General features: G+C 35.4%; 56 protein-coding genes, 2 pseudogenes and 3 riboswitches (2 of these 61 cut by a window edge). Of the genes and pseudogenes, 24 read left to right on the top strand and 34 right to left on the bottom strand.

Features of this window, described 5'->3' with window-relative positions; genetic code table 11:
- Positions 1 to 947, bottom strand: the 5' portion of a protein-coding gene (locus PGC35_RS17230; protein WP_375220028.1) for a CapA family protein. 139 nt of this gene lie to the left of the window's left edge; only the first 947 of its 1,086 coding nucleotides appear in the window; the start codon lies at positions 945 to 947; the stop codon falls past the left edge of the window.
- Positions 948 to 1,105: 158 nt separating this feature from the next.
- On the opposite strand from PGC35_RS17230, the gene PGC35_RS17225 reads away from it, so the two are divergent.
- The 3 genes from PGC35_RS17225 to PGC35_RS17215 are packed head-to-tail and all read left to right on the top strand — an operon-like array spanning position 1,106 to position 3,590.
- The gene (locus tag PGC35_RS17225; RefSeq protein ID WP_056831322.1) at positions 1,106 to 1,846 is read left to right on the top strand and encodes an ABC transporter ATP-binding protein; all 741 of its coding nucleotides are present in this window, start codon (positions 1,106 to 1,108) and stop codon (positions 1,844 to 1,846) included.
- Entirely contained in the window at positions 1,824 to 2,924 is a 1,101-nt protein-coding gene (locus PGC35_RS17220) for an ABC transporter permease (protein WP_375220027.1), read from the top strand. Before PGC35_RS17225 ends, PGC35_RS17220 begins: the two co-directional genes overlap by 23 nt.
- 24 nt (positions 2,925 to 2,948) lie before the next feature.
- Positions 2,949 to 3,590 (top strand): TetR/AcrR family transcriptional regulator, encoded by a 642-nt coding sequence (locus PGC35_RS17215; protein WP_375220026.1) that lies wholly within the window; start codon positions 2,949 to 2,951, stop codon positions 3,588 to 3,590.
- Between the two features lie 427 nt (positions 3,591 to 4,017).
- Here PGC35_RS17215 and PGC35_RS17210 read toward each other — a convergent pair whose 3' ends face one another.
- From PGC35_RS17210 to mtnK, 6 genes are all read right to left on the bottom strand, one after another.
- A complete protein-coding gene (locus PGC35_RS17210; RefSeq protein ID WP_375220025.1) occupies positions 4,018 to 5,217 on the bottom strand; it encodes an MFS transporter in 1,200 nt (399 codons plus the stop codon).
- A 93-nt stretch (positions 5,218 to 5,310) separates the two neighbouring features.
- Positions 5,311 to 6,330 (bottom strand): ABC transporter permease, encoded by a 1,020-nt coding sequence (locus tag PGC35_RS17205; RefSeq protein WP_375220024.1) that lies wholly within the window; start codon positions 6,328 to 6,330, stop codon positions 5,311 to 5,313.
- On the bottom strand, positions 6,305 to 7,810 hold the full coding sequence (locus PGC35_RS17200; protein ID WP_375220023.1) for a sugar ABC transporter ATP-binding protein: 1,506 nt from the start codon (positions 7,808 to 7,810) through the stop codon (positions 6,305 to 6,307). Before PGC35_RS17200 ends, PGC35_RS17205 begins: the two co-directional genes overlap by 26 nt.
- Before the next feature lie 596 nt (positions 7,811 to 8,406).
- The gene (locus PGC35_RS17195) at positions 8,407 to 9,486 is read right to left on the bottom strand and encodes a sugar ABC transporter substrate-binding protein (protein WP_375220022.1); all 1,080 of its coding nucleotides are present in this window, start codon (positions 9,484 to 9,486) and stop codon (positions 8,407 to 8,409) included.
- On the bottom strand, positions 9,483 to 10,538 hold the full coding sequence (gene mtnA, locus PGC35_RS17190; RefSeq protein WP_375220021.1) for an S-methyl-5-thioribose-1-phosphate isomerase: 1,056 nt from the start codon (positions 10,536 to 10,538) through the stop codon (positions 9,483 to 9,485). The genes PGC35_RS17195 and mtnA overlap by 4 nt, the downstream gene beginning before the upstream one ends.
- The gene (gene mtnK / locus PGC35_RS17185) at positions 10,535 to 11,725 is read right to left on the bottom strand and encodes an S-methyl-5-thioribose kinase (RefSeq protein WP_053591213.1); all 1,191 of its coding nucleotides are present in this window, start codon (positions 11,723 to 11,725) and stop codon (positions 10,535 to 10,537) included. Before mtnK ends, mtnA begins: the two co-directional genes overlap by 4 nt.
- 74 nt (positions 11,726 to 11,799) lie before the next feature.
- Positions 11,800 to 11,954, bottom strand: a riboswitch (SAM riboswitch).
- A gap of 167 nt (positions 11,955 to 12,121) precedes the next feature.
- Positions 12,122 to 12,225, top strand: a riboswitch (SAM riboswitch).
- 116 nt (positions 12,226 to 12,341) lie between these two features.
- Between mtnK and mtnW the strand changes: the two genes are divergently transcribed.
- The 4 genes from mtnW to PGC35_RS17165 are packed head-to-tail and all read left to right on the top strand — an operon-like array spanning position 12,342 to position 15,393.
- Positions 12,342 to 13,556: a 2,3-diketo-5-methylthiopentyl-1-phosphate enolase gene (gene mtnW, locus PGC35_RS17180; RefSeq protein WP_375220020.1), complete on the top strand. Its 1,215-nt coding sequence runs from the start codon at positions 12,342 to 12,344 to the stop codon at positions 13,554 to 13,556.
- Between the two features lie 5 nt (positions 13,557 to 13,561).
- Entirely contained in the window at positions 13,562 to 14,227 is a 666-nt protein-coding gene (locus PGC35_RS17175) for a 2-hydroxy-3-keto-5-methylthiopentenyl-1-phosphate phosphatase (protein WP_375220019.1), read from the top strand.
- The gene (locus PGC35_RS17170) at positions 14,224 to 14,835 is read left to right on the top strand and encodes a methylthioribulose 1-phosphate dehydratase (RefSeq protein WP_053591210.1); all 612 of its coding nucleotides are present in this window, start codon (positions 14,224 to 14,226) and stop codon (positions 14,833 to 14,835) included. The genes PGC35_RS17175 and PGC35_RS17170 overlap by 4 nt, the downstream gene beginning before the upstream one ends.
- A 21-nt stretch (positions 14,836 to 14,856) precedes the next feature.
- A complete protein-coding gene (locus tag PGC35_RS17165) occupies positions 14,857 to 15,393 on the top strand; it encodes a 1,2-dihydroxy-3-keto-5-methylthiopentene dioxygenase (RefSeq protein ID WP_056831342.1) in 537 nt (178 codons plus the stop codon).
- Positions 15,394 to 15,606: 213 nt separating this feature from the next.
- Here the strand turns inward: PGC35_RS17165 and PGC35_RS17160 are convergent.
- A pseudogene (locus tag PGC35_RS17160) lies at positions 15,607 to 15,795 on the bottom strand (GMC oxidoreductase); the annotation flags it as partial.
- A gap of 691 nt (positions 15,796 to 16,486) precedes the next feature.
- Here PGC35_RS17160 and tatC point away from each other — a divergent pair.
- Positions 16,487 to 17,248, top strand: coding sequence for a twin-arginine translocase subunit TatC (tatC, locus tag PGC35_RS17155; RefSeq protein WP_053591207.1), 762 nt, complete (start codon positions 16,487 to 16,489; stop codon positions 17,246 to 17,248).
- A 100-nt stretch (positions 17,249 to 17,348) separates the two neighbouring features.
- Positions 17,349 to 17,549, top strand: a complete 201-nt coding sequence (tatA, locus tag PGC35_RS17150; protein ID WP_053591206.1) for a twin-arginine translocase TatA/TatE family subunit — start codon at positions 17,349 to 17,351, stop codon at positions 17,547 to 17,549.
- Positions 17,550 to 17,685: 136 nt separating this feature from the next.
- Here the strand turns inward: tatA and PGC35_RS17145 are convergent, their stop codons facing one another.
- Positions 17,686 to 18,852 (bottom strand): TraB/GumN family protein, encoded by a 1,167-nt coding sequence (locus tag PGC35_RS17145; protein ID WP_375220018.1) that lies wholly within the window; start codon positions 18,850 to 18,852, stop codon positions 17,686 to 17,688.
- Between the two features lie 219 nt (positions 18,853 to 19,071).
- Here PGC35_RS17145 and PGC35_RS17140 point away from each other — a divergent pair, with 219 nt between their 5' ends.
- The 3 genes from PGC35_RS17140 to PGC35_RS17130 all read left to right on the top strand — a co-directional run bounded on the left by PGC35_RS17140 (position 19,072) and on the right by PGC35_RS17130 (position 21,264).
- On the top strand, positions 19,072 to 19,410 hold the full coding sequence (locus tag PGC35_RS17140; protein WP_053591204.1) for a heme oxygenase: 339 nt from the start codon (positions 19,072 to 19,074) through the stop codon (positions 19,408 to 19,410).
- Between the two features lie 232 nt (positions 19,411 to 19,642).
- On the top strand, positions 19,643 to 20,077 hold the full coding sequence (locus PGC35_RS17135; protein ID WP_375220017.1) for a MarR family winged helix-turn-helix transcriptional regulator: 435 nt from the start codon (positions 19,643 to 19,645) through the stop codon (positions 20,075 to 20,077).
- Complete coding sequence (locus tag PGC35_RS17130) at positions 20,074 to 21,264, top strand: MFS transporter (protein ID WP_375220016.1); 1,191 nt, start codon at positions 20,074 to 20,076, stop codon at positions 21,262 to 21,264. The genes PGC35_RS17135 and PGC35_RS17130 overlap by 4 nt, the downstream gene beginning before the upstream one ends.
- Positions 21,265 to 21,313: 49 nt before the next feature.
- Here the strand turns inward: PGC35_RS17130 and PGC35_RS17125 are convergent, their stop codons facing one another.
- From PGC35_RS17125 to PGC35_RS17095, 7 genes are all read right to left on the bottom strand, one after another.
- A complete protein-coding gene (locus tag PGC35_RS17125) occupies positions 21,314 to 22,402 on the bottom strand; it encodes a copper resistance D family protein (RefSeq protein WP_375220015.1) in 1,089 nt (362 codons plus the stop codon).
- Positions 22,403 to 22,405: 3 nt separating this feature from the next.
- A complete protein-coding gene (locus tag PGC35_RS17120) occupies positions 22,406 to 22,936 on the bottom strand; it encodes a copper resistance CopC family protein (protein ID WP_375220014.1) in 531 nt (176 codons plus the stop codon).
- A 209-nt stretch (positions 22,937 to 23,145) separates the two neighbouring features.
- A complete protein-coding gene (locus PGC35_RS17115) occupies positions 23,146 to 24,138 on the bottom strand; it encodes a sensor domain-containing diguanylate cyclase (protein WP_375220013.1) in 993 nt (330 codons plus the stop codon).
- Positions 24,139 to 24,171: 33 nt separating this feature from the next.
- Positions 24,172 to 24,972: an alpha/beta fold hydrolase gene (locus tag PGC35_RS17110; RefSeq protein WP_375220012.1), complete on the bottom strand. Its 801-nt coding sequence runs from the start codon at positions 24,970 to 24,972 to the stop codon at positions 24,172 to 24,174.
- A gap of 212 nt (positions 24,973 to 25,184) precedes the next feature.
- A complete protein-coding gene (locus tag PGC35_RS17105; protein WP_053591197.1) occupies positions 25,185 to 25,919 on the bottom strand; it encodes an amino acid ABC transporter ATP-binding protein in 735 nt (244 codons plus the stop codon).
- Between the two features lie 19 nt (positions 25,920 to 25,938).
- Positions 25,939 to 26,694, bottom strand: a complete 756-nt coding sequence (locus PGC35_RS17100) for an amino acid ABC transporter permease (protein WP_375220011.1) — start codon at positions 26,692 to 26,694, stop codon at positions 25,939 to 25,941.
- A gap of 60 nt (positions 26,695 to 26,754) precedes the next feature.
- Positions 26,755 to 27,600, bottom strand: a complete 846-nt coding sequence (locus tag PGC35_RS17095; protein WP_056831356.1) for a transporter substrate-binding domain-containing protein — start codon at positions 27,598 to 27,600, stop codon at positions 26,755 to 26,757.
- 127 nt (positions 27,601 to 27,727) lie between these two features.
- A riboswitch (Lysine riboswitch) is annotated at positions 27,728 to 27,911 on the bottom strand.
- 293 nt (positions 27,912 to 28,204) lie between these two features.
- On the opposite strand from PGC35_RS17095, the gene PGC35_RS17090 reads away from it, so the two are divergent.
- From PGC35_RS17090 to PGC35_RS17080, 3 genes are all read left to right on the top strand, one after another.
- Entirely contained in the window at positions 28,205 to 29,605 is a 1,401-nt protein-coding gene (locus PGC35_RS17090; RefSeq protein WP_375220010.1) for a purine-cytosine permease family protein, read from the top strand.
- A gap of 375 nt (positions 29,606 to 29,980) precedes the next feature.
- Positions 29,981 to 31,156 carry an SLC45 family MFS transporter gene (locus PGC35_RS17085; RefSeq protein WP_375220009.1) on the top strand — a complete coding sequence of 392 codons (1,176 nt, stop codon included), beginning with the start codon at positions 29,981 to 29,983 and terminating at the stop codon, positions 31,154 to 31,156.
- A gap of 78 nt (positions 31,157 to 31,234) precedes the next feature.
- Entirely contained in the window at positions 31,235 to 32,788 is a 1,554-nt protein-coding gene (locus tag PGC35_RS17080; RefSeq protein WP_375220008.1) for a bifunctional metallophosphatase/5'-nucleotidase, read from the top strand.
- A gap of 649 nt (positions 32,789 to 33,437) precedes the next feature.
- On the opposite strand, the gene PGC35_RS17075 is transcribed toward PGC35_RS17080, so the two are convergent.
- From PGC35_RS17075 to PGC35_RS17065, 3 genes are all read right to left on the bottom strand, one after another.
- Complete coding sequence (locus tag PGC35_RS17075; RefSeq protein WP_056831363.1) at positions 33,438 to 34,712, bottom strand: cation:dicarboxylate symporter family transporter; 1,275 nt, start codon at positions 34,710 to 34,712, stop codon at positions 33,438 to 33,440.
- 114 nt (positions 34,713 to 34,826) lie between these two features.
- Positions 34,827 to 35,708, bottom strand: a complete 882-nt coding sequence (locus PGC35_RS17070) for a response regulator (RefSeq protein WP_275788185.1) — start codon at positions 35,706 to 35,708, stop codon at positions 34,827 to 34,829.
- Between the two features lie 2 nt (positions 35,709 to 35,710).
- Complete coding sequence (locus PGC35_RS17065; RefSeq protein ID WP_375220007.1) at positions 35,711 to 36,991, bottom strand: ATP-binding protein; 1,281 nt, start codon at positions 36,989 to 36,991, stop codon at positions 35,711 to 35,713.
- Between the two features lie 201 nt (positions 36,992 to 37,192).
- On the opposite strand from PGC35_RS17065, the gene pgeF reads away from it, so the two are divergent.
- The gene (gene pgeF / locus PGC35_RS17060) at positions 37,193 to 37,948 is read left to right on the top strand and encodes a peptidoglycan editing factor PgeF (protein ID WP_275788054.1); all 756 of its coding nucleotides are present in this window, start codon (positions 37,193 to 37,195) and stop codon (positions 37,946 to 37,948) included.
- A 37-nt stretch (positions 37,949 to 37,985) separates the two neighbouring features.
- On the opposite strand, the gene splB is transcribed toward pgeF, so the two are convergent.
- Positions 37,986 to 39,014, bottom strand: a complete 1,029-nt coding sequence (splB, locus tag PGC35_RS17055; protein WP_056831371.1) for a spore photoproduct lyase — start codon at positions 39,012 to 39,014, stop codon at positions 37,986 to 37,988.
- Between the two features lie 13 nt (positions 39,015 to 39,027).
- Complete coding sequence (locus PGC35_RS17050) at positions 39,028 to 39,252, bottom strand: transcriptional regulator SplA domain-containing protein (RefSeq protein ID WP_053591186.1); 225 nt, start codon at positions 39,250 to 39,252, stop codon at positions 39,028 to 39,030.
- A gap of 359 nt (positions 39,253 to 39,611) precedes the next feature.
- On the opposite strand from PGC35_RS17050, the gene PGC35_RS17045 reads away from it, so the two are divergent.
- Both PGC35_RS17045 and PGC35_RS17040 read left to right on the top strand, forming a co-directional pair.
- Positions 39,612 to 40,802 (top strand): M14 family metallopeptidase, encoded by a 1,191-nt coding sequence (locus PGC35_RS17045; RefSeq protein ID WP_375220006.1) that lies wholly within the window; start codon positions 39,612 to 39,614, stop codon positions 40,800 to 40,802.
- A gap of 97 nt (positions 40,803 to 40,899) precedes the next feature.
- Entirely contained in the window at positions 40,900 to 42,315 is a 1,416-nt protein-coding gene (locus tag PGC35_RS17040) for a glycoside hydrolase family 18 protein (RefSeq protein ID WP_375220095.1), read from the top strand.
- Between the two features lie 100 nt (positions 42,316 to 42,415).
- Here the strand turns inward: PGC35_RS17040 and PGC35_RS17035 are convergent, their stop codons facing one another.
- A complete protein-coding gene (locus PGC35_RS17035) occupies positions 42,416 to 43,000 on the bottom strand; it encodes an NAD(P)H-dependent oxidoreductase (RefSeq protein ID WP_275788063.1) in 585 nt (194 codons plus the stop codon).
- 119 nt (positions 43,001 to 43,119) lie between these two features.
- Here PGC35_RS17035 and PGC35_RS17030 point away from each other — a divergent pair, with 119 nt between their 5' ends.
- Entirely contained in the window at positions 43,120 to 43,548 is a 429-nt protein-coding gene (locus PGC35_RS17030; RefSeq protein ID WP_375220005.1) for a MarR family winged helix-turn-helix transcriptional regulator, read from the top strand.
- Positions 43,549 to 43,622: 74 nt separating this feature from the next.
- On the opposite strand, the gene PGC35_RS17025 is transcribed toward PGC35_RS17030, so the two are convergent.
- The 3 genes from PGC35_RS17025 to PGC35_RS17015 form a co-directional block, all read right to left on the bottom strand.
- On the bottom strand, positions 43,623 to 44,405 hold the full coding sequence (locus PGC35_RS17025) for a nucleotidyltransferase domain-containing protein (protein WP_056831379.1): 783 nt from the start codon (positions 44,403 to 44,405) through the stop codon (positions 43,623 to 43,625).
- Entirely contained in the window at positions 44,406 to 44,633 is a 228-nt protein-coding gene (locus PGC35_RS17020) for a hypothetical protein (RefSeq protein ID WP_375220004.1), read from the bottom strand.
- Between the two features lie 160 nt (positions 44,634 to 44,793).
- Entirely contained in the window at positions 44,794 to 45,786 is a 993-nt protein-coding gene (locus tag PGC35_RS17015; protein WP_375220003.1) for a VanW family protein, read from the bottom strand.
- A gap of 243 nt (positions 45,787 to 46,029) precedes the next feature.
- Here PGC35_RS17015 and PGC35_RS17010 point away from each other — a divergent pair, with 243 nt between their 5' ends.
- The gene (locus PGC35_RS17010; protein WP_056831383.1) at positions 46,030 to 46,563 is read left to right on the top strand and encodes an ECF transporter S component; all 534 of its coding nucleotides are present in this window, start codon (positions 46,030 to 46,032) and stop codon (positions 46,561 to 46,563) included.
- Between the two features lie 147 nt (positions 46,564 to 46,710).
- On the opposite strand, the gene PGC35_RS17005 is transcribed toward PGC35_RS17010, so the two are convergent.
- The 4 genes from PGC35_RS17005 to PGC35_RS16990 form a co-directional block, all read right to left on the bottom strand.
- On the bottom strand, positions 46,711 to 48,228 hold the full coding sequence (locus tag PGC35_RS17005; RefSeq protein WP_375220094.1) for a malate:quinone oxidoreductase: 1,518 nt from the start codon (positions 48,226 to 48,228) through the stop codon (positions 46,711 to 46,713).
- A 460-nt stretch (positions 48,229 to 48,688) separates the two neighbouring features.
- Positions 48,689 to 49,513, bottom strand: coding sequence for a MetQ/NlpA family ABC transporter substrate-binding protein (locus tag PGC35_RS17000; RefSeq protein ID WP_053591177.1), 825 nt, complete (start codon positions 49,511 to 49,513; stop codon positions 48,689 to 48,691).
- Between the two features lie 17 nt (positions 49,514 to 49,530).
- On the bottom strand, positions 49,531 to 50,193 hold the full coding sequence (locus tag PGC35_RS16995; protein ID WP_375220002.1) for a methionine ABC transporter permease: 663 nt from the start codon (positions 50,191 to 50,193) through the stop codon (positions 49,531 to 49,533).
- A complete protein-coding gene (locus PGC35_RS16990; protein ID WP_375220001.1) occupies positions 50,186 to 50,935 on the bottom strand; it encodes a methionine ABC transporter ATP-binding protein in 750 nt (249 codons plus the stop codon). The genes PGC35_RS16995 and PGC35_RS16990 overlap by 8 nt, the downstream gene beginning before the upstream one ends.
- Positions 50,936 to 51,214: 279 nt before the next feature.
- Here PGC35_RS16990 and PGC35_RS16985 point away from each other — a divergent pair, with 279 nt between their 5' ends.
- The 3 genes from PGC35_RS16985 (at position 51,215) to PGC35_RS16975 (ending at position 52,937) form a co-directional block, all read left to right on the top strand.
- On the top strand, positions 51,215 to 51,772 hold the full coding sequence (locus PGC35_RS16985) for a PadR family transcriptional regulator (protein ID WP_053591174.1): 558 nt from the start codon (positions 51,215 to 51,217) through the stop codon (positions 51,770 to 51,772).
- Positions 51,769 to 52,263 carry a DUF4188 domain-containing protein gene (locus PGC35_RS16980; protein ID WP_375220000.1) on the top strand — a complete coding sequence of 165 codons (495 nt, stop codon included), beginning with the start codon at positions 51,769 to 51,771 and terminating at the stop codon, positions 52,261 to 52,263. The genes PGC35_RS16985 and PGC35_RS16980 overlap by 4 nt, the downstream gene beginning before the upstream one ends.
- Positions 52,264 to 52,445: 182 nt before the next feature.
- The gene (locus PGC35_RS16975; RefSeq protein ID WP_375219999.1) at positions 52,446 to 52,937 is read left to right on the top strand and encodes a hypothetical protein; all 492 of its coding nucleotides are present in this window, start codon (positions 52,446 to 52,448) and stop codon (positions 52,935 to 52,937) included.
- A gap of 176 nt (positions 52,938 to 53,113) precedes the next feature.
- On the opposite strand, the gene PGC35_RS16970 is transcribed toward PGC35_RS16975, so the two are convergent.
- Complete coding sequence (locus tag PGC35_RS16970; protein WP_375219998.1) at positions 53,114 to 54,418, bottom strand: GHKL domain-containing protein; 1,305 nt, start codon at positions 54,416 to 54,418, stop codon at positions 53,114 to 53,116.
- A gap of 602 nt (positions 54,419 to 55,020) precedes the next feature.
- Here PGC35_RS16970 and PGC35_RS16965 point away from each other — a divergent pair.
- Complete coding sequence (locus PGC35_RS16965; protein WP_375219997.1) at positions 55,021 to 55,917, top strand: EamA family transporter; 897 nt, start codon at positions 55,021 to 55,023, stop codon at positions 55,915 to 55,917.
- 74 nt (positions 55,918 to 55,991) lie between these two features.
- Here PGC35_RS16965 and PGC35_RS16960 read toward each other — a convergent pair.
- From PGC35_RS16960 to PGC35_RS16945, 4 genes and pseudogenes are all read right to left on the bottom strand, one after another.
- Positions 55,992 to 56,484 (bottom strand): annotated as a pseudogene (locus PGC35_RS16960) (methylated-DNA--[protein]-cysteine S-methyltransferase).
- Between the two features lie 34 nt (positions 56,485 to 56,518).
- A complete protein-coding gene (locus PGC35_RS16955) occupies positions 56,519 to 56,689 on the bottom strand; it encodes a hypothetical protein (protein WP_375219996.1) in 171 nt (56 codons plus the stop codon).
- Positions 56,686 to 57,249: a bifunctional transcriptional activator/DNA repair enzyme AdaA gene (locus PGC35_RS16950; RefSeq protein ID WP_375219995.1), complete on the bottom strand. Its 564-nt coding sequence runs from the start codon at positions 57,247 to 57,249 to the stop codon at positions 56,686 to 56,688. Before PGC35_RS16950 ends, PGC35_RS16955 begins: the two co-directional genes overlap by 4 nt.
- A 28-nt stretch (positions 57,250 to 57,277) precedes the next feature.
- Positions 57,278 to 57,671 carry the 3' portion of an isocitrate lyase/PEP mutase family protein gene (locus PGC35_RS16945; RefSeq protein WP_375219994.1) on the bottom strand. It continues 377 nt past the right edge of the window, so 394 of the gene's 771 nt are visible here — the last part of the coding sequence; its start codon lies off the right edge, out of view — the gene reads right to left on this strand; the stop codon is at positions 57,278 to 57,280.

Here is a 57,671-nt window from a genome sequence, read left to right as displayed (position 1 = left end):
TTCAGCACTTCTTTTCCGTTGATGGTTTTCTTCAATACACTAACCTTTGCAATTCCCCCAATATTTGTAAAATCAAAACTTTGAGCAGAAAAGAAATTTCCTAAAGAATAAAAAACATGCGTAGTGTGACCGTCTTTCGTATCAATTTCTTCATATGGCTGAATAACATGAGGATGATGTCCGAAAATAATATCGGCTCCCGCTTCTGCCATGGCATGCGCAAGTTGCTTTTGCTGATCATTAGCTTCAAGTTCATACTCTGATCCCCAATGAATACTTACAATAACAAAGTCCACTTTATCTTTTAGAACTTGGATCTCTTTTATAATACGATCAGCATCTATTCTATTAACTAAATAATCTTTACCAGTTGGTGTATTGTAGCCATTCATACCATATGTATAATTGAGAAGACCAAAATGGATATTTTCTACTTCTAAAATACGGTCAGTCTGTGAATCCTCTATAGATTCATATGCACCCATATAGGGCATGCTGTATTTTTTCATATGACGTATAGCAGATAAAACACCTGCTTCCCCTTGATCTAGCGTATGATTATTGGCCATTGATATCATATCAACTCCCACCTCTTTCAAATCTCTAATAATATGTGTTGGACTTGAGAAATTAGGATAACCTGATAATCCAAACTCAGGACCTGCGGGAATTGATTCTTGATTAGCCAATAATAAATCTAGGGATTCCAATTCTTCTCTTACTGGCTCAAATGAAGGTAGAAAACTAGCGTAATTATATAAAGGAAGATGCAATAAAACATCTCCAATCATACCAATCTCCATTCTTTTTTCTTCATAATCCACGTAAAATGTCGAAAATTGTTTCCCGTGGAACTCTTCATCGAATGGTTCTGTAATTTGCATATTAAAATACGATAAGACCGAAACAAATAATAATAAAAATGAAACTAGAATTTTAATGTTCATCACCTCTCTTTCAATCATTTACTGTATTCATAATCGTTATACAAATCTTTTTATATATTTATTCGTGTAGTCGATACATATGCTATTGACGTTGAAATAGTTATGCCTATAATGAAAGTGAGTGATTACTCACTTTTAAATTTAAAGGGGGTTTATAAATGTCATCCACCATTCTTTTGAATCAAGTTAGTAAAAGTTTTGGAAAGAAAACAGTTTTAAATAAAGTAAGTATTTCCGTTCATTCTGGAGAAATATTTGGTTTAATCGGACCATCTGGTTCAGGAAAAACTACTTTAGTCAAAATGATTGTTGGTATGGACCAACCTACCAATGGGGAAATACATGTATTGGATACACCAGTTCCTCATTTATACCTATCCCAGAAAATTGGCTATATGGCTCAATCAGATGCTTTATACAATGACTTAACAGGTCGAGAAAACCTATCCTTTTTTGCATCTCTTTACAAATTGAACAAGAAAATTCAAAAGGAACGTATTGCTTATGCAGCCGATTTAGTTGGTCTTACTTCCCATTTATCTAAAAGAGTTCAGAATTATTCAGGTGGTATGAAGCGAAGATTATCTTTAGCCATTGCATTAATACACGATCCAGAACTATTAATATTAGATGAGCCGACCGTCGGAATCGATCCTAAGCTTAGAAAGTCCATTTGGGAGGAGATTAACCGTTTAAAAATGGAAGGTAAAACAATTTTAATAACTACACATGTGATGGATGAAGCAGAAAAATGCGACAAACTGGCCATGGTTAGAGATGGGGAAATAATTTCGAGTGGTTCTCCATTAGAACTTAAAAACCAATACCAAATTAGTAGTCTTGAAGAAGTATTTTTACTAGCTGGAGGTGAAAAAGATGAGAACAATCGCCTTAATTAAAAGAATTTGTATCCAAATGGTACGAGATAAACGAACACTCGCTTTGATGATGATTGCACCTCTAGTCATTTTAACTTTGCTTCATTATTTACTATCTGCTGATACAACAGTTCCTCGCCTAGGAGTACATGGTGCAGAAGAAGCTTTAATAGAACAATTAAAAGGCAAAGAAATTGTAGTTATACCATATGAAAATCTAAAAAATACGGAACAAGTTATAAAAAAAGATCAATTAGATGGAGTCCTTCAAATAGAAGAGGATAAACTGAGTTTAACACTTACTAACGATGAGCCTTCTACATCGAAGGTGTTACAATCAAAAGTCATGCAAGCCATCTCCAGTGAAAATGCAAAGAAGCAAGCAACTAATTTAACCAAAGTGTTTGCAGATATTCAAGATAAACTGCCGAATGTTCAAGTGAAACAACTAAGTACCCCAGAAATCAATACTTATTATATTTACGGAAATAGCGAAACAACCTTTTTTGATCAGTTAAGTCCTATTCTTGTTGGCTTCTTTGTATTCTTTTTCGTCTTTCTCATTTCAGGAATAGGATTATTGCGGGAACGAACAACAGGCACGTTGGAGCGTTTATTAGCGACTCCAATCCAAAGAAGGGATATCGTTTTTGGTTATTTAATTGGTTACGGACTCTTTGCCATCATTCAAACCCTTATCGTTGTTTTTTATGCAGTAAAGGTTTTAGATATTTTAATCGTTGGTTCTCTTTGGAATGTTGTTCTCATTAATCTATCTCTTGCACTAGTTGCATTGTTACTTGGAATTCTCTTATCGGCTTTTGCAAACTCTGAGTTTCAAATGATGCAATTTATACCAATTGCGATTGTTCCCCAAGTATTCTTCGCAGGCATTCTCCCTATAGAGGGAATGGTCGAATGGATGCAAATTATTGCGAAATTTATGCCGATGTACTATGGTGGAAATGCATTAGTAGACGTTATGTATAAGGGATTCGGAATAGATAGTATTAAAAATGAACTCTTTATTTTGTTAGGGTTTGCACTGATTTTTGTTATTTTAAATATATTAGCCTTAAAGAAATATCGAAAAATCTAGATTGTTACTGGAAAGGAGTAAGCAATGGAAGAAGAAATATTATTACAACAACTATTTGATGAAGAAAAATTAACAGATAAGCAAAAAAAAATACTCCTTGCAGCAATAGATACATTCTCAGAAAAAGGGTATGCTGCTACCTCTACAAGTGAGATTGCCAAAAAGGCTGGAGTAGCGGAAGGAACCATTTTCCGACACTATAAAACGAAAAAAGAGTTGCTAGTATCCATTGTTACTCCTCTCATTTCTAAGGTATTAGGTCCATTTATTGTAAGAGATTTTCACAAAGTACTAGACCAGCCTTATGAAAATGCCGAGGACTTTATAAGAGCCACAATCGAAAACAGAAGAGAAGTATTTAAGAAGCTTCTTCCTGTTATTAAAATTATTATGCAAGAAATACCTTTTCAACCCGAACTTAGGGAACAATTTGTTGAACAGGTAGCTAAAAAAACATACGAGCGGATTTTGGTTGTCATTCAAAATTATCAAGATAAGGGTCAAATAATCGATATACCACCATCAAGCGTGGCTAGATTAGCCGTTAGCAGTATATTTGGTTACTTGATTTCACGTTACATTCTTTTCCCAGAGAGTGAATGGGATGACGAACTTGAAACAGAACGCACTGTTCAGTTTATCTTACATGGAATAGGAAAAAAATAGACACAAAAAAAGAAAGCACGTTAATTGTGCTTTCAGACTTTTTGTCTGGGCCCCGTTGATTTCCGTTCGAGGCGGACGCGTTCCGCCGGCATGGCTTCAGATTAGTATTTATAGAAAAGAAAATCGTTGAAAAAGGCGACACTCCTGCGGGCATAGCGTTAGCCGAAGACCCCGCAGCGCAGCGAGGAGGCTAAGGCAACGCCCGCGGAAAGGGAGCCGTTTCAACGATTTTCTTATTTATCGGACGACATTAATTGTAAAGTCAAATTCTATAGACTTTTTCAGTGCCCCCAGCCTAACGACGAAGCGGCTCGCCCATGGAAAGAGAGCGGTAAGCTTCGGAAAACCTAGTCTTTCCTATATAAAAAATAAATTCGCGTTTGTCTACAGTCTGAAAGCACGTTAATTGTGCTTTTCTTTTTTGTTCTTATACTTTTCTATTTCGTAAAAATACATATAAAAATCCACCAGCACTTAAAAATCGTAAACTAGAACTAATGTACATAGCTACTTCCATGCCTAGTTCATTCAAAAGCCAAATACCTATTTGTGGTGCAATGAATGCGACGAAAGCAAGCAGTACATTGTAAGTTGTAATGCAATACGTACGATATTGTTCAGGTGATTGCTCCAACAATAAATTAAATAATATTAAAACAGTACCAGATAAGAAGAATCCGGATGTTGTTTGAATGAGCGTTAAATAATATAAGTTCGTAGATAGCATTGTTAAAAATGGTGTAGTGGACATTCCAATAGCTGCCCATATAAAAACTTGCATATTCGAATACTTATCTGCCCACTTCTTCCATAAAGGAAATGTTAAAAACTGCATGAGCATACTACCAACTGAAAACATACTAATCCAAAAGATTGTTGCTCCTGCTACTCGGACATTGTAAATGTTGAATAATCCCCATGCCATTTGCCAAGCAAAATTAAAAAAGAGAGCTGCAGCTAAAAACCAGACATAGTTCACATGTTTAAAAATGCTCCAGTCCATTGACTTCTTTTTCACTAGGTTCTCTGATGAAGGGACGATATCTTCTTCTTGTTTTAATAAGAAAAAAACCTCTAGCAAACCGAAACCAAAAGCTATCGCAAAAAGAATTTGATAGGCAGTAACGCTTTCGGAAGCATCCTTCATTAAAACACCAATAACTAAAGTTGATACAAGACCAACCATCGTTAACAAACGATTTCGATCACTAAAAAATTGTCCTCTTCTAGACTCATCAATCATTCCACTTATCAACGTTTGCCAACCTACGTTAGCTACAGTGTTCGGAACACTGATGAAAGCAATAATTCCTAAAAATGCCCATGCTTGTAACGAATCAGAAGGCAAATAAACTACTAGTACAATAAGCAAAAACATTAATCGTGCCAGTAAAACAGACATCGCCACGAGTTTCTTTTGAGCACTTGCACGATTTAGTAGAATAGCTGCTGGTATAGTCATTAATAACGCTATTAATGGCGGCAACGAACTTATTAATCCCACCTGATAATTGGTTGCCCCTAATATGGTAATTGCAAAGATTGGAAAAAAGTTATTGGAAAAATTTAATGCAATAGTAGATGCCATTCCATGGTAAATACTTATTTTTTCATTATACGGTCTCAAATTTTGTCAGCCCATTCGATAAATAATAAAGGATATGCTTGAATTATATACTTGCACGGGCAGAAAACAAGTACTTCGAGACACAAAATTTATTTAGATTTGGGTGAACCGTTTTTTAGCGTAAATATAAGTTACGGCAAGAGCTGAAACGAGCACTGCTCCTTTAATAATATCAAAGGCATAATACGGTAAGTTTTGTATCGTTAATCCATTCAAGAGAATCCCGATAACCGCTGCTCCAAAAAATGTTCCGATAGCATTTGGTTTTCCAGCACCAAGGACAGAATATCCAACAAAGACAGCTGCTACAGCTTCCATTAAAAGTGGTGCACCCGCATCAATTTGACCTGAACCAACACGTGCTGTAAACAATATACCTGCCATCGAAGCAAAAACACCAGAAATTACATATGCAGCACATTTTACTTTACGGGTATTCACTCCTGACAATGTTGCAGCCTCAGCATTTCCACCCGTCATATACAAAACACGTCCCCAACGAGTATGGTTAAGTACAACATAAGCGATAATTACTAGGACAAGCATTATCCAAACTGGAACTGGTAATCCGAGCATTCTCCCTTGGCCAATCCAAAGAAATGCTTCAGAGAATTGCCCCGGTGCCGTCCCTCCAGAAGTAAGCGGCATATTATTGTATATCGAGTATCCTTCTGTATATGTACGGTGAAAGCCTGCCACTATATACATCATACTTAACGTTGCAAGTAAATCTGGAATTCCTAAAACTACAATAAGAAAACTGTTCAATAATCCAACCAACACTCCTATTACAATAGGTAAGATTAGTACGAGCCAAAGCGGCATCTCATACCACACCATTAACGAAGCAGTAATGACAGTAGATAGAGACATCGTAGAACCTACTGATAAATCGAAACCTCCTACTACTAGCGTAAAGGTAACTCCTAATGCTAAGAGCGTTACAATGGAAATGGAACGTAATATATCTGTGAAGTTTCCATATGTAAAAAAGGCACCGCTTATAGTGCTAAAGTACAATATAATTATCAATAGCAAGGCAATTGCACCATATTTAAATAGAAATTGAATTCCTCTTTCTTTGACCTTACTCTTCTTTTCCACCGCTTGCATACAACAAAATCCTTTCTTGGGTCGCATCCTCACGTGAAAACTCCTTCACGATTTGACCGTTATACATAACTAGAAGTCGATCGGAAATACCAATTGCTTCTTGAATCTCACTCGAAAAATATAGACACCCTTTACCATTACTCGCCAACTCACGAATTAAATTAAAAATGTCCTTTTTCGCTCCAATATCAACACCTTTAGTCGGCTCATCAAATAAATATACTTTAGAGTTGCGCGACATCCATTTTCCGATTACTACTTTTTGCTGATTTCCTCCACTTAAATGCACAAGTGGTGTTTCCGTATGATCCGTTTTAATTTTTAAGCGATTGATGATGTCCTTTGCAAAGTTGCGTTCAGCAGCTTTATCCATAAACAGAAGCCGTGAAAATTTCTTTAAATTCGGAAAGGAAGAATTCGTTTGTAACGACTCATGTACAAATAAGCCTTCTTTTCTGCGTTCCTCTGGAATTAGTGCCATTCCTGCTCGAATGGCGTCTGCTGGATGTTTCGCTTTTAACTCTTTGCCTGAAAGGTTCACACTACCTTTTACTAATGATCCCAAGCCAAATAAGGCTTTAGCTAGCTCCGTTTTTCCTGCTCCTACAAGGCCCACAATACCAACAATCTCCCCTTCGGAAACAGTAAAGGAAAGCTCCTTTAATTTGTGTCCATCCGATAATTCTGTAACCTGTAGGATTTTTTCTCCTAAAGTATGATTTGTATCTGCCTGTTCTAAATTAAAAGATACACCTAGCATCGCTTCAATAATCTCATTCTGTTGAACAGTTTCTGTGTTAAAAACTTTTACAAGCTTTCCATCTCGCATTACAGTGATTCGATCACTGATTTCAAATACTTCTGGAAGACGGTGAGAGATAAATATACAGCCGACTCCTTGCGATTTCAGATGATGAATTACCGAAAAAAGCTTTTTGGATTCGTGGAGAGACAAAGGGGCAGTCGGTTCATCAAAAATAATAATCTTTGCCGAGCTTACAAGAGCTCGTGCAATTAATACTAATTGTTTTTCAGCTAATGTAAGTTTAAATGCCGGTTGATTGACAGCAATGTTTTCTACTTGCAAATGCTTCAGTGCTTTTTTAGCTTCCGTTTGTAGCTTGGATGTGGATAAAAACAAATTATTATTCGTAGCGATTTTATCTAGCATAATATTTTCTGCGACCGATAATTCCGAAACGATTGCTGTATCCACCTCTTGATAAACACAATAGATACCGTGTTCCTTTGCTGCTTTCGGGGAACGAAGCCGAACACTACTACCTTCTAAAACTATTTCACCTTCATCTTGCTCATATACGCCGGATAATATTTTAATAAGCGTGCTTTTACCTGCTCCATTAACACCTAGCAATGCATGTACTTCCCCTTTTTCAAGATGAAATTCGGCCTCTTCTAGTGCCTTCACATTTCCAAATGATTTACGTATGGAAGTCATAGAAAGAAAAGGATTAGCCATGATGATCTCCTTTCTTAAGGCAATATACCAGTTGAATTTTAACTAGTTGGCCTTGTTATTCCTAATGAATTGTATTTGAAGTGTTTTACGTTATAGAACAAGACACGGATGTGCGCTTGCCGCACGCTACGTATGAGCCTTCGCAGGATGAATCGCTCATACAGCTTGTAAGACGTACATCCTAGAGAATCACCGTTTCTATTGTTAATAAAATGATTGTAGGATTTGCATTTAATCTAATCATTTAACAATCAACTTTACTATCTATCAAAGAAGACTTTTGCATTCTCCCCATTTCAGTCGCATTGGTGTAGAAACACGGATGTGGCTTGCCGCTATCTGTATTAAGAACTATTTATTTTCAAACATTAATTGGATAATACTTTGACCTATCAAATAGAGTTCACTGGCATTCGCGCCTTGTCAGCCGCTTGGACGTTCTGTATGAGATGCAGGATGCGCTAGGCTCATGATGACGACCGGCCCGAATGCTTATAGAATAGCTATCTACCCTTTCATATCTTCCATACCAACAATTAGTTAAAGCTTTCTTAAAAAGAAGCTGCCCCCTTTTTAGGGCAGCTACATTTGTATCATTATTGTTTTTCTAACTCTTTCAAAGCTTCTGTGTAACCTTGTTCGCTTGCTCCCCAGCCTTCGATATATTCATGTAAGTCATTTGTCGTCACCGTTTCTTCCGGAAGCTTTTCAGCATCCACAAACACTGGTTCTAAAACAACTTTTTCTTCAGGAGTTTCACCATTTATTTTTTGATATAAATAGCGCACTTGAATACGTCCTATATCCATTGGATCCACTGCCGCTGAGGCAACCCATGGGCTACTTTCTTTTTGTATCATTTGTAAATCTTCATCACTCATATCAATGCTATAAACTTTAATATCTGTTCTTCCAGCTTGCTCAATAGCGCGTACTGCACCTTTTGCGAATTCATCCCAAGCTGCCCAAACTGCTGTGATTTCTCCTTCATTTGGGTATTGTTTTAGAATCGCTTCCATTTGCGATTGTGTGTCTAATGCTGTATTTTGTGTCGCTGCACCAAATGTTGCAATTTCTTTAATACCTGGATTTTCATTTAAGAATTGCTCGTAGGCAACTTGTCTTCTTTCCATAGGTGCAAAACCTGCTACCCAGATTTTCACTATATTTGCTTCACCATTAGCATCATTTTTTAATTTTTCTAATGTCATTTCAGCCATCTTTTGATCGCCTTGCTCTAAAACTGTGATTCCTTCTACTTCCACACCTGCATCAAAAGCGACGACTGGTATTCCTTTATCAACTGCATTTTGAACTCCTTGATTTAACGCTTCTTTTGTTCCATGATCAATCAGAATTCCATCTACACCTTGGTTTACAGCTGCATCTAGATTGGAAGCCATTTTTGCTAAATCGCCTTCCGACGTAAACACTGTTACAGTCCCACCAAATTTCTCTACTTGTTCTTTTACACCTTCAATGTATTGAGCAGAAAAAGTACCAAGATTTTGTTGCATAACCAATGCGATTTTCTTCCCTGATAGCGGATTATCGGATGCTTCTGAATCAGCAGGAGTAGTTGTTGCTTCATTTGCATCCCCTTTTGGTTGACACCCTGTTAAGATAATTCCAATTACTAATAATACGGATAAAAGCCATGCTGTTTTTGATTTCATGCGAGTTCTCCCTTTTCTATATTTATTAAACTTGGAATATTTTTTGTATATTCCGGATATATAATTCCTTTTTCAGTAATAATGGCTGTAATGTATTCACCCGGTGTAACATCGAATGCAGGATTAAATACTTTTGTATTTTTCGGAGCTACCTGTTTCCCTGCAATATGCGTTATTTCTTCCGCTGGACGTTCTTCAATCGGGATCTCTTTTCCATTCTTAATGGTCAAATCAAAAGTGGAAGAAGGAGCTGCCACATAAAAAGGGATGTCAAACACTTTTGCTAATAATGCTAAGTTAAGTGTTCCGATTTTATTTGCCGTGTCGCCGTTTTCTGCTATCCGGTCTGCCCCTACAATAATTGCTTCGATTCCTTTTGCTCCGATTGTATGTGCAGCCATGCTGTCTGTTATAAGTGTTACATCCACTCCAGATTGCTGAAGCTCCCACGCAGTTAGCCTTGATCCTTGAAATACAGGTCTAGTTTCACAAGCATAAACTTCAAACTGTTTTCCCCGCTCACTCCCAAGATGGAATGGTGCTAATGCAGTACCATATTTTGCGGTTGCAATTGAACCTGCATTACAAATGGTCATAACTTTTGTTTGACCTTCAAGCAAGGACAACGCATATTCGCCAATATTTCTACAGGATGCTTCGTCTTCTCTATGAATTTTTATAGCTTCCTCTATCAAAAGTTCCTTCGCCTCTTGTACACTTGCTACATTTTCAACAGCACTTCTTAAACGTTCTAGAGCCCAAACTAAATTTACAGCTGTTGGTCTAGATTTAGCTAAATACAAGAAATCCCTGTTGAGTTGCAGATGAAATTCCTCTAATGTATTTGCTTCATACTTTTCGGCCGCTTTAGCCAATCCATATGCAGCGGTAATACCAATTGCTGGTGCACCCCTCACCTTCAGAGTGATAATAGCATCATATACATCTTCTAAAGTATCTAGTGTTAAATACTCAACTACGTGAGGTAATTTTTGCTGATCCAAAATCCGAAATTCTTTGTCGTTCAACTCTATCGATAATGGAATACTCATTTGCGAAACCCCTCTAATAATTCAAATACTTCATCAATTGAATGGATATCTTTGCGTTTTAATATAAGTGCTTCCCCTGTTTGTAAGGTCTGCTTTTTGAATTTAATCCGTTGTTCGTCATCTTCGATACTGTCCAAATCCTTCACATGTGCTAGCCCGATTGTACGACGAATTAATTCACATCCAGCAAAGCCTAGTGTATCTCGGAAAATTTTATCCAAGACATATTCTTTATAGCCATCTGTGTCTTTATAGGAATCGACACTTTTTTTGTCCCATAATTCCGAAAATTTAGTCGAAAAGACATCCCAAGTTTGTTTGATATGGGTGACAATAACTCCCCGCTCATCCTCTTCTCTTGTAACATTTTGCACGATTAGATTTGCTAAAAACAATCCAATATCAAAGCCAATAGGTCCATAAAAAGCAAACTCTGGGTCTATTACTTTCGTTTCGGTTTCACTAGCAAAGATGCTCCCTGTATGCAAATCTCCATGTAATAATGCTTCCGCTTCTGTCATGAAGCTATTCTTTAATTTTGCAACCTCTAGCTTTAAGCGCCCGTTATTCCAAATAGTTTCTACGTCTTCTTGCAACAATGCTTCAAAGTCATTTGTTTCATAGTCAAAAAACGGATCTGTAAAAATAAGATCTTCTGTGATTTTACAAAGTTCTGGATTGGAAAACTCTGAAACTAGTTTCTTTTTTTCAAAAGGGTGTAATGCAAAATCAGATGTATGAAATAGTGTTTGAGCTAAATATTCTCCAATATCTTTTGAAAGGTTTGGATATGATTCAAGTTTAATCAACCCTTCACGTGCAATTTTTAAATGAGATAAATCCTCCATAACCGTAAGCGCAAGATCCTCATCAATTGCATATACGGTCGGAACAAGATTGGCTGCAAATTCAGCATGTTTTTTTAATGCATTTGCTTCAATCACTGCTCGTTTTAACGTTAGTGGCCAACTTTCTCCGACAACCTTTGCGTATGGTAAAGCCTGTTTAATAATAAGACTCTTATCACCGTTCAATTCCTTAATATGAAATACATAGTTAAGATTACCGTCACCTATCTCACGACACTCCAACTCTGTGTCTTGTGGGAAGAAGTTAAGTTCTTTTGCATATAAAATAGCACTTTCTTCTGTTAATGATTCATATTGTCTCTTTGTAGCTGTCGTCATTATTCTCTACCTTTCCGTTTCAAAATAAAAAGCCTCTTTCATAAGAAAGAGGCGTAGAATAAGAGATCTCTCGCCTCTTATCTTTCAGAAAGTTACCTTTCTGATGGAATTAGCACCGTGCCTTAGGAGATTTTCATCTCGGCGCAAAATGCGCCCCGTCTCACAACGGTATTACGGTCGGTTGCTGGGCTTCATCGGGCCATTACCCTCTGCCTGCTCTTGATAAGAGTGCTATTAATTAAAACGTTATACTATTTGAAAATCATCCTAGCATATTCAAAAAACACATGTCAATCATTTTTTTAAAAACAAAAAAAATTCTAATAACTATATTGACAATCTTTATATTGCATGAAATAATCATTATTAATTTGACTAACTCAATTGAATAACTTTTTCTTATTTAGAGCAGGTGGAGGGACGAGCCCTATGATACCCGGCAACCGATCCATTATGGACACGGTGCTAATTCTTGCAGTCAGTAGACTGAGAAATAAGAAGTCGTTAATTTTTTAACCTCTTCTTATTTGGAAGAGGTTTTTTTATATTTAGAAGGGGCAAAACACTGGGACATTGACTAAGTAGAAATTTGTTATATAAAGGATTGTGATAATAAATGAGTGGAATTACTACTCTCTATCAGGTTTACGGTAAACCTGGAACTTTTGAAAAAAAAGCTGAAGGAATTGCGCTCGGTTTAACAATAGGATCCTGGACTGATTTGCCGTTACTAGAGCAAGAGCAATTAAAAAAGCATAAAGGAAATGTTATATCGATAACTAAATTTGAAAATAGTCACCATCCGCTAAAACGAGATGAAATCAAAGCAGAAATTAAAATAAACTATCCTAGTGCTAATTTCTCTGCAGATTTACCTGCCATATTAACAACTGTTTTCGGCAAACTATCGCTAGACGGTGAAGTAAAGCTACTAGACTTGGAATTCTCATCAGACCTTTTAGATAATTTCCCAGGACCTAGATTCGGAATTGAAAGTATTCGTGAATTGCTAAGAGTGTATAATCGTCCACTTGTGATGAGTATTTTTAAAGGAGTAATTGGAAGAGATATCAATTACCTATCTGAACAGCTGCGTAACCAAGCTCTAGGTGGAGTAGATTTAGTAAAAGATGATGAAATTCTCTTTGAAAACCCCCTTACTCCTTTTGAAAAAAGAATTATTACAGCTAAAGAAGTACTACGTCAGGTGTATGAGGAAACTGGACATCGAACACTTTATGCAGTTAACCTCTCTGGGCGGACATCCAATTTAAAATCAAAAGCAAAAAAGGCAAAAGAACTTGGGGCTGACGCTCTATTATTTAATGTTCATGCATATGGTCTAGATGTACTTCAAGAACTTGTGGAAGATGAAGATATTCAGTTGCCATTCATGGCCCATCCAGCCTATAGTGGTGCTTTTACATCATCCTCATTTTATGGAGTTTCAACACCACTTTTACTTGGTAAATTGACTCGTTATGCAGGGGCAGATTTTTCATTATTCCCCTCACCATACGGAAGCGTCGCACTGGAGAAAACAGCTGCACTATCACTTGGGGAAGAATTGACGAAAGAAAGTGCAGTAAAACGAACTTTTCCAGTTCCTTCGGCTGGAATTCATCCTGGATTGGTTCCTTTGTTAATCGAAGACTATGGCATAGATAGCATTATAAATGCAGGTGGTGGAGTGCATGGTCATCCTACTGGCGCTACAGGAGGAGGGCTTGCCTTTAGGCAGGCCGTATCAGCAGTCCTTGATGGAATTCCGTTAGCTGAAGCAGCAAAACAGTTTCCAGAACTAAAAGCAGCATTGGAACTATGGGGGTAAGCATTATGAGTAAGCTAGTAATCTATTGTGATTTTGATGGGACCATTACAAACCAAGACAATATTATATCCATTATGAAAAAATTTGCTCCCCCAGCATACTTGCCGATCAAAGAGAATATTTTAGGGCAAAAGCAATCTATCCGAGAAGGTGTTGCTCAAATGTTCTCTCTGTTACCTGTATCTATAAAAGATCAAATTATAAGCTACTTGCTTGATCAAGCAGAGATTAGAGAAGGATTCGACGATTTTGTTTCTTATACAAGAAAGCACGATATCCCTCTCTATATTGTTAGTGGTGGAATAGATTTTTTCGTTCATCCAATGCTAGAAAAGTTTGGTCCTTTTTCAGGCGTTTATTGTAATGAATCGGACTTCTCGGGAGAAAGAATACAAATAAATTTCCCACATGTCTGCGATGATTTATGTACGAGCAAAGGTTGCGGATGCTGTAAGCCATCCATTATTCGAAAGCTCCAAGAAAAAGATTCTTTAAGTGTTGTAATTGGTGATTCTATTACTGACTTAGAAGCTGCAAAATTAGCAGATGTTGTCATAGCACGGGATTTTCTTATTGAAAAGTGCAAGGAATTGAATATTCCATATGAACCTTTCGAAAATTTTCGAGATGTCATGAATATTATTGAAACAAGGTTAGGTGTTCAAACATGATAACGCTCCGTGGTAGATGGGAAGAGTTAGCAGATATAAAAGACGAACTTGCTAAACGAGATTGGTTTATGGGAACTAGTGGAAATTTAGCAATTAAGGTGAATGATGAACCAGTAGAGTTTTTAGTTACAGCAAGCGGAAAAGATAAGAATAAGCGAACAAAAGAAGACTTTTTACATGTAAATATAAATGGAGAGCCGATAGAAGATACCATTTTAAAGCCGTCGGCAGAAACATTATTGCACTGTGCTATTTATTCTAAAACTTCTGCGGGCTGTAGTCTCCATGTTCACACGGTTGCTAATAACGTCATCTCCGAATTATACGGTGATCAGGGAAAAATAGATTTTCAAGGGCAAGAACTTATTAAAGCTTTCGATTTGTGGGAAGAAGATGCAATTCTTTCTATTCCTATCATTCCAAATCATGCCCATATTCCACTTCTCGCCGAAGAGTTTCAGACATATATAGATGGTGATAAAGGAGCTGTACTTATACGGAATCACGGTATTACTGTTTGGGGTAGGGATGGTTTCGAAGCAAAGAAGTTACTTGAAGCTTGTGAATTTTTATTTCAGTATCAGTTGACTTTACGTCAAATAAAATAAAAATAAGAGAGGAAGATTTAGATGGCTATCATTAAAATTCAAGGAACAAATGAAACAATTGAAGCACAAAATGAGGTTGCTGCATTTTTAGAGCAACAAGAAGTAATTTATGAGCATTGGGATATAGAAAAATTACCAGAGCAACTTCGTGAAAAGTATGATCTTAGCGATGCAGAAAAAGAAGAAATTTTAAATGCATTTAAAGCAGAAATAGATGATATATCAGAACGTCGTGGGTACAAAGCAGCTGATATCATTTCTTTATCTGACTCTAATCCAAACTTAGATGAACTATTAAAAAACTTTGAACGTAAACATCTTCATACAGATGATGAAGTTCGTTATATTGTTAGCGGTCACGGAGTATTTATTATTCAAGGAAAAGATGAAAATTTCTTTGAAGTCCATCTATCACCTGGAGATCTAATCTCAGTTCCGGAGAATATCACACATTACTTCACACTTGCTGAAGACCGTAAAGTAGTAGCAGCACGAATCTTTGTAACAACTGAAGGATGGGTACCAGTCTACCAAGACGAGGAAGTTGCACAAGGTTAATAAGAAGAACTGCATGCATGGGCATTCTAGATAGTTACTAAATAGAGATGTTTCATATTCAAAATTGCAAATTTAAAGTACATTCTATAAGAAGTTAAAAAAGCAAACACTGAATCCTGTATCGAATGCGTAGTGACCTTTTAAATAGCCTAGCGCAAATTAAATAAACTCCTAAATTGCTTGTAATAAGCTATTTAGGAGTTTTATTGATTATTATTTAACTAGAAGTCCACCTTGTTTTAAATAAGTTTGAATTCCTTCTGCAGCACGGTAAGAAAGTAGCTCCAATTGTTCCGGTAGGATTAAAGTTACTATTATGAGGAAATGTAGATGCTCCGACTACAAATACGTTTTCTGCTTCCCACATTGTAGATAAGAGTTAACTGCTGAAGTAGCTGGATCTTCTTTTGTTGTGCTTTCTCTTTGTATACAAGGAGAATACCAAGCGCTCCAACTAACACAATAAAACCTCCTAATTATCCTAAAACTGATTTATTTACTTAATTAAACATTAGTCAGATATATATTATTTTTACTTAATGGTAGAATGCAAATTATAAACTATTGAAAGTATTTCTGTACAAACTCACAATGGTGAAAGAAAATAAGTATATTTTTTTCCTGTCCAGCAAAGAACTATAATGGATAGACCAATACCAGATCCAAGTAAAACAAACCGTGGAAAAACGCTTAAAGTAAGAAACAATGCAAAATCTGCTACTAAAATAAAACCAAGAAGACTTAATTTAATATTTTCAATTCTTCCAAATGATACTGAGCCAATTTTATTCATCCTTAATAAGGATATATATTCAAACGAGCTTATCATTTACTACATTTTTTCTTAAACTGTACATAAATAGTTTCAAATTTATATTGGTTGTTTTAGAAAAAGTTTGTATATATAAAAACTTTTTTCCTATATTAATTGAAAAATAAAAGGTGCTTTTATTTACAAATTCGACTGTTGGAGTATAATGTGAGATGATACAAAACAACAGTTTCATGTAGTAACTATTATATTTTAGTAAACATGCTTTTCTAAGCATATAAATATCTCACTTTATTTGAGAAAATGGGGTGGTACACACTAATGACACACGAACCAGAATTGACGCTTGTTGAACATTTAACAGAATTACGAAAAAGGCTCATTATTGTAGCCGTCACATTTATTCTATCTCTAGCCTTAGGATTTTGGATGGCCCCAAGGACATTAACATTTCTTAAGTCACAACCTACAGCTGCTCACGTGGAATGGAATGTATTTGGATATACAGATGGTTTAATGATTTATGTCAAATGTGCTCTAATACTATCTATATTAATAACGTTGCCAATTGCGATGCACCAAATTTGGTTATTCGTTAAACCAGGACTATTAGAGAAAGAAGCAAAAGGAACCATTTACTTTATCCCTGTCTCTTTTTTACTGTTTTTAGCTGGGATTAGTTTTAGTTATTTTATTTTATTTCCTTTGATGTTGAACTTCATGTCTAATATTAATGATTCAATTGGAGCTCTAGAAACATACGGGATGCAACAATATTTTACCTTCATGTTTAATTTGATTATTCCAGTTGGAATTGTTTTCGAGCTACCTGTGATTATATTGTTTTTAACAAAGCTGGGAATCATCACACCTAATCGACTACGTAAGATGAGAAAAGTTTCTTACTTTATACTTGTAGTAGTTGGAGTTTCTATTACACCTCCGGACTTCATTTCAGACTTTATCATCGTTGTACCGTTATTATTGTTATTCGAAATCAGTATCCTTGTTTCGAGCTGGGCATATAAAAAACAGTTAGCAAAAAGAGCTTTGGAAGAAGAGGCATTAGAAAATGAAGTCTAGGGCTTAATTTCTCCTAAGCGTGTTATACTAAAGATAAGTTTACTACTGCATACACATCGCCATTGGAATAAATGTAACATACTATAAGGAGGAACAATCCATGCCAAACATCGGCGTACCAGGTTTAATAATCATTCTAATCATCGCATTAATCGTCTTTGGACCATCTAAACTTCCTCAGTTAGGAAGAGCAGTAGGTCAAACGTTAAAAGAATTTAAAAACTCCACTAAAGACATCGTTGACGATGTTACAGAAGAATTTAAATTAGAAGAAAATACAGACGCTAAAAAGAAAATATAATGTGGCAAACCAGCTATTCTATGAATAGTTGGTTTTTTATTTCCTTTATTTAAGATGAAATAATATCCACTCCTAACCCATTACAAAAAACTAAAACCTCCTTTCCTTGCCATTTAGCAAAAAAGGAGGTTTTACATTATAGATTATTAAAAAATACCCGAATAACATCTGCCCCACCAATAAAAGTTCCGATTGATCCTACTAAATTAGTTAAAACAACTACTAGTAAAATTCGTGTAACCTTATTGCGCCAAAACCCTTTTATCGTAAAAACATCTTCCGAAAGATTTTCAAAATCCCCTACATTTGGGCGTCGGAAATAAGCCTGAACTATTCCCGAAACCCATCCCGACGCTATTAAGGGATGTAATGTAGTTATTGGAGCTGCAATAAAGGCAGAGAGTATAGCAAGCGGATGTCCAAAAGCAATTGCAGCACCGATGGCAGCAAAGCTTCCTGTCCATATTACCCAGCTCAAAGCCTGATCCAAGCCCGCAGTTGGATTTGCAAAAAAGGTGTAAACAACTATGGCTATTAAAAGCACCGGTATTACCCACCCAAGGATTTTAGGTACAATCGATTTCGGTGGTACTTGATTGAGTTTTTCCAAATCATGTTCTTTATAAATTTCTTTCGAGATACCTGGAACGTGAGCCGCACCTAATACCGCAACTACTTTATCCCCAGGAGCTTCTTTAATTTTTTGTGCCAAGTACTGATCCCTTTCATCAATTAAAGGAGTCTTTAGTTTTGGAAATGATTCTGTAAACTCTGCAAGAACTGCATTGAGCGTATCCTGTGATTTCATCTTTTCTAATTCTTCTTCTGAAATCGAGTCTCTGCTAAAAATACTAAAAAAAACGGAGGAAAGCAGCTGTGCCTTACCAGACCATCCGAGATTATGCCAAATACGAGAAAACGTAGTTTGTATATTCCGATCTGCAAGCACAAGATTAGCACCGGTTTCTTTGGCAGACTGAATTCCTTGAATCATCTCTTGACCTGGTTTTATCTCAAATTGCTTTGCTAAACGGTTTTGAAAAGATGATATTGCTAGATTCATCAGAAGCAATGTCGCTTTCTTTTCTTTAATAACTTTAAAAATATCTGTTTCTTTCCATTTACTTCCGTCCATAACAGATTGATATCTTTGTTCATCTAACTCAATACAAACAGAATCTGGTCTCTCTGCTTCAATTACTTCTTTCACTTGCTCAGCACTTTGTCTGGAGACATGTGCTGTTCCGATCAAGATCAATTCTCTGCCATCTAAATTTATGCGAGTAATGTTTTCTTCTTTCACAAAATTCTTCCTTCATAGAATATATTTCTTCTACGTATCCTCTATTAACGGATTACGAAAAGACTGTCTATTATTAATAATGGATTAGATTAAGATAAATATCAATTAAGTTTTACTGTTTAGAGAGGAAAATTTTTGGGTTGCGCGTCCTACAAGGTAAAACACATAAAAGATGGTATACTGTTTTTATCAAATAACTCGAAAAGGAGTAATGGCTACATGTATATTGTCACAAACAAAATTAAAACAAAACCAGGCTTTGCTGAAAAAATGGCACCTAATTTCACTAAACCAGGTGCATTACAACAAATGGAGGGTTTTGTAAAAGTAGAAGTAACAATTACACAAAACCTTACAGAATATGATGAGTTAAATGTAAATATGTATTGGGAAAACCTTGAGAATTTCGAGGCTTGGAAAAACAGTGATGCCTTCAAAGAATCGCACAAACGACCAAATTCCGAATCAAAATCTACTTCTCAAGAATCACCACTTCTAGGAAGTGAACTAGTTATTACAAAAGTTGCCTCTACAATTGAAGCCATCCCATCTAAATAATGATAATTAGTTCCTACTTAACTGTTCTATTACGGTAAAGTAGGAGCTTTTTTGTTAATTTATTATAATAAACGGATATTTTAAAGATGCGGGAGCAACATAGAAATAAATTACATTTACATAGCTATTTTATAAAAGGTCTTTTCAACTCATTAATTCTCTGTTATATTAAATTAGTTACCTAAGATAACTATTATCATGGGTAACTAATTTATTTTAGGAGTGTTAGATTATGACTACGTATCGTGAATTTTTTCGTCAATTTTCACTTTTGTACCGTCCTTTTGAGCATCATTTAAATTTACAACTGGCTAAACACGGCTTGTATCGAGCACAGTGGACCATCATATATTACTTATCCGATCAGTCTTCCGCTACACTTGTCGAACTCTCTAATTACCAAAATGTTGAAAAACCCACCGTCACAAGAACAATTAACCGTTTAGAAGAACTAGGAATTGTAGAACAAATGCCCAGTAAAGATAAACGCGAAAAAAGAATACAGTTGACCTTACTGGGCAAACAGGTATATGAAGAGGTTCGACTAACAGTAGATAAATATGAACAGCATATTTTAAAAGGAATTTCTGAGTCGGATCAACTTAATTCAATTCGTTTGATGGAAGAAATACGAAAAAATATTCTAACGAAAGGTGAACACGAATGAATCAATCAAGAGCCAAACTATGGACGAAAGATTTTATTGTCGTATCGTCCATTAACTTTTTATTAATATTAATTTTTTATTTATTGATGGTCACAATAGCCGTTTATGCGGTAAGTGAATACGAGGCTTCTACTAGTGAAGCAGGTTTAATAACAGGAATTTTTATCATTGGAACTTTAATTGGTCGACTTTTCATTGGTCGTCCTATGGACGTGATTGGTCGGAAAAAAACATTATTTGTTGGTTTAGCTTTATTTACACTAACAACCTCTTTATATTATGTGAATTTCGGCTTGACTTTTTTACTAATCAATCGATTCCTTCATGGTTTAACTTTGGGAATAGCGAGTACGGCAGCTGGAACAATTGTTGCACAAATTATACCAATGTCTAGAAAAGGCGAAGGTATTGGTTATTTCAGTATGAGTTCTACGCTGGCAACTGCCATTGGACCTTTCATCGGAATTTATATGAGTCAACATACTAGTTTCCAAGTCATTTTCGGTTTCTGTCTAGCATTAGGAATCATAAGTCTCCTCACGACCTTCTTCCTATATGTACCTGCAACTGAAAAGGTTATCAAAAACGAAGAAACAAAAGGTTTTAAACTATCCAATTTTGTGGAACCAAAGGCTTTACCCATCGCGTTCATTATTCTAACCGTCGCATTTTGTTACTCCGGTGTTCTATCCTTTATTAATTTTTATGCGATAAAAATTGAATTAGTGGAAACAGCTAGTTTCTTCTTTATCGTTTATGCTGTAGCAATCCTTATATCTAGACCATTTACTGGCCGCCTACTAGATTTTAAAGGTGCAAACTACATTATGTATCCTGCTTTTATCATTTTTGGTGTTGGTATGCTTCTACTCAGTGTAGCAAACAATAGCTTCACTTTTTTATTAGCTGGTGTACTAATTGGACTTGGTTTTGGTAATATGCAGTCTACCACTCAAGCAGTGGCTGTAAAACTTACCCCACCCCACCGGATGGGGCTCGCAACATCTACATTTTTTATATTCTTGGATGCAGGTCTTGGTTTTGGACCATATCTTCTTGGTTTTATCATTCCTTTTACTGGATATAGCTTGCTATATGTTATTTTAGGAGCAGTCGTTCTCCTTACTATTGTTCCATATTTTCTCCTTCATGGACGAAAAGAAAAAGCTAATTTAGCTACAGAGTAACAAAAAGAATAGGCTACCCTCTAATAAAACTTAGAGGATAGCCTATTTCTTATGTAATACTCAAAATTAACGCTAAATAACTTGAAAAGACAAATAGTATGCTTAAAAAGAACGTTATCAAAGCTGGTGCTTTTTTAAGAAAAGCGTAAATAGTTAAGCCTATTAAAAGTATAGATAATACAAATAGAGAAAAACCTGTAGCATTAAATGCTAGTTCTACATGCATTACCTGAAGGTTTTGACCTTGATAAAAATAACTGAACAGTCTAGAAGGCCCCTCATTTTTAAACGTATTTTCACTAGGGGGTGATTGATTGCTAAGTGCTGCAGTGACAGAAAAAATGAGTAGAATAATTAGGCTCTCTATTTTTGACCAAGGTCTAGGGTTGAAGTTTGGATATTTTATTAATCTCTTTTTAACGAATAAGCTATTGATAGCTGCATATACAATCAATGGAATAATGAATAAATGTTTAATAAGCAGAAGTTGTCCATATGAGAGCATCCATGTATCTGTATACGTTTCAAAATCCATTACGAACGTCATTAACCCTATTCCCGAAGCGATCGTAATACTGAAGCATACGATTGCTACTGGTGAAAACCATTTTAAAAACTTCAACCAGTTTGAAAATCCTTTTGAAAACCAACTAACTACAAGTAGAATTCCCACCCAAACCGTTACCGCTGTAAAATGACTTGTATGAATGATAAACCCTTTTATGTATCCTACAGAGCTTGCATGACTTGCCCACCCAAACCCTAAAATTAAAAGGAAAGTGAAAGCAAGTCCTCCGTATGCATATAACTGATTCTTTTGATTATCAAACCAAAGAAGAAATATAAATAACATATTAGCTACGATGAATGTAAAAAACCAAGCTTTACCTATTTCAAATGTATTTAAGACCATTTGAAGTGTTCCTACAAAATTTTCTTCCTGATCTAATTGCAAGACAAGCAGCAAAATTGGAATAAACGAAAAAAGTGCAATTCCAACAGTAGCGATAATTTGAACCCTTCTTTGTACAAGAATCTCAGGTTTAAAAGAACTTGGTACAAGAGAAATAAGAAAACTACCTATCAAAATGGAGAAACAAAGGTATAATAGTACCTCACTAACAACAGTCATAAGCATCTATTATTTCTTTCTACGTAACCAGAAGAAGACCCCACCAATGATAACAATCAGTGCGACAACAATAATAGGAATTGTACTAGATGAAGATTGACTTTCTTCTGTTTGCTCAACTTGGTCTGTATTAGGTGCTGCTATAGTCTCTGCTTGTTCTACTTCCTCATCCTCTGTTGTTTCCGCTGCAGCAATTTCTACAGTGAAAGGAACAGTTCCTTCAATTGGATGCCCATCTGCTCCAACGATGTTCCAAGCGATTTCATAACTATCAGTCTCTAAAGGTATCGCTAAAGTTCCAATCATTTGATTTTCATTTACTGAGATATTTTCAACTGGAATTGACTCACCATTAGAATTCATTAATTCAAAGGTGCTACTTTGTTCTATTTTCCCTTCAAAAATGAGGGAAATCTCATTTAGTTCTTCTGTTACAACTTGCCCACTTTCAGGATTGGAACTCTCTAATCCTGTATGTGCCCAAGCTGAATTTGCAAAAGCAAACATGAAAATAAATGATACTAAAATTATTTTTTTCATGATAATCCTCCTTATTATATCTTTAACCTAGTATAGCTACTCTTTGTGAGGAAAGTATGAAATTACTTTCAACAAAAAAAGAGGTACATTAACAACCTCCTCATTTTTTAAAGGAACTATTCATTCTATTTTATTGACAATGATAATTATACATTTTCTTTACGTTAACTTGCAGCGAGCAGTCCTGTACCCTTTAACAACACTAAGTTTTAACTTAGTCTTTCTAATATATCCTTTATATGCGTCACTCGATTTCTTCCGTTCTCTTTAGATGTATAAAGTGCTTGGTCCGCATTGGACATAATCGACATATCGGAATCGCCGTTTTGGATTGTAGCCACTCCAATACTAACCGTTACTATTTGGTCGATTTTCCATTCAGCGGACTGTACAGCTCTTCTAAATTCTTCAGCTTTTTCTTTGGCTTTTTCTTTATTTGCGTCCGGCAAAAGGACTACAAATTCTTCCCCACCGTAACGAGCAACTATATCCTCTTCTTTAAAAGTACTATTCAAAATTTCAGCTAGTTTTATTAATACATGATCTCCTATTAGATGCCCCCAAGTATCATTCACCTTTTTAAAGAAATCTATATCTATAATGAGTAATGAGAAAGACAGGTTGTTTTTTTGGAATAAAACGATATGCTCTTCCAGTCTTTCCATGAAAAAGCGTCTATTTTTTAATCCCGTTAGTGAATCTGTCACGGATAGTTTCTCTAGCTTTGTATTTAACTCCATTAATAGACTTTGCTTTTTTTCTATTTCCTTGTGAAGCTGTTCAAGTTTATCTAGTGCTTGATTTTTTTCTCGTAATGCTTCTTCTGCCTGTTTTTTAGCTGAACGTATTTGCTGCTCGTAATCAATACGTTTTCCCATTTGCATGAATACACAGTCGACACCTTCAACATCATCTTGTTTAAAAGATTTTGCATTTAATAACAAGGGAACGTCTTTTCCCTCATGATCTTTTAAGCTTAAATACATTTCCTCCACATGCCCATTTAATTGGAGAAACGGATAAAAGTATGTATGAAAAAGTAACTTGTTGGCAATAGACATGATAGATTCTATATGAGTATCTAATAATTCTTCAAATGTATGACCGACCATATTACAAAACGTTTCATTTATTTCAGTGATCACGCCTTGATTTGTAATACAAAGATAGCCAAAAGGAGCCGTGTTTAGCCTCTCCTTCATTTTTTACACAACCTTTCGAAGAACAAATTACATTTAAGATAACAAAAGATATTCATTTATTAAACGAGCTGTTTCTTCAGAATGACTAAGATGAGGATAGTGACCCTTTGCTTTCATTAATCGAAACGTACTATTTTTCAGATGATGATGCAAAAATTCTCCAACCTCAATTGGAACGATACTATCATGTGAACATTGAATAATGAGCGTAGGAACAGTAGATTGTGCCAAATCCTCTCTATGGTCAGATAAGAAGGTCACTTTAGCGAATTGTCTAGTTATTTCTTCATCTACTGAAGTAAAGCTTTTCTCCAGCTCTTGCGCAAGCATTGGCTTTTCTGGATTTTGCATTGCAAGTAGTGACATAAAGCTTGCCCATCCTTCAAAATTCATTTCCATTAAATCTAGAAGTTCCGTTACATCACTACTTTCAAAGCCTCCAACATAGGCTCCGTCATTTAAATAGCGAGGAGATGGACCTATCATAATAATATTTTCAAAATAGTCTGGACGTTTTATAGAAGCTAGCATCCCTATCATCGAACTTACGGAATGACCTACAAAAATGACGTTATTAAGATCTAACTCTTCTATAATCTCTATTAAATCTTGAGCATAACCATTTAGCGTATTATATTTTTCTGGGTCATATGCTGTGAGATCTGACTTACCTGACCCAACATAATCGAATAAAACAATCCGATACTTCGATTCAAAAAAAGGTACCATCAATCGCCACATACTTTGACTGCAACCAAATCCATGCCCAAATAGTATCGTTTTCTCTCCATCTCCCAGTACTTTTACATTATTACGAGCGATAACATTAGCCATTAATATAACCCCTTTAGAATCTAATAATATTTATAGTACAGGCCCCGTTATTTATTCCACATGCATCTTAACATGCTCTATCCTTAAATATTTTTCTATCAACAATGAAGTTTAATAAAGGAAAATAAAAAAGGCTTCCCTTCTCATGTTGAAGGGAAACCAAATAATAATCAAGTATAATAATAAAATTGTCCTAAAAGGATATACAATTCTTATTTTAATGTACGCTTTAAAAACTCTCTCGTTCGTTCTTGTGTTGGATTATTAAAAATTTGTTCAGGGCTTCCTTCTTCTGCAATAACCCCTTTATCCATAAATACAACTCGATCGGAAACTTCTTTTGCAAATTCCATTTCATGCGTTACGATTAACATAGTAAGCCCTGTTTCGGCTAGTTCCTTCATTACTTTCAGAACTTCTCCCACCATCTCTGGATCCAGAGCGGAGGTTGGTTCATCAAACAGCATAACATCTGGTTCCATCGATAAAGCTCGAGCGATTGCAACACGTTGTTTTTGGCCACCTGATAATTGACTTGGTTTTGCATTTACATATTGGTCCATACCAACCACTTTCAAATATTTGAGTGCTTTTTTCTCTGCTTCTTCTTTAGACCGTTTTAACACTTTTACTTGCCCAACAACACAGTTACTTAACACATTATGATTATTAAATAAGTTAAATTGTTGGAAAACCATTCCTAGCTTTGTTCGGTAAGCATGGATATCATGTTTATCATCTAATATATTTTCACCATGATAAATAATCTGTCCACCGCTTGGTTTTTCTAATAGATTTACGCAACGGAGAAGTGTGGATTTACCAGATCCAGAAGAACCGATGATGCATACAACTTCTCCCTTGCTCACGGAAAAGTCTATATCTCTTAATACTTCATGGTTACCAAAGGATTTATTTAAATGTTGTATTTCAATTACTTTTTCCATATTATCCACTCCTTCCTTTTTATAATCCCGCATTGTTTTTTGGTAGTGTGACTTGTGTTGGTTGACCAATCATACTGTAATTTTCAGGACCATCTAATCTTCTTTCAACATAACGTAAAATGATTGTCACCGTAAACGTCATAACGAAGTACAAAATACACGCAACAAAAAACGGCTCAAAATATTTGAAGCTGATTCCCGCAACGGTTTTTGTTTGGAAGTATAGTTCTGTTACACCTATTACATTCAGTACTGACGTATCTTTAATATTTATAATAAATTGGTTTCCTGTAGCTGGTAAAATATTTCGTACTACCTGTGGTAATACTACATGAAGCATCGTTTGTATATGATTCATACCGATTGCTTGTGCTGATTCAAATTGTCCTTTATCAATGGAAATGACACCACCACGAACAATCTCGGCCATGTATGCCCCCGTATTAATAGATACGATAAAAATAGCTGCAGCAGTTCTGTCCATATCCACACCAAAAGCTAAAGCAGAACCATAATAGATAACCATCGCTTGTACAATCATCGGTGTACCACGGAAAAATTCAATATACATCGTTAGAATTGCATTTACTATCTTCAAGAAAATTCGTTTTACTTTTCGTTCTGGCATAGGGATTGTTCGAATAACTCCTGCCAGCAAACCAATAATGGCTCCAAAGATTGTACCAATGATAGAGATTAAGAGCGTCATCCCTGCTCCACGTAGGAACATCGGCCAGTTATTGGTAACCATTGATATTATATACTCAATGCTCATACTTATCCTCCTCAAAAATTAAACCGACTGCAAAGAGATGCAGCCGGTATCACTTCATCTTTATTCAGAAGCGGGTTGATTTTTAATGGCAGTATCCATAATGTTTTGACGATCTTCTTCTGAAATGCCCGCCAATATATCATTAATTTGTTTTGTTAAGTCACTGCCCTTTTTAAGTCCAACTGCAACTGCTGTTTCTTCTTCATCCGCAACAAATCCATCGGTAAATTCAACCATCGCAAAGTTTTCGTTCGCTGATGAAGCACTTATTCCTTCTGGACGTTCAGAAACATAACCATCTAGCATTCCAGACTCTAGTGCTACACGCATTGCAGGGAAGTTATCCATTGCTGGTTGTTTTTCTACACCTTTAATTTGATCTATTACGCCATAATGTGAAGTATTTAATTGTCCTGACACTTTTGCCCCGCTAAAATCTTGAATAGAAGTAGCTCCCTCATAAGGTCCACCTTTTTTAACTACCATTACAAAGTTAGAAGTGTAATAGTTTTCAGAGAAGTCGATTGTTTCTTTACGTTCAGCTGTCGGTGACATACCTGCAATAATTGCATCGATTTTACCTGACTCTAAGGATGGAACTAGTCCGTCCCATTCTGTTTTCACAATAACTAACTCTTTTCCTAATCCTTCAGCAATTTTTTTGGCAATTTCTACATCGTATCCACCTGCATATTCTGCATTGCCGTCAATTTTTACACCGCCGTTTGAATCATCTAATTGAGTCCAGTTGAATGGAGCATATCCTGCTTCCATACCAACTGTAAAAGTGTTGTCGTCACCTTTAGAAGATGATGATTCTGTATTTTCTGTATTACTTGACCCACATGCTGCTAAAAGCATCATGATAGACACGAACATTACTAAAACTATTAGTTTGTTTTTCATTCTATTTCTCTCCTTTTATATATGATTATGTTTTTAACTACTAAAAAAGGACAACTTACATAAAAAAAGACCTGAGATGAACTCAGGTCGCAATATGTATAGTTGCCCTAAATCCTCTACTTTTCCCAAATGAGATAGCACACCACTATAAACCGGGATGTTTATAGCGGACAGTCCTGTAGTTATTCACTACAGACCCAGCAAGTAATACCGAGAACTATTACAAACTTCGGCGACATTTCCTTCTCCCTAGAATCATGGCTTCTCAAACTCCACTAAGGACTGTTAAATATCGCGCCTCTACCCCACTACATAAGTGAGGTCGTATTTAATTATTGTCCATAGTCTACAATAAGAAATACTATCTGTCAATCATTCTAGAAGTAATAACAAGTTTCTGAATTGAAAATAATCTTTTAAAAGTAAATACATTTTTTCAAACGCTAAAGGAAATAATAAACTCTAGCTAACTAATCTCAATCGTTATTTTTAAAAAACGTTGGCATTACTGTTATAATAGGTTATGGATGAAGTGGTAGACGAATTTATCAAACAAATGGAAGTGAGTTGTTTTATGAATTAATATATAAAAGGAGTTGATATTATGGGATCTGTCAAAGTCGCAGATCACAAAGTGTCAGAAGAAATGAAAGATGATTTTTCATTAGATCGAGTGCCTCGAGACCAAAGGAAGATGGGTTGGTTTAGTATTACCAATATCACATTTGGTATCGCAACGGCAATTTTTTATTTTCAAATGGGAAGCGTTATGGCACTTCAATTCGGGGCTATAAATGCTATCATATCCTCCATATATGCGATAATCGTTGCCGGTATACTCGGAACGTTCATAGCTTATCTATCAGCCAAATCCGGGATGAACGTTAACTTATTATCAAGAGGCGGAGGTTTTGGTTACATAGGTGCATCGTTAACCTCATTCATTTATGCAACAAACTTTATCATGTACTGTGCCTTTGAAGGCCTGATTTTAGTTTCCGCAGTTCACACCTTCTTCCCCGCCCTACCTGAATGGGCACTAATCATTTTCTTCGGATCTATTGTTATTCCATTAAATTGGTTTGGTATTAAACAACTAGATAAATTACAAAAATGGTCTTTACCGATTTTCGGTATTTTTTTATTGTGTGCCATCATAATGTCTTTTTTCACTCCAACGGTTTATGAAGGAGCATTTTGGACGTATATGCCAGAAGGAGTACAGGTGGGTGGCCAAGCTTTACTACTTTGTATAGGAATGCAACACGGAATAATGGGTCTGACAGCATTACTCTCTTCAGACTACGCACGTTTTCTTAAACCAAAGGATTTAAAAATTGGATCTTTTGCAATTGGTTTTATTCCACAAATTTTCTGTTTTGGAGTTATGGGTGGTCTTGGTATATGGTTCGGTGTTCGTTTAGGTGAACCAAATCCAGGTGTTTATATCGTTCTACTCTTAGGTTTAGGTGGCGTATTATTCACTATGTTAACTCAGCTTAGAATTAACGTTACCAATATATACAGTAGTTCCCTATCACTTTCTAACTTCTTCGAGAACGTATTTAGATTTACACCAGGCAGACGATTTTGGGTTGTTGTCTCAGGTATTTGTGCAATTTGCTTGATGTTAGGTGGTATTGTGGATCATTTAGATACAGCCATGACATTCCAAGGAGTCTTTTTACTCGCTTGGGCATCGATTCTAGTTACGGATGCCATGATCGTGAAAAAACTATTAAAAATTGGGCCAGGTTATTACGAGGCTCGACACGAATATTTATATAAATGGAATCCTGTTGGAGTAGTATCTTTACTTATCTCAAGTGGTTTAGGTACGATAGCCGCACTAGGTTATATGGGATCATTTCTGGAAAGTACTGCGGCATTCTTCGCAGCACTTCTAGCAGCTATTCTCACCGTGATTTTAGCCATTTTTACAAAAGGTAAATATTATAGCAAAAAGCTTCCTAATGACATTCCTAAGGAAGATTATATTGCATAATAGTTAAAAGATTTTTTCTACCCTCAACTATTAACCATTCAATCAGCTTACCCTTCATTTATTAACTTCCAGATAGCCTTTTCTTCGGCCGATAATTCGTTTTTTATACTATATTCTCGCTTCTCTCAGGAGGTAGAGTTTATAGTAGGCTGGTTGCCTAATTGGTTTTACTCTACTTTTACCCTCAAAACTATTTATCCAACAACTCATATGGTTATTTTGTTTATACAATATTACTAATGCACCTTGTAGTTCTAGAGGGTGCATTTTTAATTAATTGATATTATTAACCCAGGACTCTTTACTTCCACAAAACCATATATATAAAGTGAAATATTTTTTACGATAATGATTTCTTTTTAGAGGGGGAATGCGATGAAAAAGATGTGGTTATTAGGGTTTGGTTTTTTTAGCATTAGTTTAGGATGGTCTTTATATAATGCGTTTGTTCCTTTTTTTCTGAACGACTTTCTTTCAAGTACTGCATTAATTGGTTTTCTCATGACAATTGATAATTATTTTGCTCTTTTCATACAGCCATATATAGGAAACAAAAGTGATCGCACACATTCACACTTTGGTAGACGGATGCCATATCTATTAATTGGTATACCGTTAGCAGCTTTGTTTTATGCACTTATTCCCTTCCACACAAGTTTGACCACATTAGTGATTTTTATGGTAGGAATGAATATATCCATGGCGATATTCCGTTCCCCTACTATTGCGTTAATGCCAGATATTACTCCTGAGGCTTTACGCACGAAAGCAAATGGTGTTATTAATTTTATGGGAGGACTTGGCGGAATTTTAGCTTTCAGTGTAGGCTCTATTCTTTTTGGAGTGGAGGAATCCCTCCCATTTTTCGCGGTCTCTGCAATCTTCCTATTAGCGCTAGTAGTTGTCTTTAAAAACATTAATGAAAATAGAGATGCTATTCCTTTTACCATTACAACTAATTCAAAGATAGATTACAAAGCAGAGTTAAATAAACCTACCATCTTTCTTCTAACCGCAATATTCTTTTGGTTTGTAGCAATTCAAGGGATGGAAGCGTTATTTACTTTATATGGTGTAAACGAGCTTAATTTATCCAAGAGCTCATCTGCCTTTTCACTTGCATTTTTTTCATTAAGTTTTGTACTGGCTGCTATACCAAGCGGTATTCTAGGTGCTAGGTTTGGTAAGAAAAAAGTAATCTTAACGGGAGTTATCGGTTTATTTTTTGTCTTCTTTTTATTAAATTGGGTGGAATCCCTTTTTACCCTGCGCTTACTACTATTAATTGGTGGAATGTTTTGGGCATGCATAAATATAAATTCATACCCTTTCATTGTCTCTCTCGGAAGTGAACATAACTTTGGTACTCGAACCGGATTATATTATTTAGTATCTTCATTAGCAGCTATAATTTCACCACCTTCTTTAGGCTTATTAATAGATATATTTGGATATGATGTACTATTTAATGCTACGGCAGTAAGTATGCTTTTTGCATTAGCTTGTATGTGGAAGGTTAAAACCCCTAGAACTAGTCCCGTGCGATTGTAAACTACCAATTGGACAGTCGGTTCTATTTATATATAATCTAATGTATATACTTACCATAAGAGAGTGGAGAAATGATAGTTGAAAAAGATAACGATCTTGCAAACTAGTGATATACATGGAAGCATTTTTCCGATTAATTATGTAAATAACGAACAAGCTAATATTGGCTTAGGGAAATTAGCTACGATAATAAAACAGGAGCGACAATTAAACGAGCAATTAATTTTGATCGATAATGGTGATTTAATTCAAGGAACTCCGCTAACATATTACTATATTCAATTTTTAAAGGATGAAAAAAATCCCATGATCAGCATTTTAAATGACCTGTCCTATGATGCTGCCGTTATTGGAAATCATGAGTTTAATTATGGGTTGGATATATTAAATCAGGCGGTTGAAGAATCCCAGTTTCCTTGGCTATCTGCTAATATCTTAGACACAAATACGGGGAAGCCTTATTTTGGCTGTCCTTATATCATCAAAGAAATTGAATCTGTAAAAATAGCTATTCTAGGTGTTACAACTCATTACATCCCAAATTGGGAAAACGAGCATAATATAACTGGTTTGGATTTTAAGGATTGTCTCCAAGAAACAAAAAAATGGGTTACATATATTAGTGAAAAAGAGCATCCTGACGTATTAATTGTTTCTTACCATGGAGGATTTGAACGAGATCTGGAGACTGGAGAACCAACAGAAAACTTAACGGGAGAAAATCAGGGATATGCCATATGTAAGGAAATTAGTGAAATAGACGTCCTCCTAACAGGGCATCAGCATCGCTCTTTAACTGGCAATTTAAATGGTGTAGAAACTGTTCAACCGTCTAATAACGGGCAAATGATAAGTAAAGTTACTCTAACGCTAAATAATCAGAACGAGATTATAAATAAATCCTCTGAATTATTAGTAGTAGATAATGTTGAAGCAGATGTAGAGGTTTTAAAAAAGGCTTCTCGTTTTGAAGAAGAAACTCAACATTGGCTGGATCAACCAATCGGCAAAGTAGAAGGCGATATGTTAATCAAGGATCCATTTCTTATTAGAACAAGTGACAATCCTCTAATAGAATTTATTAACAAAGTACAAATGGAAACAGCTGGAGTAGAAATCTCTAATACTTCTCTTTTTAGCAATTCATCTCCTGGCTTTGAACCAGATGTGACGATGCGCGACATCATTTCTAATTACAAGTATCCAAATACATTAAAGGTGCTTCGATTGTCCGGGCAAGATATAAAAGATGCATTAGAACAAAGCGCACGTTATTTTGTTTTGAATCGAGAAGGAATGCTTGAAGTAAATCCTAATTACATACAACCAAAACCACAGCATTATAATTATGATATGTGGGAAGGCATAGAGTATATTTTAGATATTCGTAACCCAGTTGGAAACAGAGTAACTACATTGAATTACAAAGGTGCTCCTTTAAACCTTCAGCATGAATATGATGTCGTGATGAATAATTATCGTGCTGGTGGCGGTGGAGACTATTTGATGTTTAAGGGCAAAGACATTGTGAAAGATATTCCGATAGACATGTCGGAAATCCTTGCTAACTATATACTGGAGCGAAAAACGATAAAGGCAACAGTTAACCGTAATTGGAAAGTTATCTGGTAGTAATACTAAAAAGCTGGTTCGTCCATCAATTGCTTATCTGCTAGAAGGCTGTAAAAATAAGAGGCTGTTCGAATGCCTGCTACTTTCAATATGATGAGTAGGGATTAGATCTTGCAAGTTGAAAATCACCATACTTTGATGATTGTTATATGGTTTGAACATGGGTAGGAATTGTCATTTTACAATTTATAGTAGTAATCATTGGATTGCACATAAAAAATCGCCGTTTCTTTTTGTTGGTTTGGTCACTTACATTATAAGAAATTTGGCGGTTTTTTTGTATACTATCCCGTTTTGATTGAATGAAGTAATGGATTTTCGTTTCATGCGGTGACTCCTGCGGGAAGATAGACAGTCCGAGACCCCGCACGTAGCGTTAGAGAGGAAGGAAGGCTAAGGCCGCCTCTTCAAATGGAAGGCAATCTAAGTTCGCCGCGTTCTGCGACAACGATTGCATGACCCACATCCCTGTGGGCCTCAACGCCTTCATGACCAACATCATGTTGGCCTGAGAAGGCTCGGCGCTCGCCCGCGGAAAGCATCCGTCTGGAACCGAAATCTATCGCACTTTTTAATAAAAGCTATGAAGAAAGAGGCTACCCTTAAAAGTCATTTTTTATGACTTTAAGGACAGCCCCTCTTATTTTTATTATGCTAGTTCTTCCAAAGAAGCATAGTATTTTTCTTCTTTTTCTTTATCGAAACGACCTTCCCATTTAGCCATAACGACTGTAGCCAATGCATTACCTACTACATTTACTACTGTACGAGCCATATCTAGAAGACGGTCAATACCAGCGATAAACGCAAGTCCTTCTAGTGGGATTCCTACAGTTCCTAGAGTAGCCAATAGTACGACGAAGGAAACTCCTGGTACTCCAGCGATTCCTTTAGATGTTACCATTAATACTAAAACGAGTGTAATTTGTTGCATAATACTCAAATCAATTCCATACATCTGTGCAATAAAAATTGCCGCAATCGCTTGGTATAACGTGGAGCCGTCTAAGTTGAAAGAATATCCTGTTGGTATTACAAAGGAAACAATATCCTTTGGTGATCCAAACTTCTCCATTTTCTCCATTACTTTCGGCAAAACAGTTTCGGAGCTAGATGTAGAATAAGCTAAAAGCAATTCGTCTTTTAATACTTTAATTAGATGGAAGATATTGATACCAACTAACTTTGCAATACCACCTAGTACAACAACAATGAAGAATAGCATAGAAGCGTAAACTAGTATCATTAACTTTCCGAGTGGCAATAAAGATTCCAATCCAAATTTAGAAACAGTAACACCTATTAACGCAAATACACCAAATGGTGCAAATTTCATAATCAAATTAGTTACCCAGAACATAGCATCTGCAGTTCCTTGGAAAAAGGCAAGGACTGGTTTCCCTCTTTCCCCAATAGCAGCTACTCCTAAACCGAATAAGACTGAAAAGAATATAATGGCAAGCATATTACCATCTGCCATAGATTGAACGATATTACTTGGCACAGCATTTACAATTACATCAGCAAATCCATGACTTTGCACTTCTTCACTCGTTTGTACATATTGATCGATATTACCTTTTGATAGTGTGGACATATCAACACCAACACCAGGTTTAAAGATATTAGCTGCCAATAAGCCTACAACTATTGCAATAGTCGTAACTATTTCAAAATATATTAATGTTTTTCCGCCAAGCTTCCCTAGTTGCTTAATATCACCTGTTCCAGCAACGCCTAGGATCAACGTAGAAACAATAATCGGTACAACAATCATTTTGATCATATTAATAAAAATAGTACCAATTGGTTGTAAATATTTTTCTACAGCAGGATTACCAAAAAAGATGGCTCCAACAACTATACCTAAAATTAATCCGACTAAAATTTGATATGCCAGAGTAAATTTAAACTTTTTCTTCATGAATCCGTCACCCCTTTTATATTGAAAACGCTTTCTCTCATTCGGAGTAGCTTTTAGAATATATTAAAGGTAACTTACAAAATCCGACGTAATCCGACAAAACATAATATATATTTATTGATTGTATTTATCCTTTGTTTCTAAATACAATACTTGAAGAAACTTTTTAATATTAACTTTTACTCTTGTTGCTACATCAGTTTCTTCATTCATATGTCTCATTTGATTTCTAATTTCTTGAAACTCAAAAAACCGAGGAGCATAATATTCAAAGTTGGGGTTCGTATAATCGATTAAACCCATAGAAGCTAAATTATTCATAGCAGATAGGATCGTTCTACGAATACGCTGCTCGATTGCTCTACTCTCCTTTTTTATATCTGCCGGATGTGTTTTGGAAGCAACAATTTCGTATAGGTCCTTCAATGGTGGTAATTGAACAGATAGTTCCTCTCGCTCCATTAAATATTCTATTATCGAAACAATATCATCACTTCCTGTTTCTCCAATTACCCCTATATCATTTAACATAGACAATACAATTTCTTTTACATTTTGCTGTCTCTTTATCGGTTTGCCTGGAGCAATATTTTCTAATGATTGTCGAATTGCTAGAAGTGAATCTTTTAGTTTAAATTGTTCTGCTGTCTTTTTTAAAATACTTTGTACTTCCACACGATTAATAGGCTTATGTATAAAAAATTCTACTCCTTTTTCATACGCTTCCCCTACCATTTCTTTGTTTACTATTTGGGAAATCATAATAAATTGACCCTGAAATCCTTCCTTTCTCAACTGTTCGATTGTTTCTATACCGTCCAACTCTGGCATTAATAAGTCTATTAGCACAACATCTGGATGCATGGATAGAATAGTTGAGAGGCTACTCGCTCCACTAACTGCCTCACCTATAACAATGCCAAGTTCATGATCAATTATTATATTTTTAAGCATAGTTCTACTAGCTTTATCATCATCTACAATAAAATAACGCAGTTTTATTCCACTCGCTTTCGTATGTTTTCCGTAGGGATATGAATTCGAAAAATGGTTCCAATTGGAGGTGATTCTATTTGAATGGTTCCATTCAACTGTTGAATAATTTCCCTTACATGAGACAGGCCAATACCTGTTGCAGCAACTCCCTGCTCATTATATTTTGTCGTATATCCAGGTTCGAAAATAATGGACTCGTCCTCTTTCAGAATACCCTTACCTGTATCTTTCATAACAAAACAAGTGAATTCAGATTCTTCAAACAGAGTAACCGTAATGTCACCCGAACCAACAATTGCTTCAACAGCATTGGCAGTCAGATTATTTAACACGGCCAATAGAGGAATTTGCTTATCTGTTTCAAAATCAACGGACATGGATAGTTGAAAAGAAATCTTTTTCTTTAATAGTTCACTGTATTTTTCATTTGCACTAATAACAAAGCCCATTACATCTGAAAGAAAGAGAGGTGTTTCTTTTTGTTGCTTCGTTATTTTAGTCAGCCCAGATAAAATCCTCTGAGAATCTTTTTTTACCTCATGAATTTCTTGTGCGATATGTAATGCCTGAATACTAAGTTCATGTAATTCTTTCTTTTTTAAACGCCTATATAAGTCATGGCTAGAGGCAGTTATTTGCTCTATATGATTTAAGGATTTTTGTAAATAAAGGGTTTCTGCATATAGTTCGGAACCTACACCAAGCATTTCTTGCATTTGTTTTTTTTGCTCCGAAACTGTAATAGAACTATATAATCCAACAACAAAATAACTACGAAATAAAGCTACTCCACATATTAAAGCAAAATCCTTGAAACTTAATAAGTCTTGGTGCAATAATCCATGTCTCAAAACATGCTCCGATACGTTGCCAATCACTTCTAATAAGGTTGCCCATGCTCCTAAAATAAGAGGAGAAGATTTATACTTTTCTATTTTGATCAAGCTTAATACCATCGCAAATACAAAGTAAAAGAAAAATGCAGGAAAGTTATTTTTCAAACTTATTACAACTTGAACGCCATCAAGCATCGATTCTTCCAACACACGAAAACACACTACTGTTATACCGGTAACCAAACCGGTTCGTAAATAGGACACTGGTGTCCAAATTAAAATAAGGAGAAAAAATGCAACACTCCCCAGTCCAAAACGAAATGCTTCTTCTTCAAAAGGCACTACCTTGACTTCACTTGCAAGTGTCGTCAGTATGGCCGTAAAAATTAATATAATTTTTTCGCTTCTATTAAGTTTACTTAAAAAGAGGTTGCTTTTAGAAAACATTTCATTCACCTATAACCTATATATTTTATCTTCTATTAAAGATACATCATTTTTCTCTCACAATAAAATTCAACGTAGCAAGCTTAATCCAATTGGTGAATATTTGCCATAAAAAAATACCTTGCTTGTCTCATATCTACTTTCTAGAAACTTTCCTATACATCAACAGTTCACTAATATATATTAAAACAAGGTGATTATATGAAAACATATTTAAACAATTCAAAATTTGTTGCGGGAATAACCCTTAAGGATGAAAACAAACTTGAAAACAACAACATGGCACTTCATGTATGTGAAAATCCTAATAATATATTGGAAAATCGTAAGCTATTAGCTGCTTCCTTACATTGTGAGTTGGATGATTTTGTGTGTGCCAATCAAACACATAGCTCAAATTTCCATAGGGTTACACTTGATGATAAAGGACTTGGTTCTTATCAATCAGATACTGCCATTGCAGATACAGATGCATTATATACTTACGAGCCAAATTTGTTACTATGTAGCTTTACGGCCGATTGTGTGCCAGTGATTTTTTATAATGAAGTAAATGAACTTGTTGGAGTTGTCCATTCCGGTTGGCAAGGTACAGTCAAAGAAATTACTTTGAAACTTTTTAAGCATTTAAAACAAGCGGAACATTGTACAATGAGTGATTTCCAAGTCCAAATTGGTGCAGCATTGAGCCAGGATAAATTTGAAGTCGATAAAGATGTATATGTAAAATTTAAAGACCTTGGCTACGCGGATGATTTTATCTATTACAATAATCAAACGAACAAGTATCATATCGACAACCAGCTGACGGTGAAAAAGCAGTGTGAGCTCGCGGGTATTCCATCTGAAAACATTACTATTGATCCTACCTGTACATTTGTAAGCCCAGAAGGATTCTCCTATCGACAAGACAAAAAAAGTGGCAGACATTTGAGCTTTATAATGAGAAAAAAATAAGCACTTCACTTCGTAGTGATGTGCTTATTTTAATTATTTACGTAAAATATTCAAATTTAGCATTTGGGAAAAATTTCTCCATATAGCCATATAGATGTTCTTTTATATCTTCTTCTTCCTCTTTTTGATAGATGTATTTGCCTATTCCGTATTTCCCCCACTTGTATCTTCTCGAAGTTTCATCCAATTCCAGTTTAGTCATTGGATAGTTTTTTTCAATTACTTTTTTAGCTGGCATTGTAAATCGGTGTTGAATGAATTCAAACGTTATATCATCTCGTGCATCCATAGGTAATTCTGCATTTAGGCGTTCAAACATATGATAGTAGCCTTCCTCCCACCCTTCATGAAGGTAAATAGGAGCTACGATAAAGCCCAAAGGATAACCTGCTCTCGCTACTTTTCCAGCGGCTTCTATACGTTTCTCTAAAGGTGACGTACCTGGTTCAAAGTTTTTAATGACATAATCGGCATTTACACTAAATCGAAACCTTGTTTTTCCATTATGCTTGGCATCTAGTAAATGATCGACATGGTGAAATTTAGTCACAAATCTCAATCTACCTAATTCTGATTGACCAAAATGTTCAATGGCTCTTTTCAAAGAGTGTGTTAAGTGATCGATTCCTACAATATCGGAGGTACAGGATGCTTCAAATCTTGTGATTTCAGGCGCACGCTCATCTATATAACGATCCGCTGCTTCTAGAATCTCATCCACATTCACATATGTACGAATATATGGCTTACTTCCCATAGTAGTTTGCAAATAACAATAATGGCAATGCCCCATGCACCCTGTAGCAAAAGGTATAGCATATTCAGCAGAAGGCTTAGACGTATCAAACTTAAGTGTTTTTCGAATACCAACGACTAGGGTTGACTTTGCAATACGGTATCTTTGAAAATCATTGTCCCCAGGTAAATTTCGTACCTGGTTATGGGAAGTCGTATAACGAATTTCTGTCCCCAGCTTTTCAAATTTTTCTTTTAGTTCTTGGCCAAGTGGATATTCCAATGCATTCGGTTCAAAATATACTAGCTGTGGTGTAAATGGTTTTCTCATGTCCTATCTCCCTTTAATGAAAATACTGGCGATACGCTTGTTCAGCATCTGTTTCATTTGCATAAATGGCCATTTCAGTAGTTAAAGGGTAATATGTTTCATAAAGAAAAAGCGCTAATTCTTCCGGGTTTTCCGGGTTGTTTACAACAGCCGCTTCTTGTATATTCGCTACGTCCTGTATATGTGGATTTCGGTAAAATATATAGACAATATCACCAGCATTATAATCGTAATGCATATGTCATCACCTTCCTCGTATCTTTTTTTTAGCTTGGCTAAAGAAGAGGAGATTATTTACTAATTGTTAATAAAAAAACATTAAGCTCGTCGAAAAAAATGCCAGCCTCATTCGGCGTGCCGCATATTGTAAAAAATATTGGTAGCAGCAAAGCCGTTGTTTTAATATCCTTCTATTCAGATACCGAGCTTAACGACATGTTCTAAATTTATCTATAAAAGCAATCTTGACTCATTCACAGTCATTATTGCTTTTTTACTTCCTTTCGTTCTAATTCCCGTAAAGTATTAAAATCATAATACTCTCTTCCATTTCATATTCTTATATAATGTGAAATTTTAATGAAGGGAAGATACGAAATGGACGTATATGTTAGAGGCGGGGATTCAATTTGGTATTTTAGCCAATTATTTAAGATTCCCCTACAGCTTATTAACGATTCTAATAGAAACATTAACCCCCAAATACTCTCGATAGGTCAACGTATACAAATTCCGGGATACGTTGTTACCAACTATCAAATCAGGCCTGGAGACTCCATCTGGTCCATTGCCCAAAACCGAAACCTTCCGCTCGATGCAATTCTACTTGTTAATCCTGGACTTAGTACAAATCGTCTCCAAATCGGGCAGACCATAAGCGTTCCTCTTAGAGTTACTTGGAGACTTGTAAACGGTAAGCAAAATTATAACTACGATACAATGAGAAACGATATAAGACGATTACAGACTGTATACCCATTCCTGCAAGTTTCTTCTATTGGAAAGACTGTATTAGATCGGGAAATACCTGAGGTTCTAATAGGAAATGGGGATAAAAGAGTTCACTTCAATGGTTCATTTCATGCTAATGAATGGATTACTACTCCCATCACTATGACATTTTTAAATGATTATTTGCTATCCTTAACAAACCAAAATACGATTCGAGGTATTGAAACATCCCTTTTATATACACAAACCACATTATCCATCGTGCCGATGGTGAACCCGGATGGTGTAAACTTGGTCATAAATGGACCTCCTGCAAATGAGCCATGGAGTAGTAGAGTGATTGAATGGAATAATGGCAGTTCGGACTTTTCTGGATGGAAAGCAAATATACGTGGAGTAGATCTGAACGATCAATTTCCTGCTAAGTGGGAGTTGGAAAGAGCACGCAATCCAAAAACTCCGGGACCACGCGATTATGGTGGGGAAAGTCCATTGTCCGAACCAGAAGCTATTGCAATGGCAGACCTTACAAGAAGAAGGGATTTTGCAAGAGTACTTGCTTTCCATACACAAGGGGAAGTTATTTATTGGGGATTTGAAGACCTCGAGCCTCCTGAAACGGAAGTTCTTGCTATGGAATTTAGTAGAGTCAGTGGTTATGAGCCTATACAAACAATTGAAAGCTATGCAGGTTATAAAGACTGGTTTATTCAGGATTGGCGAAGACCTGGTTTTACTATCGAGCTTGGAACAGGAACAAATCCGCTACCCCTTACTCAGTTTGACGAAATCTATGAAGAGTCATTGGGGATTTTTCTGTCAGCTTTATATTTATAATTACACACTCTAGTTTCATCAAACGGCTTTGTAAAAATACACTTTTTATTAATCATTACATATGATGCATTAATGAAATCGTTTAGGGGGAGTCTTTATAATTATTCATGTGGTAATCGCAGGCGAAACGCTTTGGCAAATTGCAAACCGTTATGCTGTAAATATGAATTCGATTGTTCGTGTAAATGGTTTACCAAATCCAAATCAATTAATCATTGGACAGTCGTTAGTTATTCCTGTTTCTGGTACAACTCATATCATTAAATATGGGGAAACATTATGGTCTATCGCACAACAATATGGGGCTTCTATTCAATCGATTATTCAAGCAAACAATCTAACAAATCCAAACGCTCTATATCCAGGTGGAAAGCTAATTATTCCACCTATTATACACATAGTGCAGCCGGGAGAGACGTTAGGGCAAATTGCGAACCGTTACGGTACTACAATTCAAGCTATTATTATTGAAAACACAATAGAAAACCCGAATTTGATATATGCCGGAATGCGCTTAGTTATTCCCAGACCAAAGCCGACTATAGAAGTAAATGCCTATTCGTACCAATCAAACGAAGATGCTATCAATTCACTGAATGAAGTTGGTCCTCTCCTCACTTATTTTAGTCCCTTTGCTTATATGATTAAGGAAGATGGAACATTACAAATGATGAATGATCAGGCTATGGTCGAGGCAGCAATTTCTAAAAATATAGTTCCCATGATGTCGATTACGAATTTCTCCTCAACAGAGGCTGGTTCCAATTTATCACATGTCATTTTGTCTAGTGCGGATTTACGAGAAAAGCTAATTACCAACGTACTACAAGTGATGGATGCTAAGGGCTATAAAGTATTGAATATCGATTTTGAAAATGTATTACCTGAAGATCGTGAGAATTATAACACTTTCCTACAATTGGCTGCTGATCGTCTCCATCCGAAAGGCTATTTAGTATCCACCGCTCTTGCACCAAAAACTAGTGCAACACAAGGTGGTTTATTATACGAAGCACACGATTATGAGGCACATGGGAGGATTGCAGATTTTGTGGTCTTGATGACATATGAATGGGGATATCGATTAGGACCTCCACAAGCCATCTCTCCTATTAACCAAATGAGAAGAGTTGTAGAATATGCCCTATCTGTCATGCCTGCTGAAAAAATATTTTTAGGCTTTCAAATTTATGCTCGGGATTGGCTTCTCCCCCACGTTCAAGGTCAAGAAGCAGAAACATTTAGTCCTCAAGAGGCTATAAGAAGAGCTATAAAATATGGCACAGTCATTCAATATGATACAACCGCACAGTCTCCATTTTTCCGCTATGTAGATGAGCAAGGCCGTCGTCATGAAGTATGGTTTGAAGATGCACGAAGCGCTCAAGCCAAGTTTGACTTGGCCAAACAACATAATCTTCGTGGTATCAGTTACTGGGCTTTAGGTTATCCATATCCACAAAACTGGACATTATTATATGATAATTTTACGATTAAAAAGGGATTATCCTAAAAACGTCGATTAGCGATATAATTCGAAAAATAATATAGTGAAAATAGATGCCGAATTAAAAAGGAGCATCTATTTTTTTGCTTAAATAGTTTAAGTAATCCTAATTTATTTTTCTGAAATACGAATAAATTTTCTCTAATTTTTTCGCATGATTGCCCTTTGGACTTTCCATATTACCAAATTCGAAAAATTTCACTTTTTTGATTCCTACAAAATTAAATAATGCTCTTTTCATCAAAATCTTATGACTATTGTTTAAGAGAAATAACGGATAATTCGTAGGACCTTTCATAGTGGAAATACAAACTACAGACTTTCCTTTCAATAGCCCTTCTGGTAAAAGCCCTCCATTCTCCTTATAAGCAAAATTCGAAGCAAATAATTGATCTATATATCCCATAAGCATTGCTGGTGGCCTTCCCCACCAAATTGGATAGATAAAAACAATCTTATCCGCCCACAGCAATTGTTTCCTATATTTTTCAAAGTTTGGATCGCTATGCATATCGCGTCTTCGTTTTGACTCATTGAATTCGAGGATTGGATTAAATCCTTCCTCATATAAATCTAATATTTGTATTTCACTTATAACAGGACTTTCACTACTTCCTTTTAATACTTTTTGCAAAAATGAATAGCTTAAACTTCGATGATTTGGATGTGTGTAAATAATTAACATTTTCATTAAGCTCACCTCTTACTTATCATTTGATAAGTAAATAATAAACTCAATTAATTTAGTTGTCAAATGATAATTGTATTATGATAACATTTTTGCTATCTTTTTAATTAGAGGTGATAAATATGAACAAAAATAATCTTTTTCATAAATTTGTGGCGTTTACATCTTCAGTTCATCGCGTTACACACGAGTTAACAAAAAATGCAAAGTTAGATACAATCACACCCGTGCAATATAATATTCTCGAATATGTATATGTCAGTCAGCCTGTTACCCCAAGCGAAATTAGTGATTGTCAGTATATGTCAATGCCCAATACAAGTCGAGAGCTCAAAAAATTGAGTGAAAAAAATTTAATAAATAAATTTGGGGATATAGAGGATCGAAGAAAACAGTATATCCGACTCTCTAAAGAGGGCGAAACCATGATGAATTCAGCGTTTCAATTGATAGAGTCTGATTTTTTAAAAAGAATTAAAGATGCTTCTAAGGAAGATTTAGAGGAAATTGAAAAAGCCTTAGACATTCTTCACAAAAAAGTTTTTTATTAATATTTATATAAAAATAGTGCCAGGACATATTCTTATGTACCTGGCACGTAAACTAAATTCTACACGTTTTTTTATCACCAAACTTCTTTCAATGTATCTCTAAACAAATTATCTAATTTTAATGTAGGGTCCTCCACTTCAACTTTAATAGTTTTAATGTATGCTTCAAGACGTATCATTTCGCTGTCTAAAAATTCGTTAATTACTTTGATTTGTGGTTCTATATCTAATTCATCACCTATTATCTTTCTTTGTAAAAGATGTTCAATTTCATTTTTTAATTCACCAGCTGGAATCATACTTTGCAATAATTCATGAAAATCAATTGGGGGAACATTTTTGTATTCTTCAATCCACTTACAAGCTAATACAGGTCGAAGTACATAAAAATATTTTTTAATCTTTACTTCTGTTCCTTGTAAGTACTCTCGATAATTATTTTTTGCCATGTTTAAGTAGTGATGCAAACTAGCATTCGGATAGAACACTTCAGATTCTAACTTTCGCAACTTATCAATAAAGGAGTACTTTTGATAATAAATTATATTACTTCTCATCCATTCCAATAATGGGGGGTTACTTTTTCTAAAAAGACGCAATGCTTTTGTTATTTCCCAACCACTTATATCTAGTAAATCGTTAATTGGGACCTCTATTACGTCTCTCTTAGCACCAATTCCTTGTGGATCGATAGACAAATACCACTGTGGTTGATGAATATAAATAAAACGAACATCATAATCACTATCTTTGGAAGGAAAGCCCCAAGCTCTGCTACCGGATTCGACAGCATATAGAACCTTTACTTGAAACTTCTCTTCGATTTCTCTTAATTTATTTTGAATTATTTTATCCATTTATTCTCCACTCTCATATTTAGTATTAAGGTTGATGAACCCTTGTGTTGAACCAAGTACCGTTGCTAAATGAGTGACGATTTCCCAAATGGAATTTACCGTTTCATTGCTTTTCCATGATGCATGATCAGCAGAAAGTCCATTTATTAAACTGTTTAGCGATACAAACCAATTATTTTGATTATAACAGGCACTTAATTGACTTAATATAATATTTTTAGCATCCATTTTTCCTCCTATATTCAGGATCCATATTTCTGCTCTAATAAATACAAAATACCCTCCTAGGATTTATCAATAAACTTACTAATACCTTATAAATCAGCAGACCAATAAAAGCACATCAACTTTATAAAGTTGATGTGCTTTTATCTTTTTCTTTATAGACTTATTCTAGCATTTCTCTATATTCCTCAGAAGTTCTCACTTCTATTGTAAGGAAGTCACTTCCAAAGATTGCTTTTATTAAAAAAGGTGCTCCACTTGTATTTTGAAATCTGAAATCTAATGTACCATATGAAACAGTTGCATCTCTTCCTTTTGGGACGTATCCCACATCTAAAGAATGATGGTTTCTTTCCACATATGTTACCGACAATTGATCAACTACGTTAAAAAGAGTGGAGGACGTTTGGCAAACTCCTCCCCCTATTCCCATAACAAGTTTCTTATTAATAATTTCAGGTGCTGGTTGGTATCCATTTGCTTTGTCTCTCGGTCCTGTCAACTCATTAAACGAGAAATAATCTCCACTTCCAACAATCACATCATTAATGGCTCTTGCTGAAATTTCAATATTTTTGTTCCTGTTTACATCCGAGGCATCAAAATAAGTTGTATAAGAAGCAATTAATACATCCTCTAAATGAGGAATATCTTTCACATCATAACTACTTTCTGTCACATACAAGGGGATATCGACATCCTCGCCTGTACTAGATGCTTCTATAATCCTATCTACCAATTCATCTTCTTTTAAAATAATTCTTGGGCTTCCTTTAATCACCTGACCGTTTTCATCAATTTTATCAAGAACCATTCTCTTGTCATAACCAGCTTCCGTTTCTGTACCTCTTGCCAACTCATAAGCTAATTTTTCAATTTCCTTTTTATAAGTTTCAAGATCATCTTCATAACCTAAATCTTTCGGTGACACAGTTTTAATTATTCTTGAAGTATTTGGATCCATGATATTTACAACTAATGGCTTTGTTTCCTGTTCCTCTACTTCGTTATTCGTGTTAGGCTCTTTTTGTTCTTCTTCCAGTTGTTGTTTCTGTTCATGGTTATTTGTTTCTACTTCTTCGTTTACTGATTTATCTAGACAACCCACCAGTCCTATTGAACATAAAATTATAAGCAACGCAATCCATCTATTCACATTATCGTACTCCTAGCTATAAGGTATTTCCCTTAGACATCTTATTCAAATAGGAACGATAATGTGTATAAACTGACCCCTATGATTTTCACTAAATTGATACTTTTAAAAACACCAATCCTTTGCTAATGTTATCAGTAAATTAAAAACTGATTTTAATCAGTAAGGAATTAAAGGAAAAAGGAAACCTTGCGTAACTATTTCCTGATACCTATAAAGAAAAGATAAGGAAGGTTTATTACTATGCAAAAAACAACAAGTTATTCAAACGCACGCACTTTCGATTTAATCGTAACATCCATGTTAATAGCACTTGTTTTCGTTGCAACGCTCTTATTAAATATTAAACTACCGATCGCGGCAAATGGCGGGCTAGTGCATCTTGGAACAGCTATGCTCTTTATAGCATCTATCTTATTTGGCCCTAAAAAAGCAGCACTTGCCGGAGCTATAGGCATGGGGTTATTTGACTGGGTATCTGGTTGGACATTGTGGGCACCATTCACGATTGTGGCACGTGGCTTGCAAGGTTATATAGTTGGAAAAATAGCGTGGTCGTTCGGTCGCGATGGAAACAGTATTGCTTTCAATCTACTAGCTACTATCGTTTCAATTCCAGTTATGCTAGGTGTTTATTACATCTGTGAAGCCGTTCTTTATGGTAGTTGGGTTATACCAGTGGCTTCAATTCCTGGAAACATCGTTCAAAATGTAGTGGGGATTATCATCGCCATTCCAGTTTGTGTTGTATTGAAAAGAATTCCACTTTTTAAATAGATATTAAAAAGATTACAACAACTATGTAGTTTTTTTAACATCATTTTATATGCATGAAAAAGGGAGGATGCTTCGTAAAACAAGCATTCTCCCTCTTATTTTTATTAATCTATTTTCATTCGATACCTTTGTTATTACATCCTAGAATTAACTATTGACTAGCTCCGTGTCACTAAGACGAAGCGTCTCAGCTGTTGAAGTATGAATTTCTTGAAGAAGCTCTGGGTTTTCCGCTAGTGACATACCGTATGAAGGAATCATTTCTTTTATTTTTTGTTCCCATTCTTTGATGTGTTGTGGGAAGCATTTATTAATGATTTCAAGCATTACGTGTACAGCAGTAGACGCACCCGGAGAAGCACCTAGCAACGCAGCTACCGAGCCATCAGCAGCAGTAACAACTTCCGTACCAAATTGAAGTGTTCCTTTACCACCAGCCTCCGTATCTTTGATCACTTGCACACGTTGACCCGCTACTACTACATCCCAATCTTCGCTCTTTGCGTTCGGGATAAACTCTCGTAATTCTTCCATGCGCTGTTCATTTGATAACATAACTTGCTGGATGAGGTATTTCGTCAACGACATCTCTTTTGCACCTGCTGCCAACATAGTAAAGACATTATTTGGTTTTACAGAACCGATTAAATCAAAATTTGACCCTGTTTTTAAGAACTTTGGCGAGAAGCCTGCAAACGGTCCAAACAGCAATGATTTTTTGTTGTCGATATATCTTGTATCAAGATGAGGAACAGACATTGGCGGAGCACCAACTTTAGCTTTTCCGTATACTTTTGCATGGTGTTGTGCTACAACTTCTGGATTGTTACATACTAAGAATAATCCGCTTACTGGGAATCCACCAATATGTTTTGATTCTGGAATACCAGTTTTTTGTAATAAAGGCAGACTTCCGCCCCCACCACCGATAAAAACGAATTTCGCCGTATGATATTCAATCTTATTGCTATTTATATCATGCACTTTTACTTCCCACAAGCCGTCACTAGTGCGTTTAATATCCTTGACTGTATGTTTGTAGTTTAACTCTACGTTATGGTTAGTTAAATGGTCAAACAACATATGTGTTAGTGCGCCAAAATTAACATCCGTTCCTGAGTCAATTTTTGTTGCAGCAATCGGCTCATTTGATGTACGACCTTCCATAATAAGGGGAATCCATTCTTTCAGCTTCTCTGGGTTATCGGAAAATTCCATTCCTTGAAACAGGGGATTGTTTGTTAGCGCTTCAAAACGTTTTTTCAAAAACGTTACGTTTTTCTCCCCTTCTACTAAACTCATATGAGGTATTGGCATGATAAAGTCCTGCGGATTACTGATTAGTTTGCTTTTTACAAGAAAAGACCAGAACTGTCTTGAAAGCTGAAACTGTTCATTAATAGTAATAGCTTTACTAATATCTACAGATCCGTCCGCTCTTTCGGCTGTATAGTTAAGCTCGCACAGTGCAGAATGCCCAGTTCCCGCATTATTCCATTCGTTAGAACTTTCTTCTCCAGCGTTTGCAAGTTTCTCAAACACTTTAATTTTCCACTCTGGTGCTAACTCCTTCAGTATTGATCCCAAAGTTGCACTCATGATTCCGGCACCAATTAAAATAACGTCTGTATTAGTTTGTTTGTTAGTCATTTTTACCATCCTTATACTATTAGATTTGCAGAAAGAATGTAAGCGTTCCCTACAACAAGCAAATGCGAGACTTCGGAACACACCATTTCTGTATCCATTTTAAACTTAACGTATTCTATTTAATCGTTCGACGAAAATTAAAATATTTACCACTATATAATATAAAATTAATTAAAAGCTAGTTAAACCTCTGATAGTATTTTATTAGTTATTGAATGAACTTTAAAATACTACGTATTCATTATATAACATTATGTCGTAAAATAGGTGTACATTTTGTCAGTTAATGCTTAAACAGAAAGCATTGAGAACATTTTAGTACTTGCGGCTCATAAAATATTTACAGGTTTTTGAAACATATTCCAAGTTCTTTCAAACTAATATTGTTCTTATCGGTCTCGCTTACAGTTTTATAAAAAAAAGTCCACTCTCAGTTGTATAAACAACTTGAATAGACCCTTTCTTTCTAACTGTATTAGAATGCTGGAATTGCAGTTTCATCATAGTTTTCTTTTAAAAATTCGCGTACTTCTTCACTCGTCATTGCTTCTGCTAACTTTTTGATCGCCTCTGAATCAGCATTATCTTTGCGTGCTACTAGAGTAATCGCAAAGTCATTTTCTACACCTTCCGTTAGTAGTGCATCACTTTTTGGTGTCAAATTAAGTGGTGCAGCATAAGCAGGTGTCATGATTACTGCATCTGCGTCATCGTACATTCTCGCTAACATTAACAAATCGACTTCCTCAAACTTTATGTTTTTAGGGTTGTCCACAATATCAGCTTTCGTGTAGTATGGTCCTGTTTTATCTTGCAAAGTGATTACACCATGTTGAGCTAACAAAGCCAAAGAACGATCTATATTCGAAACGTCATTTGCAATGGCAATGACGGAACCTTCCGGAAGTTCGTCGATTGTTTTATATTCTTTAGAATATACGCCATAATTCGCAAAGTATATAGGTACAACTGGAACTAGTTCTGCATCATTGTTTCGATTGAATTCCTCCATATAAGGAACGTGTTGGAAGAAGTTCACATCCACTTCACCTGCCGCTAAAGCACTGTTAGGTTGAACATTATCACTTAGTACAACAATTTCAAGATTAATGGATTCCTCCGCTAGTTTTGGTTTAACAAGTTCAAGGATTTCCGTCATAGGTGGAATTAACGAAGCTACTTTCAATGTTACTTCTTCTTGAACCTTGTCTACATTTTCTTTATCTTTCGCCTCATTCTCTTGCCCACAACCAGCTAAAATTAACATTAGCATTGTAATTAGAAAAATTATTTTCTTCATTTTCTTCCTCCTGGTATTTATCTTTTATCAATCATTCTTGATACAGTTGTTCCGATAAATTGGATGAGCTGTACCAGTATGACCATAATGATAATCATATAAATCATTAACTCTGTTTTGAATTGTTGATATCCGTACCGAATAGCAAAATCTCCTATACCACCACCTCCGACAACCCCCATAATTGTCGAATATGAAATAAAACTAATAATCGATGTTGTTAAACCGAGAACAAGTCCCGAACGAGCTTCCACATAAAGAAATTTAAATATAATTTCCTTAACAGAAGCACCCATTGAAATAGCTGCTTCCATTACGCCTCTTGGTACATCCAACAAAGATTGCTCTACTAACCGTGAATAATGTGCGATAGCTATTATTGACAACGGAACTGTTGCGGCCGCTGTGCCAATTGCTGTCCCAATAATTAGTCTTGTAAATGGGATTAAAAAAACTACTAATAACAAAAAAGGAAAAGAACGTGTAATGTTTACTAATAAATTTAAAATCGAAAAAACAAACCGATTCTCAAGAACTTGTCCCTTCTTGCAAAGGTAAAGTAACGTCCCAACTGGGAGGCCAAATAAAACTGCAGCTAAAATAGACATACCAACCATTACAAAGGTTTCTCCAATAGACACCCATATTTCAGCTTCATATTGAACTAATATATCAGGCATTGTCCATCTCACCATCCTTTGTTAATTGTTCTACAAAGTATCTTGGACTATTGTCTATAAGTTGAATCCTTTTTGGTTCGATTATTACTGTGTCGTATATTTCCCCAGCAGCCATTACAGTTACGCGATTACATATACTTTTAATCACTTCCATCTCATGACTGACAATGACAATTGTAACACCGAGGTTTTTATTTATATTTTCTAATACCTCTAATATTTCATCAGTTGTATTTGGATCAAGCGAAGAAGTCGGTTCATCACATAACAAAACTTGGGGATTATTCGCTAATGCTCTTGCAATGGCAACGCGCTGCTTTTGTCCACCACTTAATTGTGCAGGATATTTGTCTATCAAATTCTCCAGACCAACAAATCGAAGACACTCCACTACTCGACTTTTGCGTTCGTTTCTTGGAAAGCTTGCCAACTCTAGAGGTACAGCTACATTCTCGTAAACCGTTTTATTCGCCACTAGATTAAAATGTTGAAAGATCATCCCGATTGATTTTCGTGCTTGTCGAAGTTCTTTGCTGCTCAAATTTGTTAATTTTTGACCATTCACTTCTACTTCACCTTCATCTGGGAGTTCCAACAAATTCATTAGCCGCAGCAAGGTGGATTTACCAGCTCCACTAGCTCCAATAATTCCATGAATCTCCCCTTTATCTATCGTTAAGGACACAGATTTAATAGCCTGAAACCGTGAAAAGCTTTTACCGACGTTATGTAATTTAATCATAAAAAAACCCCTTTCTAGTAGGTGAAGGGTGGTCACAACGTTTTCAATTATAGCTTAAAATGTTTGGACTGTCATTTGGCACATACTTTCGTAAGCAAAGGCTGAAACCAAGTATACGATAGTCCTGAGTGAAAATTTTGTAACCTTGTACCAACCTTATTTCTACAAATCATTTCTCATCGAAATTCATTTTTTCTGATAATTTGAACTTTACTTTATGATATAAAATAAAGTATTATATATCTAAAAGATACATATCATTTAGATAGGGTGAAATGGATGAAAAAATATAATCACACAACATATGCGATTCTTGGAATTTTGACAACAGAATGTAGGTCTGGATATGCAATTAAACAACTAATAGATCAAAGCTTAAATCATTTTTGGAAAATTAGTTACGGTCAGATTTATCCTACCTTAAAGTTAATTGTTGACGAAGGTTTGGCAACGGTCGATATTTCTGCTCAAGATGGGAAGCCGGACCGCAAAGAATACTCCCTCACTTCTAAAGGTATTGAAACGTTAAAAGTTTGGCTGGAACAACCAATTGAACAAATACCAATAGAGAGAAATGAAGTTTTACTTAAATTATTCTTTGGAAGAAATCAAAGTATAGAGCATTCAATATTACTTCTTAACGACTATAAGGAGAAATTAGAAATACGTTACCAAACATATGAAAACATTGAACAAGTTATTTCCACTCATAATACTGGAGATGATTTAAAGTATTGGTTATTTACATTGGATTATGGTAAACGAATAACAAAAGCTGCAATTGAATGGTGTATCGATACTCTCAAACAATTAGAAAACAAGGGGGAATTGAAATGAAGAAACAGATTTATACAGGGCGTTATACAACCGAAAACAGTGATCCGGTTGTCGTTTTTCTAATAGGAATGAGGATTAACAAACCATTTGCTCTGAACAAATGGCTACCTGTATTTAATGCAATGCCTGGGATGATTAGAGAGCTCTATACACACAAAGAAGACTTAGGTTTTTTATCCATGGAAAGCTATTTTGGACTAAAAACGACTGTTATGATTCAATATTGGCGTTCAACAGAGGACTTATTGAAATATGCTAAAAATGAGAAGCATTTGACTGCTTGGAAAAACTTTAATAAAAAAATAGGAAATAATGATGCTGTTGGAATCTATCACGAAACCTACGAAGTAAAACCAGGAAATTATGAATCCGTTTATGGAAATATGCCTATATACGGTTTAGCTAAGGCCATGGAGCATATCCAAATTAATGTAGATAGCAACTCCGCTCAGAAACGTTTGAAAAATCCCGAAATTAGGGTAACTTCTTGAATTAATTAAAAGATTACAAGAGCAATTTAGAAATAAAATACGCTATAGTAAAAACTCTTTTAAATAACTCAACAATTTTCCCTATTTCACTACTTCCTATCTATATTTTTTTCGAATAGCACAAAGTCTTAGGTATGCATAGCATATATAGGTATACGTATAAAAGTGATGGAGGTTTGTGTATGGTAAATTTTCAAGCTTTTCGTGGTACCGTTACCATGATTAGTGATTTTATGATAGGGCTTAATGGAGAAGGTGAAGGTTGTTATACATTAATGGCAGTAGATAACGGAAATGGGTCTTTAGTAAATTTCGTGGTGTCACCCACTACTTACTTTGTCGACAATGTAATGGTAGCTGTAGGAGATACCGTAACTGGATACTATGATGGAAATGCCCCTGTTCCTCTTATTTACCCACCGCAATATCGGGCCCTTATTGTAGTAAAAGATAATCCTAATCAAAATGTAAAAGTAGATTACTTTAATGGTCAATTCGAGAGTAGTGATGGGCAATTAAAATTAAATATTTCACCATACACTCAAATATTATTAACAAATGGGCAAGCTTTTACAAGAAGCCCTGCAAACCGAAATTTAATAGTTATCTATGGTCCTACCACAAGGAGTATTCCCGCACAAACTACCCCTTATAAAATAATAGTTTGGTGTTAGTTGTTATATAAAGAACATCGTTAGTATCCTTAAACGCACAAACAAGGCAGTGTACACAAATGTTAGTGCACTGCCTTGTACATTCAAGAGCTTTATATTATGGAAGAATTCAACTAAAAATAAACATCGGAAGTAAGAAAACTTCATCAGTTCCAAGCTTACATTTTCTTTCAAAATTATCTTAGAGGAATTTTCACAATCGCAATAGTCTCTAAATCATCTGAATCAATTGAGATTTTTCCATTATATTTTTTCACTATTTCTTTCACTATAAATAAACCTTGCCCTCTGACTTTTCCCTTCTCTCCTTTTTTTGTTGAATACCCCCGTTTAAAAATATGTTCATTTTCGGTAATCTTTGTTCCTGTATTTGTAATCATAAATACATAATGAATCTCATCTGCTTCACCGAAAACCGTAATTTTACGTTCACCCTCAGGTAATTCTATCGTTGCCTCCATGGCATTATCTATTAAATTCGATAATATTTTGATTAAATCTGTTGTTTTAATTTTATTGAATGCATCATCAGAAATCGTAAAATCCATATCAATATTATAATTTTGTGCAGCCAGTTTCTTTGTTTGTAATAATATAGATAAACCAGGGTGATCAATATTATATTTTAGAGATTCGATAGCTTGAACTTCTTTAGAAAGTGATGAGAGATATTGTTGCGCCTGGCCATGTTGACCTAATTGAAGAAGTCCGTGTAATACTTGAATATGATTGGTGAAATCGTGTTTTAAAGACGATACAGAGGTGATTAATGTTTTAATTTCTGCTTGGTATGTATCTTCTGTATCCCCTATCTCCTTCGTCACTTCTTTTTGATACCATCTTTGTAAAAATAAAAAAGATCCTACTACAATCAAAATAAATACACCATTAAAAATGAATAGAAAGAGATTATTTTCCAATACTTCTCTTTTTATGTCATTGATTGTATCGGCACTTAGATCGATACCTAAGTAGCCTATCACCTTTCCTGCTTCATCCTTTATCGGTACTCCAACAGAAAGATAAGAACCATAAATGGGGTCCTCAATTACACCGGTTACATATGTCTTTCCTTCATAGGCTCTTTTTACCTGCTTTTCGGGTACTGTGCAAGCTTCTCCAATTATAAAGCCCTCTTCTAATTCCTGAGGTACTCCAGCTATCATTGCTTTCGATACCTTTGGATTATCAATTTTCAATGTATACACATATAAAGCACCCAGTTTTTCTCTTGCATCATTTAAGTAGCTTCTCAATTCCCAATAATATTCGTTTCTTACGGGGTCCTTCAAAAATTGCTCATATGTTTCTATATCTAACGTTGACGCAATAGACTTTGCTGCTTCCAGACTTTGGCTTCCAATTGATTCTTCAACTGTCCTTTTCATCTTCACATAAGAGGTAAAGACATTTAAGCTTGTAAACAATAATAATAAGACCGTTGATAATATTAAAATTAGTTTTATTTTACTATTTTTCATGCAAACTGGTACTTCCTCATTTTTTTATTGATCTATATATAATCACGTAGATTATCATGAAATAAAATCTAGATCTATCTAACTTAGTAAATTTCAAAAATTAATCTTTTGTTATTTATTACCTTAACATAAAAAATTAATAAGATGAGAGTTTTCCTATTAATAAATAGATTTCTTCATTTAAATTAAATTGTATTGAATGTAGTTTCTAAGTTGGACGTCTATATCATACATGAATTGATGTCCAATCCATTTCAGCACCTTATTTCCATAGAAAAGTTATAAAGCCTCGTTCCTTTTAAGAACTCGGCTTTATTAATGAAAACTTATCTATGACTATGGTGCGGTTCTACGTGACTAAAAAAAATGAGATTCTTTGGTTATTCAATTCAATGAGCTTTCCTATCTAATTCCTGAATTACTGAGTTTTTTTACATACTGAAGAGTTGTCTGAAGTTACTCTCACCTGAGCGTATGAAAAGTAAAAAATAGTAAAGAGTTAGTCTAATGCTCATAAATGATTTTGGATAGTCACAGCCAATTTTCTTCCTTATTTATGATATAATAGTATGGTTGTTTTTAAGCACCAAGGAGGTCTCACAATGAAATTAAATAAAGGTATTTTATATATATTATTAGGTGCATCATTTTTTGGTTTTACACCTATATTTGCTAAATTGGGGTTTAGCTACGGTTACACACTTGGTCAAATTAATATCGTTCAAATGACGATTTCCTTTATATTATTATGGTCTTTTACGCTATTGAAACGCTCTAGTATCAAGGGACTTAATAAGAAGAAAGTTCTTCAAATAATGATGACCGGTTGTTTTATCGGGTTAACAAGTATTTTTTATTATGGTTCGATGCAATATTTGCCCGCTTCATTGGCCATCATTTTAATGTTTCAATTCGTTTGGATAGGGATCATTTTAGAATGGATTTTTAGCAAAATAAAACCCGCACCTGTAACAGTATTGTCCATTATTTTGATCCTAGTCGGGGTCTTTTTTGCTTCAAATGTTTTAAATGGGGAGATACAAGGCCTTCCTATTAAAGGTTTCATTTTTGGAATTCTATCCGCATTCACTTATGCTGGATTTATATTTTTCAGTGGAAAGGTCGCTGTCGATGTGGATCCATGGATGCGAAGCTCATTTATGGTAACAGGATCAACCATTTTAGTATTTATCCTATTTATGCGTGAGATTCCCTCTGTATTGCCATTGGAGAAAGAGTTATTCACTGCTGCTGTAGGGGTTTCTTTATTTGGAGCAGTCCTGCCACCATTATTTTTCGCGGTTGGTGCACCTTTGGTTTCGGGAGGAATCGCAAATATATTAACATCCATTGAATTACCTATCGCAATTCTATCAGCTAGCCTTATTTTGTCAGAAGCAGTAACTCCGCTTCAGTGGTTAGGCACGGCTATTATTATAGTGGCTATTGGATTAAATGAACTCGGTACTAACCTTTTCCCAATAAGAAAGCATTCTTGACGATCAACCCTTAGTAGATATTTATATATAAAGGTTGATCGTTAAGAAAATGGACACCGATGGTAAGATACTTTTTAAGGCTTGATACTTCTAATAGATTTTTCATGCTTAAGCAGCCATTCCTTTCTCCATAGACCACCTGCATAGCATAACCTGTTAATTTTCCTGTAGAACCGATAATTCGATGACAAGGAATGACAATGCTTAACTTGTTTTTCCCATTTGCCCTCCCTACTGCTCTGATGGCCTTTTCATTTCCAATGGAAATAGCTATATCCTTATAAGATACCGTATTAGCGTAAGATATTTTTGTTAAATCGTTCCATACTGTTTTTTGAAAGTCAGTCCCTTCAAATTGATATGGGAATGTAAATTCTTGGCGAAGTCCCCTAAAATATTCGTCAAGTTGGTTGTAGCATTCTGTTAAAAGCGGAGGGGTTTCAGCTTGTAATGAATTCTCTTTTTATCGTCTTCAGAAAACAGTATAGAATTGATAACTTCACGAGTACCAATTATTTCTATTATGCCAATCGGTGATTCATAGTTTAATCTATATTTTTTCGTCATATAATGACCTCCAAAGATAAAAGGTAGCATATGCCTACCATCCTTCCCTAGCGTCTTTAATTTTTATTAGTTTATATACAGCTCCGTCTTTTATTTGATGAAGCACTTCCTGATTAGATATCCCTAAAAAAATTAAACACTCATCAAAAATAAATTCATTTGGAGGAACAATTTTTATATAATATTCATGATCAGTCCAATTCATTTTGGAATCACATTTCTATATTCGCTAGGTGAACAGTTGTTCAAACTTCGGAACACTTTATAAAAATTGGAAGGGCTTTGGAAGCCGACCTCATAGCAAATCTCGAGGTTCGACATTTTTGTACTTTTAAGAAGATAGGCTGCTTTATCGATGCGTATTTTTTCCAGATAAGTACGCGGAGTTTCGGAGGTTTCTTGTTTAAATAAGCGTTCTAGATAATAAGGGCTTAAACCGACTTGATCCGCTATATCTTTTAATACTATTTTTTGCTTATAATGATTGACTAGAAGCGTAATAATATTTTTAACAATCTCAATATGTGGTGATTGTTCAATTTCAGGCTGACATCTTTTGCAAGGGCGAAAACCTGCTTCTTCAACTGCATTGATCTCATAGTAAAATTCCACATTTACCTTTTTGGGCTTCCTAGATCTGCAAGAAGGACGGCAGTAAATTTTCGTTGTTTTTACCGCCGTAAAAAATAGACCATCATATTTACGATCACAAGCGATAATTTTCTCCCACATCTCTTCAAATGAAAGGTTGATTTTTATCACCATTTATTCCACTATCCTTTCTGCACTTATACTAGTTCTCATACAAATGAGAAGTATCCATATACGCTAGTAATTCATCCGCATTCTTTTCTAAATAAGCGTTTACTTTATCAGATAGGGCATTCCCAAAACTAAATCTCCTCACGCCTAATTCTTTAAGCTTATTACAATTTGTTAGTCCAGGTAAAGATAATACATTTAGTGGAGCATTTACATTCAAGGTGATTTCTTTGATCTCGTCATGCTCTTTCAAGCCAGGAACAAAAATCCCACTAACGCCACTCTCAACATATGCCTTCCCTCGTTCAATTGTTTCTATTAAAGGATTTTGCATTTGAAAATAAGTATCTGTTCTGGCGTTAATATAAAAATCTTTATAACCATTCTGGTCCAATGCTATCCTTATTTTCTCCAGAAGGTGACCG

The organism is Psychrobacillus sp. PGGUH221, assembly GCF_042055255.1.
Lineage (GTDB): Bacteria > Bacillota > Bacilli > Bacillales_A > Planococcaceae > Psychrobacillus.
The sequence above is the reverse complement of the archived record's forward strand: the minus strand, read 5'-3'. Positions and strand labels throughout refer to the sequence as shown.

Bases quoted from the DNA above. Each gene is read 5' to 3' on its own strand.
- PGC35_RS17225 (WP_056831322.1), top strand. From the start codon at position 1,106: ATGTCATCCACCATTCTTTTGAATCAAGTTAGTAAAAGTTTTGGAAAG.
- PGC35_RS17220 (WP_375220027.1), top strand. From the start codon at position 1,824: ATGAGAACAATCGCCTTAATTAAAAGAATTTGTATCCAAATGGTACGA.
- PGC35_RS17215 (WP_375220026.1), top strand. From the start codon at position 2,949: ATGGAAGAAGAAATATTATTACAACAACTATTTGATGAAGAAAAATTA.
- PGC35_RS17205 (WP_375220024.1), bottom strand. From the start codon at position 6,330: ATGCAAGCGGTGGAAAAGAAGAGTAAGGTCAAAGAAAGAGGAATTCAA.
- PGC35_RS17200 (WP_375220023.1), bottom strand. From the start codon at position 7,810: ATGGCTAATCCTTTTCTTTCTATGACTTCCATACGTAAATCATTTGGA.
- PGC35_RS17195 (WP_375220022.1), bottom strand. From the start codon at position 9,486: ATGAAATCAAAAACAGCATGGCTTTTATCCGTATTATTAGTAATTGGA.
- mtnA (WP_375220021.1), bottom strand. From the start codon at position 10,538: ATGAGTATTCCATTATCGATAGAGTTGAACGACAAAGAATTTCGGATT.
- mtnK (WP_053591213.1), bottom strand. From the start codon at position 11,725: ATGACGACAGCTACAAAGAGACAATATGAATCATTAACAGAAGAAAGT.
- mtnW (WP_375220020.1), top strand. From the start codon at position 12,342: ATGAGTGGAATTACTACTCTCTATCAGGTTTACGGTAAACCTGGAACT.
- PGC35_RS17175 (WP_375220019.1), top strand. From the start codon at position 13,562: ATGAGTAAGCTAGTAATCTATTGTGATTTTGATGGGACCATTACAAAC.
- PGC35_RS17170 (WP_053591210.1), top strand. From the start codon at position 14,224: ATGATAACGCTCCGTGGTAGATGGGAAGAGTTAGCAGATATAAAAGAC.
- PGC35_RS17165 (WP_056831342.1), top strand. From the start codon at position 14,857: ATGGCTATCATTAAAATTCAAGGAACAAATGAAACAATTGAAGCACAA.
- tatC (WP_053591207.1), top strand. From the start codon at position 16,487: ATGACACACGAACCAGAATTGACGCTTGTTGAACATTTAACAGAATTA.
- tatA (WP_053591206.1), top strand. From the start codon at position 17,349: ATGCCAAACATCGGCGTACCAGGTTTAATAATCATTCTAATCATCGCA.
- PGC35_RS17140 (WP_053591204.1), top strand. From the start codon at position 19,072: ATGTATATTGTCACAAACAAAATTAAAACAAAACCAGGCTTTGCTGAA.
- PGC35_RS17135 (WP_375220017.1), top strand. From the start codon at position 19,643: ATGACTACGTATCGTGAATTTTTTCGTCAATTTTCACTTTTGTACCGT.
- PGC35_RS17130 (WP_375220016.1), top strand. From the start codon at position 20,074: ATGAATCAATCAAGAGCCAAACTATGGACGAAAGATTTTATTGTCGTA.
- PGC35_RS17125 (WP_375220015.1), bottom strand. From the start codon at position 22,402: ATGCTTATGACTGTTGTTAGTGAGGTACTATTATACCTTTGTTTCTCC.
- PGC35_RS17120 (WP_375220014.1), bottom strand. From the start codon at position 22,936: ATGAAAAAAATAATTTTAGTATCATTTATTTTCATGTTTGCTTTTGCA.
- PGC35_RS17115 (WP_375220013.1), bottom strand. From the start codon at position 24,138: ATGAAGGAGAGGCTAAACACGGCTCCTTTTGGCTATCTTTGTATTACA.
- PGC35_RS17110 (WP_375220012.1), bottom strand. From the start codon at position 24,972: ATGGCTAATGTTATCGCTCGTAATAATGTAAAAGTACTGGGAGATGGA.
- PGC35_RS17105 (WP_053591197.1), bottom strand. From the start codon at position 25,919: ATGGAAAAAGTAATTGAAATACAACATTTAAATAAATCCTTTGGTAAC.
- PGC35_RS17100 (WP_375220011.1), bottom strand. From the start codon at position 26,694: ATGAGCATTGAGTATATAATATCAATGGTTACCAATAACTGGCCGATG.
- PGC35_RS17095 (WP_056831356.1), bottom strand. From the start codon at position 27,600: ATGAAAAACAAACTAATAGTTTTAGTAATGTTCGTGTCTATCATGATG.
- PGC35_RS17090 (WP_375220010.1), top strand. From the start codon at position 28,205: ATGGGATCTGTCAAAGTCGCAGATCACAAAGTGTCAGAAGAAATGAAA.
- PGC35_RS17085 (WP_375220009.1), top strand. From the start codon at position 29,981: ATGAAAAAGATGTGGTTATTAGGGTTTGGTTTTTTTAGCATTAGTTTA.
- PGC35_RS17075 (WP_056831363.1), bottom strand. From the start codon at position 34,712: ATGAAGAAAAAGTTTAAATTTACTCTGGCATATCAAATTTTAGTCGGA.
- PGC35_RS17065 (WP_375220007.1), bottom strand. From the start codon at position 36,991: ATGTTTTCTAAAAGCAACCTCTTTTTAAGTAAACTTAATAGAAGCGAA.
- pgeF (WP_275788054.1), top strand. From the start codon at position 37,193: ATGAAAACATATTTAAACAATTCAAAATTTGTTGCGGGAATAACCCTT.
- splB (WP_056831371.1), bottom strand. From the start codon at position 39,014: ATGAGAAAACCATTTACACCACAGCTAGTATATTTTGAACCGAATGCA.
- PGC35_RS17050 (WP_053591186.1), bottom strand. From the start codon at position 39,252: ATGCATTACGATTATAATGCTGGTGATATTGTCTATATATTTTACCGA.
- PGC35_RS17045 (WP_375220006.1), top strand. From the start codon at position 39,612: ATGGACGTATATGTTAGAGGCGGGGATTCAATTTGGTATTTTAGCCAA.
- PGC35_RS17035 (WP_275788063.1), bottom strand. From the start codon at position 43,000: ATGAAAATGTTAATTATTTACACACATCCAAATCATCGAAGTTTAAGC.
- PGC35_RS17030 (WP_375220005.1), top strand. From the start codon at position 43,120: ATGAACAAAAATAATCTTTTTCATAAATTTGTGGCGTTTACATCTTCA.
- PGC35_RS17025 (WP_056831379.1), bottom strand. From the start codon at position 44,405: ATGGATAAAATAATTCAAAATAAATTAAGAGAAATCGAAGAGAAGTTT.
- PGC35_RS17020 (WP_375220004.1), bottom strand. From the start codon at position 44,633: ATGGATGCTAAAAATATTATATTAAGTCAATTAAGTGCCTGTTATAAT.
- PGC35_RS17010 (WP_056831383.1), top strand. From the start codon at position 46,030: ATGCAAAAAACAACAAGTTATTCAAACGCACGCACTTTCGATTTAATC.
- PGC35_RS17000 (WP_053591177.1), bottom strand. From the start codon at position 49,513: ATGAAGAAAATAATTTTTCTAATTACAATGCTAATGTTAATTTTAGCT.
- PGC35_RS16995 (WP_375220002.1), bottom strand. From the start codon at position 50,193: ATGCCTGATATATTAGTTCAATATGAAGCTGAAATATGGGTGTCTATT.
- PGC35_RS16990 (WP_375220001.1), bottom strand. From the start codon at position 50,935: ATGATTAAATTACATAACGTCGGTAAAAGCTTTTCACGGTTTCAGGCT.
- PGC35_RS16985 (WP_053591174.1), top strand. From the start codon at position 51,215: ATGAAAAAATATAATCACACAACATATGCGATTCTTGGAATTTTGACA.
- PGC35_RS16980 (WP_375220000.1), top strand. From the start codon at position 51,769: ATGAAGAAACAGATTTATACAGGGCGTTATACAACCGAAAACAGTGAT.
- PGC35_RS16975 (WP_375219999.1), top strand. From the start codon at position 52,446: ATGGTAAATTTTCAAGCTTTTCGTGGTACCGTTACCATGATTAGTGAT.
- PGC35_RS16970 (WP_375219998.1), bottom strand. From the start codon at position 54,418: ATGAAAAATAGTAAAATAAAACTAATTTTAATATTATCAACGGTCTTA.
- PGC35_RS16965 (WP_375219997.1), top strand. From the start codon at position 55,021: ATGAAATTAAATAAAGGTATTTTATATATATTATTAGGTGCATCATTT.
- PGC35_RS16955 (WP_375219996.1), bottom strand. From the start codon at position 56,689: ATGAATTGGACTGATCATGAATATTATATAAAAATTGTTCCTCCAAAT.
- PGC35_RS16950 (WP_375219995.1), bottom strand. From the start codon at position 57,249: ATGGTGATAAAAATCAACCTTTCATTTGAAGAGATGTGGGAGAAAATT.